This window comes from Streptomyces sp. NPDC005784 (assembly GCF_042871525.1).
In the GTDB taxonomy this organism is placed as follows: Bacteria; Actinomycetota; Actinomycetes; order Streptomycetales; family Streptomycetaceae; genus Streptomyces.
This window is the reverse complement of sequence record NZ_JBIAIQ010000040.1, coordinates 1-55,983: the sequence shown is the minus strand read 5'-3', so window position 1 is coordinate 55,983 and position 55,983 is coordinate 1. Positions and strand designations below refer to the sequence as shown.

The 55,983-nt window shown below is 68.0% G+C and carries 53 protein-coding genes, 2 tRNA genes, 3 pseudogenes and 1 CRISPR repeat array (1 of these 59 only partly in view); of the genes and pseudogenes, 19 read left to right on the top strand and 39 right to left on the bottom strand.

The features are described from left to right. The 4 genes from ACFYR3_RS37960 to ACFYR3_RS37945 all read right to left on the bottom strand — a co-directional run. A protein-coding gene (locus ACFYR3_RS37960) for an NUDIX domain-containing protein (protein WP_389286576.1) crosses the window boundary here: on the bottom strand, positions 1-224 show its 5' portion. It extends 220 nt beyond the left edge of the window; only the first 224 of its 444 coding nucleotides appear in the window; its start codon is at positions 222-224; its stop codon lies beyond the left edge, outside the window. Beyond that, entirely contained in the window at positions 221-730 is a 510-nt protein-coding gene (locus ACFYR3_RS37955) for a dTMP kinase (RefSeq protein WP_389286609.1), read from the bottom strand. Before ACFYR3_RS37955 ends, ACFYR3_RS37960 begins: the two co-directional genes overlap by 4 nt. A gap of 286 nt (positions 731-1,016) precedes the next feature. Beyond that, positions 1,017-1,607 carry an HD family hydrolase gene (locus ACFYR3_RS37950; RefSeq protein WP_389286575.1) on the bottom strand — a complete coding sequence of 197 codons (591 nt, stop codon included), beginning with the start codon at positions 1,605-1,607 and terminating at the stop codon, positions 1,017-1,019. Between the two features lie 13 nt (positions 1,608-1,620). Next, entirely contained in the window at positions 1,621-2,694 is a 1,074-nt protein-coding gene (locus tag ACFYR3_RS37945) for a helix-turn-helix transcriptional regulator (protein WP_389286574.1), read from the bottom strand. Between the two features lie 297 nt (positions 2,695-2,991). On the opposite strand from ACFYR3_RS37945, the gene ACFYR3_RS37940 reads away from it, so the two are divergent. The 6 genes from ACFYR3_RS37940 (at position 2,992) to ACFYR3_RS37915 (ending at position 6,937) form a co-directional block, all read left to right on the top strand. Then, the gene (locus tag ACFYR3_RS37940) at positions 2,992-3,414 is read left to right on the top strand and encodes an ATP-binding protein (protein WP_389286572.1); all 423 of its coding nucleotides are present in this window, start codon (positions 2,992-2,994) and stop codon (positions 3,412-3,414) included. Continuing rightward, complete coding sequence (locus ACFYR3_RS37935) at positions 3,345-3,833, top strand: DUF6415 family natural product biosynthesis protein (RefSeq protein WP_389286570.1); 489 nt, start codon at positions 3,345-3,347, stop codon at positions 3,831-3,833. Before ACFYR3_RS37940 ends, ACFYR3_RS37935 begins: the two co-directional genes overlap by 70 nt. Before the next feature lie 59 nt (positions 3,834-3,892). Then, the gene (locus tag ACFYR3_RS37930; RefSeq protein ID WP_389286568.1) at positions 3,893-4,561 is read left to right on the top strand and encodes a hypothetical protein; all 669 of its coding nucleotides are present in this window, start codon (positions 3,893-3,895) and stop codon (positions 4,559-4,561) included. A gap of 92 nt (positions 4,562-4,653) precedes the next feature. Continuing rightward, complete coding sequence (locus tag ACFYR3_RS37925) at positions 4,654-4,878, top strand: hypothetical protein (protein WP_389286566.1); 225 nt, start codon at positions 4,654-4,656, stop codon at positions 4,876-4,878. A 17-nt stretch (positions 4,879-4,895) separates the two neighbouring features. Beyond that, a complete protein-coding gene (gene tgmB, locus ACFYR3_RS37920; RefSeq protein ID WP_389286564.1) occupies positions 4,896-5,855 on the top strand; it encodes an ATP-grasp ribosomal peptide maturase in 960 nt (319 codons plus the stop codon). 68 nt (positions 5,856-5,923) lie between these two features. After that, positions 5,924-6,937 carry a methyltransferase domain-containing protein gene (locus ACFYR3_RS37915; RefSeq protein WP_389286562.1) on the top strand — a complete coding sequence of 338 codons (1,014 nt, stop codon included), beginning with the start codon at positions 5,924-5,926 and terminating at the stop codon, positions 6,935-6,937. A 637-nt stretch (positions 6,938-7,574) separates the two neighbouring features. Further along, a CRISPR array of direct repeats spans positions 7,575-9,006; the repeat unit is 29 nt; unit sequence CTGCTCCCCGCACGCGCGGGGATGGTCCC. A gap of 73 nt (positions 9,007-9,079) precedes the next feature. On the opposite strand, the gene ACFYR3_RS37910 is transcribed toward ACFYR3_RS37915, so the two are convergent. After that, a complete protein-coding gene (locus tag ACFYR3_RS37910) occupies positions 9,080-9,751 on the bottom strand; it encodes a hypothetical protein (RefSeq protein WP_389286560.1) in 672 nt (223 codons plus the stop codon). Between ACFYR3_RS37910 and ACFYR3_RS37905 the strand changes: the two genes are divergently transcribed. Beyond that, positions 9,750-9,953, top strand: coding sequence for a hypothetical protein (locus tag ACFYR3_RS37905; RefSeq protein ID WP_389286558.1), 204 nt, complete (start codon positions 9,750-9,752; stop codon positions 9,951-9,953). The genes ACFYR3_RS37910 and ACFYR3_RS37905 overlap by 2 nt on opposite strands. A gap of 115 nt (positions 9,954-10,068) precedes the next feature. On the opposite strand, the gene ACFYR3_RS37900 is transcribed toward ACFYR3_RS37905, so the two are convergent. The 5 genes and pseudogenes from ACFYR3_RS37900 to ACFYR3_RS37880 all read right to left on the bottom strand — a co-directional run. After that, on the bottom strand, positions 10,069-10,596 hold the full coding sequence (locus ACFYR3_RS37900; RefSeq protein ID WP_389286556.1) for a hypothetical protein: 528 nt from the start codon (positions 10,594-10,596) through the stop codon (positions 10,069-10,071). Between the two features lie 266 nt (positions 10,597-10,862). Continuing rightward, the gene (locus ACFYR3_RS37895; RefSeq protein ID WP_356057320.1) at positions 10,863-11,108 is read right to left on the bottom strand and encodes a DUF3761 domain-containing protein; all 246 of its coding nucleotides are present in this window, start codon (positions 11,106-11,108) and stop codon (positions 10,863-10,865) included. A 340-nt stretch (positions 11,109-11,448) separates the two neighbouring features. Then, entirely contained in the window at positions 11,449-11,931 is a 483-nt protein-coding gene (locus ACFYR3_RS37890; protein WP_389286554.1) for an SMI1/KNR4 family protein, read from the bottom strand. Between the two features lie 409 nt (positions 11,932-12,340). After that, positions 12,341-12,655, bottom strand: a complete 315-nt coding sequence (locus ACFYR3_RS37885; RefSeq protein ID WP_389286552.1) for an integrase core domain-containing protein — start codon at positions 12,653-12,655, stop codon at positions 12,341-12,343. Next, a pseudogene (locus tag ACFYR3_RS37880) lies at positions 12,636-12,839 on the bottom strand (transposase); the annotation flags it as partial. The gene ACFYR3_RS37885 and the pseudogene ACFYR3_RS37880, both read right to left, overlap by 20 nt. A gap of 397 nt (positions 12,840-13,236) precedes the next feature. Between ACFYR3_RS37880 and ACFYR3_RS37875 the strand changes: the two are divergent. Further along, positions 13,237-13,586 (top strand): annotated as a pseudogene (locus ACFYR3_RS37875) (transposase); the annotation flags it as partial. A gap of 556 nt (positions 13,587-14,142) precedes the next feature. Here the strand turns inward: ACFYR3_RS37875 and ACFYR3_RS37870 are convergent. From ACFYR3_RS37870 to ACFYR3_RS37855, 4 genes are all read right to left on the bottom strand, one after another. Further along, positions 14,143-14,709, bottom strand: a complete 567-nt coding sequence (locus ACFYR3_RS37870) for a DUF6529 family protein (protein WP_389286550.1) — start codon at positions 14,707-14,709, stop codon at positions 14,143-14,145. A gap of 37 nt (positions 14,710-14,746) precedes the next feature. Continuing rightward, entirely contained in the window at positions 14,747-15,100 is a 354-nt protein-coding gene (locus ACFYR3_RS37865) for a hypothetical protein (protein ID WP_356056080.1), read from the bottom strand. Positions 15,101-15,557: 457 nt separating this feature from the next. Then, positions 15,558-16,556, bottom strand: a complete 999-nt coding sequence (locus tag ACFYR3_RS37860) for an SsgA family sporulation/cell division regulator (RefSeq protein ID WP_389286548.1) — start codon at positions 16,554-16,556, stop codon at positions 15,558-15,560. After that, positions 16,553-17,440, bottom strand: coding sequence for a hypothetical protein (locus ACFYR3_RS37855; protein ID WP_389286546.1), 888 nt, complete (start codon positions 17,438-17,440; stop codon positions 16,553-16,555). The genes ACFYR3_RS37860 and ACFYR3_RS37855 overlap by 4 nt, the downstream gene beginning before the upstream one ends. Before the next feature lie 152 nt (positions 17,441-17,592). Between ACFYR3_RS37855 and ACFYR3_RS37850 the strand changes: the two genes are divergently transcribed. Further along, positions 17,593-17,799, top strand: a complete 207-nt coding sequence (locus ACFYR3_RS37850; RefSeq protein ID WP_389286545.1) for a hypothetical protein — start codon at positions 17,593-17,595, stop codon at positions 17,797-17,799. Positions 17,800-18,172: 373 nt separating this feature from the next. On the opposite strand, the pseudogene ACFYR3_RS37845 reads toward ACFYR3_RS37850, so the two are convergent. After that, positions 18,173-18,493 (bottom strand): annotated as a pseudogene (locus tag ACFYR3_RS37845) (integrase core domain-containing protein); the annotation flags it as partial. A gap of 659 nt (positions 18,494-19,152) precedes the next feature. Between ACFYR3_RS37845 and ACFYR3_RS37840 the strand changes: the two are divergent. Together ACFYR3_RS37840 and ACFYR3_RS37835 are read left to right on the top strand one after the other, a co-directional pair. After that, positions 19,153-21,327 (top strand): DnaB-like helicase C-terminal domain-containing protein, encoded by a 2,175-nt coding sequence (locus tag ACFYR3_RS37840; protein WP_389286543.1) that lies wholly within the window; start codon positions 19,153-19,155, stop codon positions 21,325-21,327. Continuing rightward, positions 21,327-21,899, top strand: coding sequence for a hypothetical protein (locus ACFYR3_RS37835; protein WP_389286541.1), 573 nt, complete (start codon positions 21,327-21,329; stop codon positions 21,897-21,899). Before ACFYR3_RS37840 ends, ACFYR3_RS37835 begins: the two co-directional genes overlap by 1 nt. A 183-nt stretch (positions 21,900-22,082) precedes the next feature. On the opposite strand, the gene ACFYR3_RS37830 is transcribed toward ACFYR3_RS37835, so the two are convergent. From ACFYR3_RS37830 to ACFYR3_RS37815, 4 genes are all read right to left on the bottom strand, one after another. Further along, positions 22,083-23,417 (bottom strand): hypothetical protein, encoded by a 1,335-nt coding sequence (locus ACFYR3_RS37830; protein ID WP_389286539.1) that lies wholly within the window; start codon positions 23,415-23,417, stop codon positions 22,083-22,085. Between the two features lie 644 nt (positions 23,418-24,061). Next, entirely contained in the window at positions 24,062-24,607 is a 546-nt protein-coding gene (locus ACFYR3_RS37825) for a hypothetical protein (protein WP_389286537.1), read from the bottom strand. Positions 24,608-24,626: 19 nt separating this feature from the next. Next, positions 24,627-25,352, bottom strand: coding sequence for a hypothetical protein (locus ACFYR3_RS37820; protein WP_389286535.1), 726 nt, complete (start codon positions 25,350-25,352; stop codon positions 24,627-24,629). 2 nt (positions 25,353-25,354) lie between these two features. Continuing rightward, positions 25,355-30,259 carry an RICIN domain-containing protein gene (locus tag ACFYR3_RS37815; protein WP_389286533.1) on the bottom strand — a complete coding sequence of 1,635 codons (4,905 nt, stop codon included), beginning with the start codon at positions 30,257-30,259 and terminating at the stop codon, positions 25,355-25,357. A 228-nt stretch (positions 30,260-30,487) separates the two neighbouring features. On the opposite strand from ACFYR3_RS37815, the gene ACFYR3_RS37810 reads away from it, so the two are divergent. Further along, the gene (locus ACFYR3_RS37810; protein ID WP_389286531.1) at positions 30,488-31,783 is read left to right on the top strand and encodes an ISAs1 family transposase; all 1,296 of its coding nucleotides are present in this window, start codon (positions 30,488-30,490) and stop codon (positions 31,781-31,783) included. A gap of 367 nt (positions 31,784-32,150) precedes the next feature. Beyond that, positions 32,151-33,403, top strand: a protein-coding gene (locus ACFYR3_RS37805; protein WP_389286529.1) for an IS3 family transposase whose coding sequence is annotated in 2 segments (ribosomal slippage) — positions 32,151-32,433 and positions 32,433-33,403 — 1,254 coding nt in all. Because the reading frame shifts where the segments join, the coding sequence is not laid out codon by codon here. A 966-nt stretch (positions 33,404-34,369) separates the two neighbouring features. On the opposite strand, the gene ACFYR3_RS37800 is transcribed toward ACFYR3_RS37805, so the two are convergent. Beyond that, complete coding sequence (locus tag ACFYR3_RS37800) at positions 34,370-35,251, bottom strand: hypothetical protein (RefSeq protein ID WP_389286527.1); 882 nt, start codon at positions 35,249-35,251, stop codon at positions 34,370-34,372. A gap of 843 nt (positions 35,252-36,094) precedes the next feature. Between ACFYR3_RS37800 and ACFYR3_RS37795 the strand changes: the two genes are divergently transcribed. Together ACFYR3_RS37795 and ACFYR3_RS37790 are read left to right on the top strand one after the other, a co-directional pair. Further along, positions 36,095-36,415, top strand: coding sequence for a CU044_2847 family protein (locus tag ACFYR3_RS37795; RefSeq protein ID WP_389286525.1), 321 nt, complete (start codon positions 36,095-36,097; stop codon positions 36,413-36,415). Between the two features lie 5 nt (positions 36,416-36,420). Further along, on the top strand, positions 36,421-40,029 hold the full coding sequence (locus ACFYR3_RS37790; RefSeq protein ID WP_389286523.1) for an ATP-binding protein: 3,609 nt from the start codon (positions 36,421-36,423) through the stop codon (positions 40,027-40,029). Between the two features lie 219 nt (positions 40,030-40,248). Here ACFYR3_RS37790 and ACFYR3_RS37785 read toward each other — a convergent pair whose 3' ends face one another. From ACFYR3_RS37785 to ACFYR3_RS37775, 3 genes are all read right to left on the bottom strand, one after another. After that, positions 40,249-40,545 carry a DUF6248 family natural product biosynthesis protein gene (locus tag ACFYR3_RS37785; RefSeq protein WP_389286521.1) on the bottom strand — a complete coding sequence of 99 codons (297 nt, stop codon included), beginning with the start codon at positions 40,543-40,545 and terminating at the stop codon, positions 40,249-40,251. Further along, the gene (locus ACFYR3_RS37780) at positions 40,542-40,931 is read right to left on the bottom strand and encodes a hypothetical protein (protein WP_389286519.1); all 390 of its coding nucleotides are present in this window, start codon (positions 40,929-40,931) and stop codon (positions 40,542-40,544) included. The genes ACFYR3_RS37785 and ACFYR3_RS37780 overlap by 4 nt, the downstream gene beginning before the upstream one ends. Positions 40,932-41,223: 292 nt before the next feature. After that, positions 41,224-42,219 carry a DUF4007 family protein gene (locus ACFYR3_RS37775; protein ID WP_389286607.1) on the bottom strand — a complete coding sequence of 332 codons (996 nt, stop codon included), beginning with the start codon at positions 42,217-42,219 and terminating at the stop codon, positions 41,224-41,226. 159 nt (positions 42,220-42,378) lie between these two features. Between ACFYR3_RS37775 and ACFYR3_RS37770 the strand changes: the two genes are divergently transcribed. The 4 genes from ACFYR3_RS37770 to ACFYR3_RS37755 are packed head-to-tail and all read left to right on the top strand — an operon-like array spanning position 42,379 to position 45,253. Then, the gene (locus tag ACFYR3_RS37770; protein WP_389286517.1) at positions 42,379-42,789 is read left to right on the top strand and encodes a hypothetical protein; all 411 of its coding nucleotides are present in this window, start codon (positions 42,379-42,381) and stop codon (positions 42,787-42,789) included. Beyond that, positions 42,786-43,163 (top strand): hypothetical protein, encoded by a 378-nt coding sequence (locus tag ACFYR3_RS37765; protein ID WP_389286516.1) that lies wholly within the window; start codon positions 42,786-42,788, stop codon positions 43,161-43,163. Before ACFYR3_RS37770 ends, ACFYR3_RS37765 begins: the two co-directional genes overlap by 4 nt. Before the next feature lie 3 nt (positions 43,164-43,166). Then, entirely contained in the window at positions 43,167-44,276 is a 1,110-nt protein-coding gene (locus tag ACFYR3_RS37760) for a hypothetical protein (protein WP_389286514.1), read from the top strand. Beyond that, the gene (locus tag ACFYR3_RS37755; protein WP_389286605.1) at positions 44,276-45,253 is read left to right on the top strand and encodes a DUF4365 domain-containing protein; all 978 of its coding nucleotides are present in this window, start codon (positions 44,276-44,278) and stop codon (positions 45,251-45,253) included. The genes ACFYR3_RS37760 and ACFYR3_RS37755 overlap by 1 nt, the downstream gene beginning before the upstream one ends. Here ACFYR3_RS37755 and ACFYR3_RS37750 read toward each other — a convergent pair. From ACFYR3_RS37750 to ACFYR3_RS37675, 16 genes are all read right to left on the bottom strand, one after another. After that, positions 45,162-46,109, bottom strand: coding sequence for a ParB/RepB/Spo0J family partition protein (locus tag ACFYR3_RS37750; protein ID WP_389286513.1), 948 nt, complete (start codon positions 46,107-46,109; stop codon positions 45,162-45,164). The genes ACFYR3_RS37755 and ACFYR3_RS37750 overlap by 92 nt on opposite strands. Positions 46,110-46,175: 66 nt before the next feature. Then, on the bottom strand, positions 46,176-46,502 hold the full coding sequence (locus ACFYR3_RS37745) for a hypothetical protein (RefSeq protein ID WP_389286511.1): 327 nt from the start codon (positions 46,500-46,502) through the stop codon (positions 46,176-46,178). 232 nt (positions 46,503-46,734) lie between these two features. Continuing rightward, positions 46,735-47,193 (bottom strand): hypothetical protein, encoded by a 459-nt coding sequence (locus tag ACFYR3_RS37740; RefSeq protein WP_389286509.1) that lies wholly within the window; start codon positions 47,191-47,193, stop codon positions 46,735-46,737. 84 nt (positions 47,194-47,277) lie between these two features. Then, a complete protein-coding gene (locus ACFYR3_RS37735) occupies positions 47,278-47,643 on the bottom strand; it encodes a DUF3846 domain-containing protein (protein ID WP_389286507.1) in 366 nt (121 codons plus the stop codon). Between the two features lie 192 nt (positions 47,644-47,835). Next, positions 47,836-48,021, bottom strand: a complete 186-nt coding sequence (locus ACFYR3_RS37730; RefSeq protein ID WP_389286505.1) for a hypothetical protein — start codon at positions 48,019-48,021, stop codon at positions 47,836-47,838. Positions 48,022-48,171: 150 nt separating this feature from the next. Then, positions 48,172-48,792 (bottom strand): hypothetical protein, encoded by a 621-nt coding sequence (locus ACFYR3_RS37725; protein ID WP_389286503.1) that lies wholly within the window; start codon positions 48,790-48,792, stop codon positions 48,172-48,174. Between the two features lie 170 nt (positions 48,793-48,962). After that, complete coding sequence (locus ACFYR3_RS37720) at positions 48,963-50,087, bottom strand: hypothetical protein (RefSeq protein WP_389286501.1); 1,125 nt, start codon at positions 50,085-50,087, stop codon at positions 48,963-48,965. A 269-nt stretch (positions 50,088-50,356) separates the two neighbouring features. After that, positions 50,357-51,301, bottom strand: coding sequence for a hypothetical protein (locus ACFYR3_RS37715; RefSeq protein ID WP_389286499.1), 945 nt, complete (start codon positions 51,299-51,301; stop codon positions 50,357-50,359). 208 nt (positions 51,302-51,509) lie between these two features. Then, positions 51,510-51,582, bottom strand: a tRNA-Ile gene (locus ACFYR3_RS37710). Between the two features lie 65 nt (positions 51,583-51,647). After that, the gene (locus ACFYR3_RS37705) at positions 51,648-51,794 is read right to left on the bottom strand and encodes a hypothetical protein (RefSeq protein ID WP_389286497.1); all 147 of its coding nucleotides are present in this window, start codon (positions 51,792-51,794) and stop codon (positions 51,648-51,650) included. 143 nt (positions 51,795-51,937) lie between these two features. Then, positions 51,938-52,014 (bottom strand) — tRNA-Leu (locus tag ACFYR3_RS37700). A gap of 103 nt (positions 52,015-52,117) precedes the next feature. Then, positions 52,118-52,366, bottom strand: a complete 249-nt coding sequence (locus ACFYR3_RS37695; RefSeq protein ID WP_389286495.1) for a hypothetical protein — start codon at positions 52,364-52,366, stop codon at positions 52,118-52,120. Between the two features lie 10 nt (positions 52,367-52,376). Then, positions 52,377-52,907, bottom strand: coding sequence for a hypothetical protein (locus ACFYR3_RS37690; protein ID WP_389286494.1), 531 nt, complete (start codon positions 52,905-52,907; stop codon positions 52,377-52,379). A 204-nt stretch (positions 52,908-53,111) separates the two neighbouring features. After that, entirely contained in the window at positions 53,112-54,263 is a 1,152-nt protein-coding gene (locus ACFYR3_RS37685) for a DUF932 domain-containing protein (protein WP_389286492.1), read from the bottom strand. A gap of 379 nt (positions 54,264-54,642) precedes the next feature. Further along, entirely contained in the window at positions 54,643-54,771 is a 129-nt protein-coding gene (locus tag ACFYR3_RS37680; protein WP_389286490.1) for a hypothetical protein, read from the bottom strand. 104 nt (positions 54,772-54,875) lie between these two features. Continuing rightward, positions 54,876-55,268, bottom strand: coding sequence for a hypothetical protein (locus ACFYR3_RS37675; protein WP_389286489.1), 393 nt, complete (start codon positions 55,266-55,268; stop codon positions 54,876-54,878). Positions 55,269-55,983: the final 715 nt, after the last annotated feature.

The following is a 55,983-nucleotide window of genomic DNA, read 5'->3' as shown; positions in this document are numbered from 1 at the left end:
ACGTGGACGAGGCGGAGAGCTGCGAGATTGACGGTGACGCCGGTTTCCTCGAGGAGCTCGCGGGCGGCGCCCGCGAGCAGGGTTTCGCCGTGGTCGAGTTTCCCGGACGGCAGGTGCCAGCGGCCGTAGCCGTAGGAGCCGCCTCGCTGGGAGAAGAGGATCTTGTCGCCGTCGCGGAGGATGACGTGGGTGTCGATGACGGGTGTCGCCGGTGTTGCGCTCATGGTCCTTGGGGGGTGGATGGGGGTTCTGGGGGCACTGACGCTAGCGGCAGGTTCGGTATGGCGTCGGCGATTCGCCGTGCTACGTCCGATGGTGTGGATGCACCGTTGTCGAGGAGCAGGACGCTGACGCCCTTGTCGGTCAGGTAGTCGACTGCTTGCCGGTAGAGGCCGACTTCGCGGCGCGGACCGGTGGGGTCGAGGTGCCAGCGGTGCGTGATGCCGCGCGCGGCGATACGTGCGGAAATCCGCGCCGGTTCGGCGGTGAGGATCACTGCCAGGTCCGGCAGCGGGGCGTGCTGGTTGATGACGGTCAGGAACTCGAGGGGAACGCCGTCGAGCTGCTGCAGCACCAGGGTGGAGGGCAGGTAGCGGTCACTGATGATGAGTTCGCCGGCCTGCAGCGCCGGTCCGATCACCGTTTCGACGTGTTCGTAGCGGGTGGCGACGAGGCAGGCCAGGGCCAGGCCGTGGATGCGGTCGGCGTGGGAGCGGGTGAAGGTGCCCAGCGCGGTGGTGGTTGGCTCGACGGTGCGGCGGATGGTGCGGCCCTGCCGGTGAGCAGGTCGTACAGGGCTTGCACGGTGGTGGACTTGCCCACGCGCTTGGTTCGTCGATGCTGACGAACCAGCCTCGCCTGCCGCTCACGCCGCTGTCTCCTGCGGGTGCTGGTTGCGTTCGTGCTGCTCGCGGGCGAGCGTCGAGCGGAGGCGGTGCAGAGGATGGACTGCTGCTCCCCGCACGCGCGGGAATGATCCCCGGACGCGCCGCACGTCATCCGAGAGACCAACTGGATCAGGCTTGTTTCGTGTTGCTCTCGCCGAGTGCTGTGCGCAGCCAATCGAGTGAGTCTGTTTCGAGTACCGCTTCGGCAAGCGCATGGGCGGTTTTCGTGGTGAGGCGGCTGCGGCTGTTGTCGATCCAGCGTTGCGCGTTCTGATATCCCTGGGCCTTGTACTCGATGCCTTGGATCAGGCATTCCAGCTTGTCGGCGTCCCGTGCGCAGACCGCCTCCGGGGACTCCTTGGCCTCGTATTCGTCGATCAGCTCGCGTACCGCCTGAGCCAGAATATCGGGCATCTGTGCGACCTGGTCGGCCGTGACGTGGCGGGGGTCAGCCTGCGGCGCGTATGTCCTGCCCAGGTAGTTCACGTCCCCGGTACGGGTTTCCTGCGAGTCGTGCCATACCGCAAGGAATGCCGCCCTGGCTGGGTCCGCCCCTTCCAGCTTGGCGATGATCGTCGCGATGAGCGCGGTGCGCCACGAGTGATCAGCGACCGACTCCGGCTCTTTGACCCCGGCCATCCACCATCCGGTGCGTGCGGTGTTCTTCAGCGTCCCCGCCTCGTACAGGAATCGTGCCACCGCGGTCAGGTCCTCGGACACCGTCAGGCTCCTCTCACGCCTCGGCGAGGCGGATCGCGTACCGGATGCTCTCCAGCTCCCGCCGTCCGCGCGGCGAGAGTTCCCCGCTATCCAACATGATCGATAGCCTCTCGCGCAGCGCCCGAGACGTTGCACCCGAGCGGAGCAGGCCGGGCCGGGCCTGGAGAAGGGCCCAAATGCTATGGATGTTGAGTTCCACATAGCCGTGCCCGGGCGTGATCCCGTCGACGAGATGTCTCAGGAGCCTGTCGCCTGCCCACGGCCCTGGAGAGCGGTCGGCGATGAAATCGTCGGAGAGCTCGACTTGCCTCACCTCGCCGACCCAGTAGCCGAAGTAGTTGAGGTTGGCAGCTTCCCCGGCATCGTTGTCCACCAGAGCTGAGTCGATGAAGTGAGACAGGCGATCAACATCGCCCTGCCGGGCGGCAATGGCAGCCACACTGCGGGCGTTCAGCCAGCCGGTAAGCCAATCGGCTGGCCGCTCGCGGCGCTGCTGGTGAACGAGCCAGTCCTCCGTGTCCGTCTCGCGGTCGTATCCGCACAGGTAGAGGGCTTGGCGACGCAGGAGGAACTGGTCCGTACCGCGCGCCTGCTCTGCAGCGCGCCGCATCTGAGCGAAGAAGCCCCGCCGCTCAGCCGACGACAGTTCGGGCCCGGACGGAGCCGGTCCGCGGCGAGGATGGGGTGGCGCGGGCAGGTTCCGCACGGGTTGTGGCGGGACGCCGTTGAGCGGCCACACCAGCACTTCGGCGAACTCGCGTTGCATCACCATCGCGCCGAGCGGGCTCTCCTCGACCTGGGAGTCTTCCTCAAGGACGCCCGCGAGGAGCACATCCGCCTCCAAAGCTCGCTCCAGCACTTGTAAGAGAGCGGACGCGGTACCCATCTGCATCAGCCGGCGGCGGTGGACAAGCATCTGCCCGACAGGCACCGCGGTCAGTGGACGCCGCCCGGTCTCCCACCCCGCAATCGTGTTCAGGCTCACCTTCAGGCGCTCTGCGACCTCCTCCTGCGTGAAGCCTTGCTGTTCCCGTATCACCCGCCAGACATGACCGCTGATAGCGCCGAAACGACCGCGCGAAGTCATACCCGTACTGCCGGTCAGGGTTTGTCGAGGGCTCGGCTGCATGGGAGGTCCAATCCGGGCATTTTCAGCAAGCCACCTGTACTCGCGGTCACTTCAGTATCTGCAACGGCTTTTCTACCGTATTCGCCATCCCCCGTGAGCCTAGTAGGGAGGCAGCAACTCATGGGCTTAGTTCACGCTCTTCAGTCAATTGTGCCAACCCGTCCCCGTCCGGTGCTGCAACCCGCCATCGAGGTTGAGATGACGACGACAGCTGTACGGACGCCTCGGACGGTCCCCAATTGCGACGAGGACGCCATGGGTCTGATTTTCGAGGTTGCTTCACGCCGTGGCGGCACCCCGCCTCGAGAAAAGGACATGCGCAGAGTGGGTGCCATACGGCGGATCGTGGCCGCGCGGCTTCGGTACTGCGGGCTCGAGGCAATGATGTACGACGTCACGCTGATCGTCTCGGAATTGCTGACCAACGCGTTGCTGCACAGCGGAACGACGGAGATCAGCCTGACCATCGCTGTCCGCGACGGCTGCCTTCAGATCACCGTCCGGGACGGTATGGCCGGATGCGCCGAGCCCGGTGAGGCCGAAGAGGGTGCTGAGTCGGGGCGCGGTCTCGTTCTCGTTGACCACCTGGTTGAGGAGAACGGCGGCGCATGGGGGACCAGCGACGCAGGCGCAGTCACCTGGTGCCGTCTCACTGTTCCGGCCAAGGAGAAGGCGTGATGGCCACTGCCCCAGGGCCAACCAGGGTCGTACCTGTGTGGGCGCCGCCGTTAGACCCCGAAGCCCTGGAAACAGTGCTGATCAAGGTTCGCGCGTGGCAGCCCTTCGACGGTGAATCGCTCCTCGACGACATCGGCGCAGTCCTCGACGATGTCGTCCCAGCCGAGGAAGCCCTCGACGACCACGACCTGCGGCTCCGCGGCCACCTGATGCAACTCGTCGCTATCGCCGTCGCTGCTGAGGTGGGCCAGAAGGATCCAGAAGCGGAACAACTGATCGAGCGGGCCCGCAGGTTGCGCACCGAGGCCATGCCAGGCGACCACCTGCACGCCGTCGGGCACCTGCGCCGGATGGCCTGGGTTGTCAACGAACTTCACGAGCGTCTCGGCGCGATCAAGTGCCTCCGGGAGGCGGCCTGATGCTGGGTCCCCTACTTCCGTACAGCCCGCCCGCCTCGCCTGGAAAGACGAATCGTTCCATGCCCACTACCGCAGCCAGTTCGGCCGTAGTCCCGTACGTCATCCAGCGGGTGGGGGAGGAGGCCGCACCTGACAACCTGATCATCAGGCGCAGCGCGCCGGGACGAAGCCGGCTCCACTACTGCGACGAAGACCCCCGGGACCGCGATCCGCGCGGTGTGCTGTACGCGCGGGTCGGATGGAATCCGCTGGGTGCGGACGGGATGCCGACCGGGGAACCCCTGTGGAAGTTCATGCACCCGCACCGGCAGATGGCGACCATGCAGACCCTCCGGTGCCAGGTGTGCACACAGCCCGCCAGGACGAAGATCGGCCTCATCTTCCTCGCGGGACCCAGGGACGAAGACCCCACCCGGATGGAGATCCTGACGAATCAGCCTCCGGTGTGCGCCCGGCACGTGCGCACCGTTGCGGCGCTGTGCCCGCACATGGAGAAGCAGCCGATGGTCTTCCTCGCCCAGAGCGCCCCCATGTATGGCGTGAGCGGAGTCCTCTACGGCCGCCTCGCCCGCGGAGGCTTGCACGTCGTTGCCCGCCCTGACGTCGCCGTGCCCTACGGGAACCCCGACCTGGCCACGTTCCTCGCCTCGCAGATGGTCCGCCGGCTTTCGAGCTTCCGCGTCCTCGACCTCGGCGAGCTGCTCAAGAAGCTCGGGACCGCCGCATAGACCCCTGCCCGGTGGCCCGGAAGACCGTCCGAGCCCAGGACGCCGGGCAGGCCAGCAAGAGCACATCAACCTCTCTGAACAGGAGAAACAGAATGACCGCAGCAGCAACCATTCCGTTCGCCGCCCGCGCGGCGGCCCCGCCGTGCCTGGTAGCCACTTCGATCGACGGCGTTCGCTGGGACCAGGACCGCCAGATCAATGTGGCTGCGGACGGCCGACCCTGGCACACCAAGACGCAGGCCGCGTCGACCACCGACACCAACCTGGACGGCCAGGGCGACGACGTCTCCGACCCGTATTTCGCGCCCGCGTCATGAGCACCGCCGCTCGCCCTGTGCTCGTTGTCGCTGAACAGCTCGACGCGGCGGCCGACATGGTCGTCGACCAGCTCAACCAGCGCGACGTGCCCGTGATGCGATTCGACGTCGCACGGTTCCCGCAGCAGCTCACCCTGACCGGCACGCACCTGCCGCAGGAACCGGGCTGGACAGGGACTATCGACGACGGGCACCGGACGGTGCGGCTCGAGGAAGTGCGGGCCGTCTACTGGAGGCGGCCCGCACCTCCCCAGATCACCGACACCGTTCCCGAGCCCTACGCCACCTGGGCGCAGAACCAGGCCGACGCCGCGATCCTCAACGTGCTCGCCGCCCTGCCCGGCGTGCCGTGGCTCAACAACCCGCACGCCGACCGCATCGCCGCTCACAAGCCGCAGCAGCTCGTCGCCGCGACCCGCTGCCGCATGACGGTGCCGCGCAGCATCATCACCAACAGCCCGGACGCGGCGCGGGCCTTCGCGAAGGAGGTGGACGGCCCGCTGATCTGCAAGCCCGTCCTCGGCGGCCGACTCGATACCGGCGCGGAGCGCCGCCTGATGGTGGCCACCCATCGCGTCGACCCAGCCGACTTCGACGACAGTATCCGCACCACCGCCCACTACTTCCAGGAGGACATCCCCAAGGCGTACGAGGTGCGCCTGATCGCCGTCGGCGGGCAGATCTTCGGCGGCAAGCTGATCACGACGAGCGAGGCCGCCAGCACCGACTGGCGGACCGACTACGACCACATCGCGTACGACACCGTCGACGTCCCCGACGACATTGCGACCGCAGTGCGCCGGTTCCTCGCCCACTACGGCACCGCGTTCGGGGCGTTCGACTTCGCCGTAACCCCCGCAGGACAGTGGGTGTTCTTCGAGAACAACCCCGCCGGTACCTGGGGATGGGTCGAGAATCGCACCGGCCTGCCGATCGCCGCGGCGCACGCCGAATATCTTATGGGAGCCACCGCATGAACGAGCCCGACGACGGAGCTTGCACTGCCGCACGCCGGCGCATGGCCGCCCGTCTCACGGCTGAGCACGTGAGCGGGTGGGCAGAGGCGTTCGCCTCCGTTCCCCGCCACCTGTTCGTGCCCCGCTTCTACCGACAGGACGGCACCGGAGCGTGGCAGCCGCTCACCGGGACGGACCCGGCATACCCGGAAGCGGTCTACAGCAACACGGCGCTGACCACGCAACTCGACGAACACGGCGTCCCCACCAGCTCCTCCAGCCAGCCCTCGATCATGCTGGCCATGCTCGAATCCCTGGACGTGAGCGAGTCAAACCGCATTCTCGAACTGGGGACCGGCACCGGATACAACGCCGCCCTGCTCTGCCACCGGCTCGGCGACGCGAACGTGACCAGCATCGACATCAACCCCGGCCTCGTCGAAACCGCGGCCCGACACTTGCGGCAAGCAGGCTTCAACCCGACCCTCGCGATCCGCGACGGCGCCGAGGGATACCCCGACAACGGGCCCTACCAGCGCATTATTTCGACCGTCGGCCTCCACACCATCCCGAGACCGCTCCTACAGCAGACGGCCCCCGACGCTGTCATCGTCGCCCCGCTCGGATACGGCATCGTCCGCGCCACCGTCACCGCCCCTGGCCACGCAACCGGTCGCTTCCTCGCCACCCCGGCGCACTTCATGGCACGGCGCACAGGCGGAGCAGGGCCCCGGTTCGACGCCGCCCTCGAACAGAGCCCCACCGTCACCGGTGTTCCGCCCGCGGACCTGCTCAGCCGGCTCAGGTTCCCCGCATCGGTGGCCCTGCCCGGCTACACATCCTGCAGCTGGCGTGGGGAGGACGGAGAGCTCGATGCCGTCGGACTGTGGACGCCCGACGGATCCACCGCCATCGCCCACACCTCGGGCACCGTGCGCCAGACCGGCCCGCGAAGGCTGTGGGACACCATCGAAGACCTGGCGAAGATCTTCGGGGACGAACCCGAACGCGATGCCTTCCTGCTGACCATCACACCCACCACCCAGACCGTGTTCTACGAGAACGAAGACGGACCCAACTGGGTTCTCCCAGCCATGCCCTGACCGCCACCCCGAACCGGTCCCGCCCATCCCGCCCTCCCCCTGGCGGGATGGGCGGGACCTTCTGTTACAGGGCCACGCCGAATCGCCCGGTGTACTACTGCGCAGCCGGGCTGCCGCCCTCACACGTCCATGGACCCGTGCTTGAAGGCCCTCGGCCTGGAGCCCGGCCCACCAGCTCCGGACGACGCCGGACTCGAGCGCGGCGACTTTCCCACCGGTTCGATCGGGCCTTGAGAGCGAGCTTGTACGCCGACGGCCACCAACCGTCACCGCCCTGGGCTTTCCCCCCGGCAAGGACACCCATCCTGGTGCTGTCCACCAGTACCTGCCCAGCGGCTGCGGCCTCCTGGACGGTGACACCTGCGAGACCGCACGTCCGCATCGGGATACCCCCGCGTCGGCGGGGAGGAGCCGATCCTGAGGCGGTGCCGCGCCCAATGGCCTTGGTGCAGCAGCTGGTTTGCACCGGGCGTTCTCGACGTAGGGAGAGGCGGCCCGTATATGCCTCGTAGACTCGGTGGTGGGACGTCGAGCCGTAAGTCTGACCATAGACGGAGAGAAGTTGTCCGATTTGCCGGTATCGGTGAAAGTCAATGAAAATGCTCTGCCGGGCCGGTAGCGTCGCAGGTCAGACAGTCTGCTCCCCGCACGCGCGGGGATGGTCCCTGTCCGCCGCGGTAGTCGCCCGAGGGCAGGAACTGCTCCCCGCACGCGCGGGGATGGTCCCTATCCATGATCATCGACGACGCCCTCGCCCGCCTGCTCCCCGCACGCGCGGGGATGGTCCCGCGAGCAACCGTGACCGTGCTCGTGCCAAAGGCTGCTCCCCGCACGCGCGGGGATGGTCCCTCCATCGGCTTCGACGACTACACCGTCCCCGACTGCTCCCCGCACGCGCGGGGATGGTCCCACTTGTTCACCATAAAGTCCGTGCTCCTGATCCTGCTCCCCGCACGCGCGGGGATGGTCCCTCCCGGACCCCCCGCGCCTGCAGCCCCCCTGCCTGCTCCCCGCACGCGCGGGGATGGTCCCTCGCCGGACGTGGACTGGTGCTGAGCCTTCGCCTGCTCCCCGCACGCGCGGGGATGGTCCCGATGTCACCACCATGTCCGACGGGAACAAACGCTGCTCCCCGCACGCGCGGGGATGGTCCCTGCCACGGACCCATGGGGCTGTTCAGGGACAACTGCTCCCCGCACGCGCGGGGATGGTCCCATCTTGCGGACGCCGTCGGCGCCAACCCACCCCTGCTCCCCGCACGCGCGGGGATGGTCCCTACAGCCAGCTGCGGAATGATCCCGGCGAGGTCTGCTCCCCGCACGCGCGGGGATGGTCCCGCCGTCTCCGCAGGCACCGACATCTCCCTCGGCTGCTCCCCGCACGCGCGGGGATGGTCCCTCCTGCACGGAGTTGCCGAGATTGTGACGGTCCTGCTCCCCGCACGCGCGGGGATGGTCCCTGCGCCTGGGACTCTTTCCAGTGGTCCGGCGGCTGCTCCCCGCACGCGCGGGGATGGTCCCAGGTGGGCTGACCGATGCCGTCGATCGCCCCACTGCTCCCCGCACGCGCGGGGATGGTCCCGCCGAAGGACGTCGACGCCTCCATGCGCTGGTCTGCTCCCCGCACGCGCGGGGATGGTCCCCACTAGGTGACGTCACCGACGCTCACCGATGCCTGCTCCCCGCACGCGCGGGGATGGTCCCGTCAGGAAGCGCGCAATGTCCCCGAGGCTGAACTGCTCCCCGCACGCGCGGGGATGGTCCCCAGTCGTCCACGCCCGGGGCCGGTGACACGGCCTGCTCCCCGCACGCGCGGGGATGGTCCCATGGGCTGGCTGCGGAGTGCGAATTCGAACGTCTGCTCCCCGCACGCGCGGGGATGGTCCCATCCTGGAACACACCCGCGCAGGCGCCCGCTACTGCTCCCCGCACGCGCGGGGATGGTCCCAAGGCCGGCGGGGTCGGGACCAGCCCGCATTGCTGCTCCCCGCACGCGCGGGGATGGTCCCGGGTTGGGCCGGTTCCACAGGTCCAGCGCGGCCTGCTCCCCGCACGCGCGGGGATGGTCTCGTGCCGCCGACTACTGAGGCGCGTGGCCCTGTGGCGGGGTGGGATGTGCTGCCGTCGTACGTGACGCCTGCCTTCAGCCGAGGCCGAGGGTGCTCAGGGCTGTGGTCCAGTCGCCGGCGATGGCCTTCTGCGCGGCCGTCAGGGAAACCTTGCCGGCGCAGACCGCGGTGTGGAGTTTCGTCTCCACCGGGTCTTTGGCGTTGTTGACCCCGCCGCCCGTCTTGTGGCCCGGGTCCGGCGGCTCGACCCAGAGGTTCCGCGGATCGTTGGGGTCGCCGCCGAGCTGGAGGCTGATCAGGTGGTCGTACTCGGCATCGCCCATGCGGCCCTTGTAACCGTAGGAGGCCGCGTTCAGCGCCTTCTCCTTTCCGGTGACGGAGGTGGATGGCCGGATGCCGGAGGTGTAGCCGCCCTTGCGGCAGATCGTGGACTTCAGATTCTCCTGCGTGACTGCTGGAGAGATTGCACCCGGCGTGCATGCCGGGTCCTCCAGCGGCTCCCCGTTCTCGTACCGGAAGTGGCAACTCCCCGCTGGAGGCTGCTTCTGGACGGTGTAGGTGGCCTGCGGGCCCGCCCCGACCGCGATCGCCCGGCCCGGGCCGCCTCGTGCATCCGTGCTCGAAGGCCCCGTGGCCGCAGTCCCGGTCGGCGACGCGGCAGATCCGCCCGTTGCGGTCGGTGAGCAGCCCGCCAGGAACACCGCGGCGAACAGCACGGATGACGCGACACGGTAGCTGGAGCGCATGACGACCCCCCACGAGCAGGAATTGGCTGGGCACATCCTGCCCGGCCGGCGCGTCAGCACACCGGCCGGGGCCCGCGCGAAGGAGCACGAACGTGCCCGGCAGGCCGCGGCCGCCGACGACAGTGCGCGCACGCTGGGCGCGGGCAAGAGCGCATCGGCATTCACCGGGCCGTATGCGAGGTTGTACGTGTCCAGCCAGTAAGTCCAGCCCCGATGGCGAGACCGTCCACTCCCGCGGTCGGTGGTCGGTCCCCCTGTAACGACGGGCGTGTCCCGCGTTCCTTGCAGAGGCTTCATGTACCGCCCTGCTTCCGTTGTCAGCCGATTCCGGTCACCGAGAGTGCGGTTGTCCAGTTGTTGCGGATGGCGGAGCGGGCGGCGGAGAGGGTGATGGTGCCCTTACACACGGCGTTCTTCAGCTTCGTCTCGACGCCGTCCTTCGTCGTGGCGGTCTTGGTTCCCGCGTATGGCTCGGGCCACAGGTTTCCGGGGTCGCGGGGTGCGCCGCCGAGCTCGAGGGGGACGAGGTGGTCTTCCTCGTAGGAGGACATGGCGGTGTCCGCGTAGCCGTAGTCGATGATTCCCTGGGCTTTGAGGGGGTTGGTGTAGGAGGTGGGCGGTCGCACGGTGGCGGTCCAGCCGGAGACGCAGATGGTGGAGCCGATCGTCGACTGGGTGACGTCCGGGTTGTAGGCGCCGGGGGTGCAGGACGCATCGGGGAGCGGCAGGCGTGACTGGGAACAGGTGGCGGCGAAGGCGGGTGCGGAGCCGGCGCCGATGATGAGGCCGGCGGCGGCGAGGGTCAGTGCGCAGGTGCTGGCGGCGATGCGTGTGAGGGGGCGCATGTGGTCTCCGGCTGTCGGCCCGGGCGGGGTGTCCCGGGGATGGGGACATGACAGCGCAGAGCCGGGCTACGCGGGTAGACCCGGGGAGGTGAAATCTGTGTATGCAAACCGTTGACGTCTGATCAACTCCCACCGTTTCGACGGTAGTCGCCGCGTGTGGCCGCGCGTCCTGACGTCCCCGCGCCGGGCACCCCGACGCTGTCAGGCTGCTCGGAGCCCCCGCCCCGGCCTGGGGACGGCCGGGGGAGGGGGCTCCGTGCAGGTGTTCAGCGGTACCAGTACTTGACGCCTCGGTGGTGCGAGCAGGTGCCGCGGGCGTGGGCACTGTAGGACCAGGTGCCGTCCTTGCATTTCGCTGTTGCCCCGTGCGGGTGCGGTGAGTTGGCCTTGCACACGCCCGTGGTGTGCCGGGCGCACGTGGCCGCTGCTGCGTCGGTCGCCACCGCGACCGGGGCGACGAGCGCGGCCGCCAGTACGGCTGCCGCGACGGCGCTCCTGAATGTGGTCAGCATCAGGCTTTCCCCTCCTGTGGATCCGGAGAGGCGATCATGGACCGGGCTGCCGGGAGGCGGCGGCCGGCCCAGTCAGCAGTCATCAGGCTGTGACGGTCGTGGCCCGGCCGTAACGGCACGTTCGAGTCGTACGTACACGCGCGCGACCCGCACGGGCGGCGCGATCAGGCGCTGTACTGCTCGGGCTTGGGTGTGCGGGACATGAGCGCGGCGGCCGCGTCCGGGACGCTGGTCGCGCCGTCGATCACCGCGGCGACGACCTCGGTGATCGGCATCTCGGCATCTCGGCCCCGTGGACCCGTGACAGGCCCAGGATCGCCTTGCAGGACTTCACTCCCTCTCAACGCGCGGCTTCCCAAGTCAAGTCGCCCAGGTCGTCGACCCTGCCCACACAGGTCGCCTCGGCACCGCCGAGAGCAGCATGCTGCAGCAGCACCGGCGTCTGTGTTTCGAGCGCGACAGCGACATCCCGAAGCATCGAACCGATCGAGTCCCACATCGGCAGCCCGAGCCCCCAGCGCTCGTGGTTCCAGAGAAAAACCGCCCCGTGAGACCCGCCGGGCCGAAGGTCAACGATCAGGCCGTCACCGCCCGGGCTCATCGCAATAGGCATGAACTCCGGCAGAAACCGCGGCTCCGGCTCTCCGTTCGCATCGAACGTGAGCCCTTCCTGCTCTGCGACCAGTAGCCAGATCTCCCGCGTCTCCAGGGCCTCGTCCAGGTCTACCGGAGCGAACGCTCCGGGAATCCAGTAGTGGGGGCGGGCGGGGGGGGGGGCCCCCCCCCCCCCCCCCCCCCCCCCCGCGGGCCCCCCCCGCGCCACCCCGCGCCCCCCGCCCCGCCGCCCCCCCCCCCCCCCCCCCCGCCCGCGCCCCCCCCCCCCCGCCCCGGGGGCCGGGCCCCCCCCCCCGGGGGGGGGGGGGGGCGCCCCGGCCCCCCCCCCCCCCCCACCACTCCCGCACGTCCGCCGGCAGTGTCACAGCCAGGGACGCCTCAACGCCATCAAGGCGTCCCTGGTCCACCGCTGACCTGAGCGGGGACAGCTGAACACGGGTCTTCAGCCAGAGACCGATTCGATCCCATGACTCCCGCACACTATCGTGATCAATTGAGGTCATGGCGGGCAGTCTGCCAGCCCGCTCCGACAACGGCTCATGCCCCCGACCAGCAGGCCCTCAACAGGCAGACTGAGGGGCCCTGCGCTTCTCGGACAGCGGCGTTGAGGGTTCTACCTATGCTGCTGCCTGCAACTCCTCGTACTCGGCGTGGACTTCTGCGGGAGTCTTGTAGCCGAGTCCGGAGTGGAGGCGTTTTCGATTGTAGAACGTCTCGATGTAGCGGACGATCGCCCGGTGGGCGTGTGCGCGTGTCGGGAACGTAGTTCGGTGTACGAGTTCGTTTTTGAGGGCGCCGAAGAATGATTCGGCCATCGCATTGTCCCAGCAGACACCGGTGCGGCCGACCGACGCTCGCAGGCCCAACGAGCGCAGCTTGCAACGAAGTTCTCGAGACGTGTATTGGGCGAGTTCAACCAGTCGTTGCAACACCGGGCTGTTGCAGCGAGCGTAGCTGTTCTTCGAAGGCCTCGGCCGGCGTCCGCCAACCCAGGACTTTGCGGGGCCGGTTGTTGATCGCCATGGCGACGGCTTCGAGGTCCGTGACCGACCAGCGGGAGAGATCGGTGCCCTTCGGGAAGTACTGGCGCAGCAGCCCGTTCGTGTTCTCCGGCGTGTTCGGCAAGTTGCCAGCTGTTCTTGCGGGCCACCGGGGCGAGCAGTGCACGCACGTAGTCCCGCATGCGGCGGCGTGGTTCGACGCGGCCGAAGTGGTGCCCGATGGTGGTGAAGAGGTGGTCCAGGTCCCGGTCCCAGGTTTCGGTTGCCTGTTCGGTGATCACAACTTGAGGCTTCCCAGGGCCCGGGTCGACCTTGCTGTCGTGGGCACTCCTTCGAGGGGCATGCGGGCAGAAGCCGTCCGTGACGGCATCCTGCCCGCTACACTCCCACCGCTCGACGTTTCCCCAGGTCAAGCCACGAAGTACTGCTGGAGTACTAGGGCGCGTATCGAGTCGTGATCAATCTGCGGGATTCGCCCTCGCGGTGGGGCCCGGACCCGTAGACCGTCTTGAGTGACGCGAGTGCAACTGACCGACGCCGAGTGGGAGTTCATCGGGCCGTCGGCGAGTACGGTCCGTACCCCGAGCGGCTGCGGCAGCAGTTCGAGGGCGTGATCTGGCAGTTCAAGACGGGCGGGCAGTGGCGGGAGATGCCGCGAGAGTTCGGTGCCTGGTCGACCGTCCACAACCGCTTCCGCCAGTGGCGTGACGCGGGAGTCTTCGAGGCCCTGCTGGAGGGGCTGATCACGGAGGCCGCGAAGCGGGGCGAGGTGGACCTGTCCCTGGTCAGTGTCGACTCCACAACCGCGCGGGCCCACCACGACGCCACCGGGATGCACCTGGACCAGGGCGTCCTCACCGCCAGCGCTTGTGGGACTCCATCGCGGAACAACACCCTGACGAATGGGCGCAGCCGATGCAGGCCGCGGCCCGGGTCTGGAACATGCACAGGCAGCACCAGCGCTGACCTCCGATACGGCCCCGCTCCTGGTGGGCTTCATCAGCCCCCGGACCGGCTCGACGCCGCTCGAGCGCGCAGCAGCACGAGCGGAACCAGCCGACCACGGAGGCCGCTGCGTGACCCGTGGATTCTTCGTCACCCTCGACGGTCTCAGGGCGTCGGGAAGGCGACGACGATCGCCGCGTTGCACCAGACCAGCCAAGGAGCTGCGCTTCCATGAAGAAGCCGCGGCGGCCCTCGAAGAGCACGGTGTCGGCGTACTGCGTTGATTCGTCGACCACCACTCCATCGGGGGTAGCCGGCAGCGTCTGGTTTGGCGGCCTTGGCGTGGCCGCGCGGGCTCCGAGGCAAGTCAGCGTAGGGCGGGACGGAGAGGGAGGTCCGGGGCGCCACGCATGTCACCAGCAGGATCACCGCGTGCGGGATGACAGCGCACCCGCTCCAGCTACTGGGACCTCTTACAGTCCGGGAGCGTCAAATCCGTTGAGGGCCCACAGCGCGCCGGTGTACCACAGCACTCCGATGGCGCAGACGAGGACGCTGCCGGTGACCGGGAGCATCCAGCCCGGCAGGCGACGGCTGCGCACCACGAGCACCTTGGCGACGAACGCGCCGTACAGCACGCAGCCGGCAATGGAGTGCAGGAGGACTCGCGTGCTTGTGGTCTCCACCCCGTAGGTGCGGACGCAGTGGTACGCGATGGGCAGCGACAGCAGGAAGGCGACCAATCCCAGCACACGGTGTCCGGTACGCACGGGGCGAGGCGCGGCCGCGAGGCCGGGAAGGCGGTGGTACATCCACAGAGCCAGCAGGAGCTGGACGAGCGCAAGGCCGAACAGGGCGCTGCCCAGACGGGCCTTGAGGTCGACGGCGTCGGTGCCGTGGGCGCCGAACAGTCCCATCCCGTACTGGGGGCTGTGATGCCGTCCCGTCACCCAGATCGCCACCGCCACGGCGGCGCCCAGCACCAGCGCGACGGCGCCCCCGGCGGAGCGTCGCCCGGAAGCGCGGTGTCCTTCGGTCATCGTCGCGTCCGCTGCTCGGCGACGGACGGGGCGGCGGTCAGCTCAAGTCCACTTTTTGGCCGCTGGTGTTGAGCACGTACCAGGCGGCGCCGAACTGGTTGAGGCCCTGGCCGTTGGTGTCACCCGGCTTGGAGTCTCCGGCGTACCCGTACAGCGGATGCCCGTTATAGGTGACCTGCATCTTGCCGTCGGACCGCTTCGTGGTGCCCAGCAGTGCGGACTTGGCCGAGCCGCTCGCCGTCGGGCTGCCGGACGTCAGCAGCGGTGGCCAGGCCGCGGCGCACGAGCCGGTGCAGGTCGACTGCGTCGACTTGTCCGCCTCGAACAGGTAGAGGGTGTTGCCCTTCGCGTCGGCCAGGATCGTGCCGAGCTTGCCTGCCGTGGCGGTCATGACCGCGGCCTGAGCACCGGCCGAGGCGCTGCTTGCTGCTGCGGACGCGCTTTGAGCGTAGCCGGACGCACTGCTCGTGGCCCCGTTCGACGGCGTCGCCGACGAGGACGACGAACCACTACTGCTGGAGCAGCCACTGGCGCCGACGCCGAGCACCACAGCGGCAGCGGTCCAGGCAACAACAGCCAGGCGGGTGCGCCTCATCACAGCTCCACAGCATCGCAGTGCCCCGGACGGCTGACCGACGCATCGGAGTCATGCTCCCCGCAGCTCCCGGATCCGCGTGCTCCGCAGCGCCGCAGCACCGGGCGATTTCGCCCAGATGGATGCCCCGACGACACCCGATTCCGGCACGGCCGATGCCGAGTGTGATCGTGTACGGCACTGGCCTACCTTGACGACCTGGGCTCGAGGAGCAGGACACGCCTCGGGCCCGTAGTCGGTGCTGGAGGGATCACTAACTGTCGTGCCCTTCCTGTTCATCGAGGAGTTGGGCACTCTCGGCTTGCTGATCGAGGTCGTCCTCGTGATCCTTCTCCTCGCTCACCAGCGCGGCGACGTCGTCGGTTCTGCCGACCGTGTCCTGCGCGTCACGTGTGGTGAGTTTGAACAGCTCGTCAACATCGACGTGTTGCCCCTCGTCTCCAGGCGCTACCAGGTCGAACGTTTGGCGGAGGAACTTTTGCAGAGCTGCCCGGGGGGCCTCCAACAACGCTGTTCCCTCAGGGGACTGCAGGGTGATGAAGACAACTTCCATTCCCACCGAGACGGCAGGCCGCATCTTCACATCCATGACACCAGCAGAGGTGCGCAGGCCAGCGGTGAGAATCTCACGAGAGAAGACCCAGCGCACGAGCTCGTTCGGGCTCGCTCGAAACCACGCCTCGATGGCGTAGGGATCCGACGACCGGTAGCGCAGCGTTGTCGGCACGGGCATGGAGGAACTGCTGGAGACCACCAGCCGCATGCGGACGTTGCAAACTACCTGGAACGCTTGGGAACTGCCCTTGGCCTTCGGCTGCGCCTCGTTCTGCCGGCGCCGATGCTCTAGGTAGCCGCGCAACAGAGAGTGCAGCCGGCCCAGGGTCCCGCGCACAGGTTCAATGGCACCGTCGCTATGAGGTTGCGTGCCGGTGGTGGCGCACCCCTCCAGTTCGGCCAGCCGCTTCTCGACGCGTTCCCGGATTTCGGCGCCGGTGCGCGCGCGAAGCGCCGCCGCTCCGGGCGCGCCGAGCGAGGACCGCTCCAGCAGGGTCGCGAAGTCCGGTCCGCTCAAGCCGTCCGGTCGCCCACTCGTATCCCCGAGCTCTTGGTCCACGCGCTCCTGCAGTTCCGTGAGGTGTTCCAGACACGCACGAAAACTCTCGCGCAACGCTTCGGGGGCATGCAGTTCTGCCTCCTGAATCCTCGCGATGGCCTGTGCGAGAACCTCTGCGGAGCCTTCTTCCCGCTTCACGTGTCCTCCCTGCCATCCTGCGCCGTCGAGGGGGTGAGTCGATCTTCCGAACCGCCCTGCTGCGGTGGGCTCTTTCTCAGCCGAGACATACGCATGGCGACGGCCGCCGCCGAAAGGTCGAGATGCTCGCCGATTTCTTTGGTCGTGTATCCCCGCCACTTGAGGAAGAGGGCGGTCCGCGTGGTCTCATCCTTCACTTCGGCAAGCACCCGCCGCACAGCGTCATGGCCGATGGCCTTGTTCTCGGGTTCCTCACCGGGATGGCCTGCGACATTGTGCAACGCTTCGATGCCGTCCGGGTCACACGGTGGGCGCCGGGCGCGCTCAAAAGCCCAGCGGTCATAGACCCCGGCGAACTCCCGCAGGACGCCACCGACGAAGTATGTCTTCAGCGCCGCGCCACCGTCTGGGCGCCAGCCCTTGCCGGCGAGTGCGTTGCGTCGGTAGACGTGCAACGCCCGCGCGATGACCTCGCAGAGGAGTTCCTCCCGTTCGTCTGGGTCGGTGCGCAAAGTCTCCCCGTCCTGCAGCGTCCGGGAAGCCCGAATAGGCCGCCCCCGATCCGCGCACAAGGAGAAGATCTCCCCTGTGTAAAGCCAGTTGGTCACGATCGGGTAGGCATACTCGGTCAACGCCCGAGCAAAAAGACTCCAAACCGGGCCATCGAACTGTGCCGCTTCCAGGGCTTGGAAGAGGGCCGCATCGTCGGCCGCTCTCTGGCTGGTCTCGGCAGCGGTCGCGTCTGCGAGTTGAACAAGAGCAGCGGAGTCCTCCTCGATCCGCACTCTGAAAAGCGGGGGCTCTTGGGCGTCGGTGCCGACGCGCGCGGCTGGCAGTTGCTGGGCTCCTAGCGGCGGAGCCCCGTCGAACTGGTCGTCGGGCATACCTCTCCCTGCGAACCGATGCGGTCACGTTCTGAGAGCGTTGTAGGGAGAGGAATGCTCTACAGATAACGCGATCCCGATAGGAATCCCTGAACGTGTGAACCGCCACCAGGGCGTGATGCAACAGCCTTGTCAGCCCCTACGACAACGGCATGACCCAAACTGTCGTCATCGCCACGGCCGGCGTGCTGGCCATCCTCACTGCCGTGGAACATCTGCTGCGGTCCCTCACCCGCCTGATCTGGACCTGCATACCGCTGGCCAAGGCCTGGCGAGAGCTGACGGGGACAACCGAGCAGAACGCGTCAGCCCAGGCCCCGCTCGAGCCCGAGCCCGAGCCACGTCAACTTCCTGAATAGATCCCGTCACTCCGGGCTCTCCCCGGCACAATCCCGCCTCCCGCTACCTCCTGCGTGACAGTGACTCTATGAGCCTGCACCAGGCGACGCCCCGACCGCGGTTGGGCGGCATCGCCTGCGGGCGCACGTTCGAGAGGAGGCGACGGCGTGTTTCGCCGCGTGCTGTCGGCGGTCGCGTGAAAGGACCCAGCCAGCCCGGTACACGGCTACGTACCCAGCAGATTCGATACCGCCGGGCGCCGGGGCTACCCGATTGCCGGCTCCTTCGGGACCGGGGTGTGCTGGTCGTGAGGGAGGGCGCGCCTCACCAGCTTGACTACCGGTCTTTCAACCGCGCGCAGGTGGTTGAACCGTTCCGGGTTTGATCGAGACTCTAGATCTTGACTGTGACCTGGTGTTTTGCGGTCTTGTTGTAGTAGTTGGTTTCGTATTCGGCGGGTGGGATGTGCCCGATCTCACCGTGGAGTCGGCGGTGGCAGTACCGGTCGACCCACTCGGCGGTGGCCAGCTCGACCTCGGAGAGCGTCTTCCAGGGGCGGCGGGGCTTGGTCAGCTCGGTTTTGAAGAGTCCGATCGTGGACTCCATCAGGGAGTTGTCGTAGGCGTCGCCGACCGATCCGATCGACGCGGCGATGCCCGCCCGGTCGAGGTGTTCGGCGAGCGCGAACGACGTGTACTGCGACCCGGCATCGCTGGAGCGACATTACGGAGTCGCACTTTCGCGGCTGGGGCGCAGGCCATCAAGACAACTGCGCGCGACCAGCGCGGAAGTGGAGGCTTGCTGCCTGGCCGTCCAATGGCGTGCCGCAGCGGAGCCTCTGCTGGCGGTGCAGTCTGTTCTCTTCGCACCTCAAGGGGCCACACCTCCTACCTCTAAGGAAGTATTGCTTAGGGCGTCAATAGTTATTAACTTTCTTCAATTAGTGGTGACTTGCTGTTATGGTGGTGGCGAGTGGGGAGGCTGAGGCCATGACACAGACATTTGGAAGCGAGCCTGCTCGGGCTGTCAGGAATGTGACCGAAGCCCGTGAGGAGTTGCACGCCCTCGTGAAGTTGGCCGAGGGTTCAGGCGGCCGGTCGACAGTGATCGACAATCGCGGCGTGCGTGCCCTGCTGGCTCCTCTCGACCGGTTTCCTGCGGCTCGGCACCCGGACGGCAACGGGCTGCCCGCACATCCTCTTGGTTCGGCACAGAAAGACCTCGGCGATCTCGTAACGCTGGCTGCGCAGGGACAGCCTCAGGTACTGAAGCGCTACAAAACCCCGGTCGCAGTCTTGCTGCCTGTCGACGGGCCGATCGGCGGCTCTCCATCCGACTCGGCCGCGCAGGACGTGGCACTCGTAGGAGGTGCGGTGGACAGCCAGCCCACTCCCAGCCGTGAGCCCGCACGCCGGCTCGCCACGCTCGGCGACGCCATCGGCGAGGTCCTCTCCTGCGGACCCGCCCCCGGCCTCTCCTTCGGCCTGGCAGGCCTGGACGAAGCAACCGGCGGCCTGCAGCCGGGCCGCCTGGTCCTGGTCGCGGCCGAGCCCCAAGTGGGCGGCAGCCTGATCGGTCTCGCAGCGGCCCGGCACACCGCCCTCACCCGCAACGGCCGCGTCCTGTACGCGGCATCAGGCCCCAACAGCGCCGACATCACCCGCCGCATCATCGCCGCAGAAGCCGACGGCGACTACGCCCGCCTCAAGACCGGCGTCCTCACCCCCCACGAACAGAACGTCGTCGAACGGCTCCGCCACGCCCCCCTGCTCATCGACGACGGCAGCGACCTGACCGCCGAAGCCATCGCCGACACGGCCCCGCTCACCGACAACCTGGCGCTCGTGGTCGTCGACCGGCTGCAGCGGGCCCGCAACCCGCACCTGCCCCTGTCCGGCGAACACCTCCCGCAAGCCAGCCAGATCCTGCGCGAACTGGCCCGCACCCAGCACGTACCGGTCCTCGCGGTCCTGGACACCGACGACCCGGCCATCGTGAACCTGCTGGACGCCGACGTCATCCTCACCCTCACCACGACCCCCGGCCAACCCATCACGACCGTGACCGTCGCCGAACGCGACCTGGGCATCATCGGCACCACGAGCCTGCGCCCCGACCTCGCCCACGCACGCTTCCTCGACACCACCCCCGCCGCTCCCGCCACCCAAACACCCGCGGCCGCCGACGCCGTCCCGGACCTGGTGGGCACTGCCGCCGACCGTGAACTGGCCGATGCCGCCCTGCCCTTCACCTCCGGGGCCGTCAAGGGACTGCCCGCGGAAGCGACCCGTCTGCTCGCGGCGCTACGCACGGCGCTCGCTGGCGGCCAGGTGAAGAACCTCGACGAACTCCGCACCCCCCTGCAGACCATGGCCACCGCCGGACTGCACCTGCCCGACAGCGTCGAAGGCCGTCGTCTCGCCGCCGCACTGCACGCCTACAACGAACCTGCCCTCCCCCCCAGCACCGGCCAGCCGGACACTCCCGCCATCCCGGTCGGCGCAGGCAGCGCCACCGCCTCGGACGATGCCGCCGACGACATCCGGCGAGACGACGATGACGGCCTGGTCCCCGGTGACGAGGAGGACGAGCCGCAAGGAACGGTCTTCCCCGCTCTGAGGATCCTCAAGGACGCCGTGGCGCGTTCGAAGATGCACCCCATCCCGGTCATCCGCTCCGAGGAACGCGAAGACGGACCCTGGCCGTTGATCAGTGAGGACATGGCGGGCGAGCCCAGCTGGGTCCACCCCGACGTCACCAGCAGCCGGATCGCGCACATCCGGGACAACGGCAAGCGCGTCCGCCGCGACCGGCTCGATGTGCCCGACACGTTCGGCGACGGCGTGATGTGCCTGATCGACCGCAACGGCAGCTACCCTTCCGCCTGCTCAGCCGTCCCGCTCGCCCCGAACAAACTCCTGCACACCGGCCCCCTCGACGCCTTCGACAAGAGCCAGGCCGGCATCTACCAGATCAGCATCCCGGAATGGGCCTTCCCCGGTATGCCGCACCCGCTGGGGCGGCTTGTGGACCGCCCCGATGACCAGGGCCGGATCTGGGTAACCACCCCGCACATCAAGCAGCTCGAACGCCTTGACCGCGACGGCCACCTCGCCGCCCCCGTGACCATCCACGACTCCTGGACCGGCAAGGCCAACGAGTCGCTGTTCAAGCCCTTCTATGCAGCCGCCCGCGAAGCCCGCAGCCAACTGATCCAGGACGGTGGGGAACCGTACAAGAACTACAAGACCCGCCTGTCCATCGCCCTGCGCCTGCTGTGGCCCAAACGTCAAGAACAGCGGTCCCCGTTCTGGCGGCCGGACTGGCGCATGAGCATGGTCGCCGAAGCCTCCGTACGCCACTGGACCGTCGCCTTCAAAGCCGTCCAGGAAGGCCACACCCTCATCGCCCTGCGCAACGTCGACGCCGCCGTCTTCTGGACCCCCACCACCACCCCGCCCGCCACCTACCGCATCGGCACCGGCTTCGGCGAAGTCAAAGCCAAAATCATCCAACGCGGCGACTTCATCCCCGAAGGTGACGACTGATGGCAGGCCCCACAGGCCGCGGCACCTCCCTCGGCGCCGCACTGGGCGACCTCCTGCGCGCCCAAGTCACCCCCCGCCACCGCCTGTCCACCTACAGCGCCCAACACTGGCACGCCCAGCTCAGCCAGCTCACCGGAACCCGGCGCGGCTACGAGGCCCTGGAGAACGCCGGCCTCGCCGTCCGGGCCGACACTCTGATCAAGTGGCTGTCCGATCCCGAATACAACATCCGCCGCAGCTACCGCGACCTCATCCACACCGCCTACGAGAACGTCGCCATCGTCCCCGCCGAACCCATCCCCGACCAGGTGAAGAACGGTCAGTTCGAGATCAGCGGCCTGGTCAAGACCGGCAACGACGAACGCGAACGCGGCACCCGCCGCGCCGCCCCCTTGCGCATTGACGGCCGCCGCGGTGACTGGGGCGACATCGAGGCGCTGTGGCTGGCAGGAGACCTGCGTGACGACGACTTCGAGGACCGCTTCACCGACGACGTCATCGTCGCCGACATCGGCGAGGGCACGGACGGCTGGGAATTCAGCGGCGACTCTTACGCCGTCGAGCTCAGGTGACCCGGACCTGCTTCTGGGAGGCCATCGCTCAAGAGCTGACCTGATCAATGTCTGCCCAGGTCACGCGGCACGGATGGGCACTGCTCGACGCTTCGGACTCAGTCGAGCCCGCAGAGCTGACCGTCATCTCCACCGGAACCGCCAACCTGCCCGCGGTCGCACTTTGTCGTCGGCGCGGATTCATCAGCCTTGCTGAACGAGGTGTTCCAGCTTCTCGGTGACGTGGTCCTTGCCGTAGCCGAACCGCCTGCCCAGTGCCTGGTAGTGGCTGTACTGCTTCGGGGTGAGAGACGGGGACACCTCGTCGAGCAGCCGCAGCAATAGCCTGAATCCGAGGTCGGCATCCGTGTCGGTTGCGACCTCCTCGACGGCGGCCAGCGCGTTCGCGCCGGGAATCGGTTCCCAGTGCGGGCTGATGACCGCGTCCTTCAGGAGCGGTGCAGCCTCCCGGACGGCTTGTAGCACGGCGCTCCGCAGGCCGTTCCGGTCAAGCGGTTCGGCATGGCGGTACTGGGGGGCGATCTCCCTCAGGCGCTCTTCGCAGATGCCTTCGATCATCCGGAGCCAGTCCCGCGCGTCGATACCGAGGTGGTCGATGTTGTAGCCGCGGCCCGTGGCGGACAGCCACAGCACCTTGATCGTCTCGGTGCGCAGAGCGGAGTCGCGCAGGCGGCGTGCGTCCGTGAGCAGTAGTGCCGCTGCCGAGCCCGGGGTCTGTGCACTGTCGTCGGCGGCTGCGGCCTGCCGGACACGTTCGTGTGCGGTGTGCTCCTGCCAGTCTCCTTCGAACCACGAGGTGAGCGCGGAGAGCCCGAAGTCGCCCGAGGAGTCGCGGCGTTCCGCGTCGATGGGGGGCCAGAGCACGTTCAGGCCGTCGTACACCAGCGGCCCGGGAAAGCCGAGGACGGTGTCCAAAGCCATGAGACGGTCGTACTGCTCCTTGCCGACCGGTACGTCGTAGGCCTTCAACACGCGCAGAAACAGCCGGAGTCCGAGGTCGCCGTCGCCTTGTCGGGCGACAGCCTCCAGCGACTCAGCGACTGCGCTGGACGGCAGTGTGGCCTGGTCGCTGCCGGCAGCGCTCGAGCCGATCAGGATTGCCGATGCGCGGATCTCCGCGACGACTGCCGTACGTATTTCCTCCTCCCTGATCTTCGGCCGAGCATCGCCGTGTCCGGGTGCGCGCCTGCGCTCGATCTGCGGCCAGCGCCCGGCGAGACGGCCCAGCCAGCCTCGGACGCCCGACTCGCACGCCGCCGGATCAAACCGCCCGTGGGCGGCAGCGAGCCCCGCTGTGCGGATGATGTCGTCCGGCAACGCGGAGTCCAGGAGACAGCGCACGTCGACGCCCAGCTCGACCGCGCCCTCGCCCTCGGTGGTAGCGGCGACTTCCGACGCGAGGTGCAGTACCTGGGCCTCGTCGGGGGATCCGGTCGTCTCGGACAGCTTTTCGGCGAGTGCGCTGAGGCCGAAGTCGCCTTCGTAAAGAGTGCCGTACTGCTCACGCTGTCTCGCCATGGTGCGTTTCCTTGTCGTCGAAGACGTCGACGGGTGGGTCCGTCCTCGCAAGGACGGACCCACCCGAGGTGGATGTCAGCCGTTCACGCCGTGTGTCCGGGCGCCCGTCGGGCTTCCCTACTTGGGCAACGGATACGAATCGAACACGATGAAGCCGTCATGCCCCTTCTTGTCGGGAAGCCTCTTCAGGACCACTCGCACCCCGTTTCCCGCGGCCTCCCCGATGCCCTCGTCCTGCACCAGGTTCAGGCAGTCGTGGACGAGTACGTCCCGGGACGGCGTTCCCCTCCGACGTGCTCCCGGAGAGGAACGCCGCCCCTGTCGCTATGGCTGTTCGACCATGTACCTGACGAAGTCCACGAGGAATTCGCCGTACTGGAGAGCCGCTCCGATGGCTTCCAGCCTCGTGTACTGCTCGAGGGACAGCGTGGTAATCAGGGGCGCATCTCATCGCTCTCAGCAGCACTCGGAACGCCAGCTCCGGGGTGCAGTGGATCGCGCACTCGGCGAGCGCCGCACGTACCTCGGCCTCCAGGAATTGCGTGGCCTCGATCTCCGCGACGACCGCGTCGAAGCAGCCCATGCCGTCCTCGACGTCCGCCCCCGCGAGCGGGTGCGCATCCGCGTCCGCCGACAGTCGCGCGTCACACAGGGCGACGACCGTCCGCGTCCACGCGGCTCCTCCCCCCCAGGCGCTCGAAGCTCGGCATGTACTGCGCTCCGGCGTCCCACAGCACCTCCAGCGTCGGCGAAGGGAGGTTGCCGAGAATCCGCGCATCACGGCGTACTGCCTGGGCCTCCTCGTCGACCGATGCCGCGAGGTACTTGGCGACGACGTCGGCAGCCGTGTTCCCCTCGTGGGTCCAGTCCTGATGGAACAAGCCCATCACCCACGACACACCGAAGTCGAACGGGGTGAAGCGTGGCATGTGGCTCACCTCCTCACGTCGGGTAGTACGTCTGCACGTAGAAGCCTGATTGCCTCGGCTGCCCCCTTCGGGGTCGGCATGGAGCCGATTCACGAGACGGGCCCTGCCGAGCCGTGACCATTTGGCTCGGCGGGGCCCGTGTGCTGTCAGGCCAGGTCGGCCCTGTGCGACGTTGAGGTTGTCGTCCACGAGGAACTCCGGGTAGCCGAAGCGCTCACCAAGGGCGGTGAAGGCTTCGCAATGGTTCTCGTCGATGGCCACGACGTCCCACACCTCGGCGTCAGTCGATCCGGCGGTCGTTGAGTCCTTCGCGCACGACCCAGTACGGGTAGCCGAACCGCTCACCGAGAGCGACGAACCTGCCGTACGTCTCCCCGTCGGCCGGCACCGGCACGGAGTAGGTCTTCACCGCGCGGAGGAGGAGCCGGTAGCCGAGGTCAGCGCACGCCTCGGTGACCACCCGCTCCAGCGCGGGGACCAGGCCGGTCGCCGGAACCCCGTATGGGGGCTGCTCCGAGGCGAGGCGCAACGGCTCCGCGACCGTGTGGATCATCTGGATCACAGCCTGCCGCAGTTCCTCGTCGACCACCGGCCGTGGCGGCAAAGGTACGAACGCCGGATCGTCTTGGCGCACGCGGGCCAGCCAGGCCTCCTCGATCCGACGCAGCCAGGTACGGACCGTCATCCCGTGCTCGTTCGGGTCGAGGATGCCGTGAGTGGCGGCGAGCCACACCGTACGGATCGTCTCGTCCGGGAGGGGCGAGCGCAGCAGTCGCTGCACGTCCTGGCCCAGTTGTGCGGCCTTGGAACGGTCGAACTCGTCGACCGCCAATGCCGCGAAGCCAAGCCACTCCGCGAGAGGTCCGTCCTCGGGGCCGGGGCGGCGGTCCGGCTCCCGGTCGAACATGTCCACCACCCTCCACCGTGAAGCGATCCAGGTCAGCCCGATGTCCGTCACGTAGACGTCCTCCAGGCAGCCGCTCTCGGACTCCTTGCCGTCAGTCAAGATCACCCTTCCAGATAGGAGGTGTAGACGACCCACTTGCCGTGCGGGTGCTGTGCGTTCTTCTTGCCGATGTACTTCAGTTGCACGACGACCCAATCGGTGTCGACGGCGCTCTTCACTGCTTCGGTGCCGTTACGAACCCATTTGTCACCTAGCTTGATCCCGGACATGTCCCGCACCTGCCATCGGATGGACTTCAGGTCCGTCCGCGGGTCGAAGCGGCCGCCCCTTCCGAGTTTCCGAGCGTTCTTGTTCTCCCAGCTGATCAGATCGGTCAGATGGTCCGGGTGGTGGTCCAGCCACTGCGTGATGGCCTTGTCGACCGCTTCGGCGGCAACCTCCTTGCTGGCCCACCGAGTCGCTATGCCCCGCCTGTTCCCCAGCGCCTTCGCCGCCATGTCGGCGTCCGACTTGTTCACGTGGTCGCCGATGGTGTGAGCGCCCTCGATGTCCTCGTCGGCGATGATGTTCACACAGTTGTGGACGAGGACGCTCTGAGGGTGGGCACCTCCAGTGCTGACGTAGAAGGTGTGAACACCGTCGACCGTCAGGTCGTAGACCTCGCGAGGAGGCAGGTCAGACCGGTCCTTCAGGGCCGTCACGATGCGGAACGTACCGTCTGGCGTACGCAGGCTGTCACCCACCCGCAAGGCGGAGACCGGCGTCCAGCCGCGGGCCTTGGCGAAGAAGCGGTGGCCTCTCGTACTGGAGATCACCCCACCGGCCAACGTGATGTCGACCAGTCGTCGGGTGTCGTGCCGCATGGTGTCGGTCACCGGCCGCGTATACAGCCGACCGGACTGCGGATCCGTGGCGCGGACCAGGTCCCCGACGCGGACGTCTGCGATCGGTCTGCGCGTCCCGTCGGCCATCAGCACCTGAGTGCTGCCCGGGAAACTGTTGCGCGAGCACGAGGTAACGATCTCCTCGTAGAGATCGACCTCCCTCTCGATCGCCGCGACTGCCGCCGTGTCTATGCCCTCGATGGCCTTGAGCGCCTTGAACGCGTCCCGGACGCCGATGCCGGTGACGAACGCGGCGTCCACGGCGCGCACTGCTTTCGCGATGGGTGCGATGAGCTTGCCGACGAACAGGCTCGCGACGTCCAGAGACGCCCAGGCGCATCCACCCCAACTGCCGCTCTCGAAACCGGAGGTGAACTTCTGGGCGCACTTGATCCAGCTGCCGAAGAGGATGTCGATGGGATCGACGCCGTCCTGCCACTCGGCGATCGTGATGGTGTGCGTGACCTCCTGGGACTGTTCGTCGGTTGTGATCTCGCCGAGATACGTCGTGGCCTCGGTCGGGCACATGAGCTTCTGCGGGTCGATGCCCTCGGCACTGCACAGGTACAGGTCGACAACGGCCTTGTACTTGATCTTCGAGGTGATCGTGCAGTTGCCCCTGTAGGCGAGGTGGTCCCACCAGTGGTCGCAGCCGCCGGTCTTCTTGACGACCTCCGGATCGCCGATCTTCTCGATGTGGTCGATGACGTGGAAGACGTTCCCGATCGAATGGCCGTTCTCGTCGGGAACGGTTCCGTCGTTGATCTGCTTCGCCTTCTCCGCCTTCTCGGCCCTGTCCGCCGCTTCCTGGGCTTCCTCGGCGTATTTGTCGGCGTCCTTCGCCGCCTGTTCGGCCTCGGTGGCAGCCGTGTCGGCGCGGGTGGCGGCCGCACGGGCGTCCTTGGCGTCCTGTTCGGCCTGGGCGGCGGCTGAGCGGGCGGCGGAGGCGTCGAGTTCGGCTGCGTCGGCGGAGTCGCGGGCGTCCTTGGCGTAGTCCTCGGCGTTGCCGGCCGCCTTGTCGGCGGCGTCTGCGTCGGTGGTGGCCTGCGTGTCGTAGTCGATGGTGCGGGCCAGTGAGGACGCGGCGGCGGAGGCCGCTTTGGCCGCGCCAGCGGCGTAGCCGAGGGCGTCCTTCGCATACGTGCGGGCGTCCGCCGCGTATCCGGCGGCGTTGGCCGCGTGCTGGTAGGCCTCCTTGGAGTCGCCCTTGGCCTGGTCGGCGAGATTCTTGGCGGCCTGAGCCGCGGCGGCGGCGTTCGTGGCGTGCGCCTCGGCGACCGCCTGCTGCTGGTCGGCGATCGTCTTCGAGCCCTGTCCGGTCAGGACCACCAGGCCGGCGGCGGAGTCGGTGTCGACGTAGGCGGAGCCGAGCTGGATGGCATCGTTGGCCGGGTCGGCGACCCGTTGGGCGGCTGCGCCGGCGTCGACTGCGGCCTGGGCGGTGACGTGGGCGTAGCCGGCGGCTTTGGCGGACGCCGCGAGTGCCTTGGCCGCTTCCGTGTTGGCGGTGTTCGCCTGGGTCTTGGCGTCCTTGGCGTGCTGTTCGGCTTCGTCGGCGAGCTTGACCGCGGCCCTGGCCTCGGCGGAGGCGTCCTGGGAGGCCTTGATGGCGTCGGCGACCGCGCTGGTGGAGGTCTTGACGGCGGCGTCGGCCTTCAGCTTGTCGGCCTGGGCGGCGTCGGCGTCGGAGCGGGCGCGTTTGGCGGCGGCCTCGGCGCGGGTGGCTGCGGCGTCCGCGTCGGCTGCCGCCTGGGTGGCGGCGTCGGCCTCGGAGCGCGCCTTGCCAGCAGCGGTTTCGGCGTCGTCGGCCGCCTTGTCGGCGTCGTTCGCGGCGGTGCGGGCCGCGGTCGCCGCGTCACCGGAGTCCAGGGAGTCGGCGTAGGCGTCCTTGGCGTCGGCCTTGGCGCGGGCGGCGTCGGCCTTCTGCTCGGCGTTCCAGGCGTCGTCGCGCATGGACTTGGCGTGGTCCTTGGCCTTGACCGCGTCGTCGCGCCGGTCCCCGGCGGTCTTCTCCGCGGTCTCGGCCTTGTCCTTGGCGTCCTTCGCCTTCGTCGCCTCGGACTCGGCGCTCTTGCGATGCTGGGCGGCCTCGGCGCGGCTGGCGGCGGCGTTCTCCTTCTCCGCCTTGGCCGTCTTCTCCTCGGCCTCCGCCGCCAGCCGCTTGGCGTGCGCGTCGGCGGCGGCCGCCTTGGCGTCGCCCTCGGCCTTCAGCGCGTCGGTGAGCTTGGCCTGCGCGGTCTCCTTGTCCTTCTTGGCGGCATCCCGGTGCGCCTTCGCGGCGTCGGCCGCGGCCTTCGCCTGCAGCTCGGCCGTCTCGGCGGCCTTCTTGCGGAACTCCGCCTTCGACTGGGCGGCCTGCGCCAGCGCCCGCTGCGCGAGGGTCGCGCTGTCACCGGCGGAGGCGCGGGTGGCCGCCTCGGCGGTCTCACCGGCCTTCTCAAGCGCCGCGAGAGCGGCTGCGGCACCCTTGGTGACCTGGTCCTTCTGCTGACCGACCAAGAGACCACGGCCACGCGGGGCGCCGTTGGTGTCGGCGATGTCGTAGGCGGCCTGGACGGCTGTGTCCGAGGTGGTCGCGGCCTTCTGCGTGGCGGTCAGCTGGGCCTTCAGGACGGCGAGTTGCTTCTTCGCACCGGCCTGCGCCGCGGCAACCCCGGCCGTCGCCTTGGTGAACTGCGCCTTGTCCGGGTAGTCCAGCTTTTCGGTGCCGTTGTGACCGGACGGCTTGATGTCGAACTGCTGCGCGGCGCTGTCGTTGCAGGTATAGAGCTTGGCGTCGTTGCCGTTGTCGAAGGTGTGCAGGTCCAGGCACTTGCCCGTACCGACACTCTTCAGGCTGGTGGCGCCGCGCAGTTCGGACGCCCAGGTCTGCGACGTGGAGTCCTTGCACGACGAGATCTGGATCTTCGTCCCGTTCGCCGTGTCGTTCCCGGCCACGTCCAGGCACTTGAGCGAGTTGACGTTCTGCAGGTGCAGTTTGTCCTCGCTGCCCAGGAGCACCCACTTCTGCGCCGCGGAGCCGTTGCAGGTGTAGACCTGGACCGGTGTGCCGTTGTCCTTCTTGCCGCCCTGGACGTCGAGGCACTTGTCCTTCGCGGCGTGCACCTCGATGACGGTGGGGCTGTCGCCCACCCAACCCAGGCCGCCCGGCATCCAGTAGTCCTGCCACCGGGTGAGGTGGTCCGCGGTCCAGGACTGGCCCAGCATGTCGCTCAAAGCCTTCGCACCCTTGGAAAGGGCATTGACCGCGTCCTTGTTCGCGCCCAGGATCTGGTTGCGCTGAGCGGCCTGCGACGTGACCTCCTGCTGCCACTCGCCGGCCGCCGCGGAGGTGATGTCGCCCAGCACGCTGTCCGGATCGATCGGATCCCGCCAACCACACGCGGCGAAGCGGGACTTCACGTCCTCGACGGCGATGCGGTACTCCGGCGTGCCCGGCTGCGGCGCGCTGTGCGCAAAACCGCCGGAGGACAGGAAGAGCCGGGCGTCGTCCGCGCCGGCGTTCGTCGCGGGACCCCCGTGCATCCACTGGAAGGCGCTGCGCTCGGCGAGCGCGCGATTCCACTCCGCCTGCGTCGTCCCGGTGGGATCGGGGTCCTTCCCGTAGAGGGGGTTGCCCACCTGGTCGACGGCCTTGAGAGTCGTGTCGTCGGCCTTCGGGGTGGCGTCGTCGTAGAAGTCGGAGTCGGTCTTCCAGAAACGGTCGGCGACCCAGGCGGACAGACCGGTCTGGGAGTAGAAGCTCTTGTCGCCGTCGGGCGGCTGGTGGAAGTCGGTGTCGGTGAATCCGCCGGGGGTTGAAAGACCGTCCAGAGGCTTCTTCCACCCGTCGCGCTGAGCGGAGAGGGCGTCCATCTCCTTGCCCGCCGCGTCGCGGTCGTTGTTGTACGCGACGGCGAGCGGTGTCCGTTCCCAGTTCTTGCGGTCGGCCAGGACGTGGAGCTTGTCCGGTGTCTGGTTGAGGCCGTCCTGCGCGGTCGCGGCCATCGACGGGCCGCCCAGGCGCAGGACGTCGGCCATCAGGCACTGGTCCTGGCGCAGTTGCTCGGCGGTGGTGTCGTCGTACCAGGGATAGGAGTCAGCTACCGGCTCGTTGCTCGGCCTGGTCGAGCCGGGCTGCACCGCGAGAGCGGCCAGAACGGCCAGCGCGACAGCTGAGGTGACGGCGGAGGTGCGCTTTCGCGATCTTCGCGCTGCGGGCAGCCGGAACCATGGTCTGGCAGGGCCCCGGCGTGTGCCCGGCTCGCCCCGGCTTGGAGTGGTTGATCGCGGCAGCGGGCCCCGGAAGCAGGTGAACACGGCACCTGTGGATCATGGAGTTCTCTACGCTTCAAGATCCACGAAGGTGCCGTGTTCGTCCCTCCATCATCTCCTGTCGCTGTTCCCGCGCCTCACGCACCCCGCCTGGAGGCCCTCGGTGAGGCTGCCGCACAGGTCCAAGTCCGTTGTCTGGTCGCCGAGTTCGAGTCGGTCACCGACCCGCGAGGGGCTTGCGGGGTGCGTTACCGGATCTCCTCGCTGCTGGCCCTGGTGGTCTGCGCGATGACCGGGGCGGGCCACGACTCGATCACCGCGGCGGCGGAGTGGTGCCGGCGTGCGACGCCGCAGGAGCTTGCCGCCTTCGGCCTGCCCTACCACCCGTTGCTGGGCCGCTATCGAGTCCCGAGTGAGAAGACCCTGCGCAGCGTCCTGGGGCGTCTGGATCCCGGTGAGATCAGCGCGGCCGGCTACGACTACCTCCGGCCCCTGCTGTCCACGCGGCCCCCTCGTCCGGATCCCGTGATGCCCGACGGCGGAATCGAGCGCGAACAGCGCCGGGCCCATCGGGCGGCCACCCGCGCCGAGCCAGTGCGGTCCAGGCGCCGGGCGATCGCGGTGGACGGCAAGTGTCTGCGGGGCGCGAAGCGTCCGGACGGCAGCCGGGTCTTCGTGCTGTCCGCGGTCCGCCACGGCGACGGCGTCACGCTCGCCTCCCGCGAGATCGGCGCGAAGACCAACGAGATCCCCGAGTTCGCACCCCTGCTCGACCAGATCGACGACACAGATCTCGCGGGGACCGTCGTCACCGCCGACGCCCTCCACGCCCAACGCGACCACGCCACCTACCTGCACGAACGCGGCGCCCACTACCTGCTGACCATCAAGAACAACCAGCGCGGCCAGGCCCGCCAACTCCATGCCCTGCCCTGGAAGGACATCCCCGTGATCCACCGCGACGACACGCGAGGGCACGGCCGCCACGAGCAACGGATCGTCCAGGTCGTCACCGTCGCGGGCCTGCTCTTTCCGTACGCGGCCCAGGTCCTGCGGATCCAGCGCCGTCGCCGCCACTACGGAGCGAAGAAGTGGTCCAGCGAGACCGTCTACGCCATCACCGACCTGACCGCCGAAGAAGCGAACGCGGCCGAAATCGCGTCTTGGGCTCGCGGGCACTGGACGGTGGAAAACACCGTCCACTGGGTCCGAGATGTTGTCTTCGGAGAAGACAAGTCCCAGGTCAGAACCCACAACGCGCCCGCTGTACTCGCTGCCGTCCGTGACCTGATCCGCAGCGCACTCAAAATCGCCGGATACGTCAACACCGCCGCCGGACGCCGAGCTCACACCGACCGCCCCCGCGTCCTCACCCTCTACGGCATCACATGATCAAACCGGACGAGCCGGGCAAACGCCGGGGCCCTGCATGGTCTGGGGTGCAAGAAGGCATCCCTTTCTGCGTTCACTGGGGGGTACGAGCCCGAGGAACGGCCGAACAAAAGGGGAGCGGTGATTCCGATTCTGAGAGGTGCTCAGAAGCACGCAGAAACAACCGCATCGATACATGTGCCGAGCCGTATGACGGCATGGCAAATACAACCCATCCCCGTGAGCGACAGTGTTCCCCCGGTCGCTGAATGATGTGCGCGAACACGGAACTGGTCAGGTTCCACGTCATGCGCGGCTCCACCCTATGCAGGACGAACTGAACCGTTCCGGGTTCGATAGGGACTCGATCGTTTGAGAGGATCGAGTCATGGCACGTCCTTCCCAGTACCCGCTTGAGCTGCGCCGTCGTGCGGTGCGGATGGTCGCCGAGGTGCGGCCGGATTACGACACCGAGTGGGCCGCGATGAAAGCGGTCGCCCAGAAACTGGGCATCGGCACGACCGAGACACTGCGCAAGTGGGTGCGGCAGGACCAGATCGACGCCGGGACCCGCCCAGGCACGACGAGCGATGAGTCCGTGGAGCTGAAGCGGCTGAAGAAGGAGATCGCCGAGCTGAAGCGGGCCAACGACATCCTCAAAGCCGCAGCAAGTTTCTTCGCGGCCGAGCTCGACCGGCCACACACACGCTCGTAGCGTTCATCGACGAGCACAGGGACCGCTTCGGCGGCGTCGAGCCGATCTGCCGGGTCCTGACCGACCACGACTGCAAGATCGCCCCCTCCACCTACTACGCCCACCACAAACGCCGGGCCGCACCCGCTGCCCGCACCGTCCGCGACGCCGAACTGAAGACCCTGATCACTCAGGCTTATGAGGCCAACTACCGTGTTTACGGCGCCCGGAAGATCTGGCGGCACCTGAACCGGCAGAACGTATCGGTGGCCCGCTGCACCGTGGAACGTCTCATGCGTGACCTCAAGATCACCGGTGCGGTCCGCGGCAAGAAGGTGATCACCACGATCCCCGATGCGAGTGCCCAGCGGGCCCCGGATCTCGTGGACCGTGACTTCGTCGCCCCGGCTCCCAACCGCTGCTGGGTCGCCGACTTCACCCACGTCGCCACGTTCGCCGGCGTCGTCTATGTCGCTTTCGTCGTGGACACCTTCTCCCGCCGCATCGTCGGCTGGTCAGCAGCCACCTCGAAGGAGACACGCCTCGTCCTGGACGCCCTGGAGATGGCTCTGTGGCAGCGGGACCGGGACCAACACCCGCACCGGAAAGGCGAGTTGATACATCACAGCGATGCCGGGTCGCAGTACACATCATTTGCGCTCGCCGAGCACCTCGACCGGGCAGGAATCGCCGCGTCGATCGGAACTGTCGGTGACGCCTACGACAACTCCCTGATGGAGTCCACGATCGGCCTGTTCAAGACCGAGCTGATCAAGCCTCGCCGCCCCTGGAAGACGCTCTCCGAGGTCGAGCTGGCCACCGCCGAGTGGGTCGACTGGTACTGCCACCGCCGACTCCACGGTGAGATCGGGCACATCCCGCCCGCCGAATACGAGACCAACTACTACAACAAGACCGCAAAACACCAGGTCACAGTCAAGATCTAGAGTCTCGATCAAACCCGGAACGGTTCAAACAGACCCACACAAAGGTTCGATGCGCTCGTGGGGCGTTGGCGTGAAACCTCCTGCCGCCCCAACGGTCTGCGGTCGAGGGCCTGACAGTCCGGCGGCACATGGATTTCCTGTGTGCTTCCTGGGGCGTAAACGGCCCCGTCGGCTGCGGCTGCCAGACGGAAAACTCAAGCTGGCCCGGCGGGGTGGCTCGGCAGCGGGTGATCGCCGCGATGGAGGCCAGGCAGGCCGAGACCGCCACTTTCGCGGGCTGGAGCCAGGTCCGATAGACGCTGCAGTCTCCTTGTGCAGCGTCTACCTTCGACAACTCGGTGGACGGGCGCGCAACACCATCCGGGCCGGGACAGTCATTCCGTGCCCCAGACCACCAGGAGACCCACGGGCTGCTTTCGGTTGAGCAACGGTGACCTGCTTCAACAGGTGGAACCCCGCCCGATTGGGGCGGGTTCCACGAGTAACGGCCGGCTCCGGACGGATTGAAGCCTGCCGCAGAGTGCGGTGGCGAGCCGCGCCATACCGGCCATCGTGCAGTCTCTGGGCCCAAGCGTGCGACAACGAACCCTTACCCGAAGGCCGCGTTCGTGGGGGCGGTGAAAGTTCCCTCCTCGTCAACGGCGCTGGGCTACCTGCTCGAGGATGCGCCGGCGCAGAACTTCCGGGACACCAACAGTCGTGGCTGCACATCCAAAACCGGTACCCGTCGGATCAGCGGAACGGGGCCAGATCAATCGTCTGGCGACCAGATCAACGTCGGTTGACCGGAAAGGGGGAAGCGATGGCCGGTCCGGGTCCCGGAGGTCCCGGTAGGAGGTTGACAGCCCCCTCCGGCCATCGGCCGACACACCCGGCCCGCCGGGGCTACACGAAGAGAGCCCACAGCCAGGTGCCGTACACCGCCCAGAATAGCCTCCGCAGAGACGCTTCCCGCGGCTTCCTTCCTCAGTCCGCCAGGCCGAGCTCGCGGCGGACCTCGTCGATCGTCTTCTGCCACGTGGTGGCGCTGCCGTGACCGGGATGAGCCTGAGCCAGCGCCTCGACGGTGACCCGGTCCGGGTCGTTGGCCTCACGGAACGCCGCACGCGCAGCGGTCAGCCGCTGCTCCGCCAGCTGGGGGCTGGACGGCGCCTCACGGCGGGCTCGCGCCAGGGCGACCACACGCCGGCGGGCATAGCGGTTGCTGGTGAGGCCCCGCTCGTTGCGCACCACCTCGTCGGGCTCGGCAAGCTCCGGCAGCAGGCCGCGGACGATGGCACGGTTGAGCTGCAGGTGGCTGCTGTAGCCGAGCATCGGCGCAGCCTGCTTGGTGTCCAGCAACTCCTCGGGATTCCCTTCCTCCACCGGCGCGGCCGCCGGTGAGCGGCCCTTGTTCTGGGTGTTGCCCGGCCCCGGCCGCTGACCGACCCAGTCGAGGATTGTTCCCCGGTACCACTGACGGCGCAGCCGGCCGCCTTCAGTCGTCTCCGCGACGTCGGGCTCGGGGAAGTACCCGGGCTTGTCCCTCAGCCAGGCCAGCACCGTGACGGTCCTCTTGTGACCGAGGGCCTTGGCCACGTCGGACGTCGAGAGCAACTCCTCGCGGGGCCCCTCGAGGAGGCTGTGGCGCACGGAGGACTGGCCGGCCTTCGCTTGGCGGTAGTCCATGAGGAAGGGGCCGATGGTGCGCCGCTTCCACAGCCGCCGCCGGCCCTGGATGTCGTCCGGCTCGGGGAAGCCGGTCGTGTCGCGGTCCCGGTACAGCTCGCTCAGGCGTGAAGGGCTGAGTGCGAACTCGGCATGGATCTGCTGAGCATCCAGGAGTTCGTTCTCGTCGGTGCCGGTCATCGTCTTCCTCCTGGAAGGCGTAGTGCGTGTCGACAGGGTGTCTGAGCTGTGGTTTCGGGAAGCGGGGGACGCATGCTCATCGGTGCCGGCGGCTGGCATGATGAGTGCCTCCTTTCGGTGCGTGATCTGCTGGTCGCTTCTGGAGGCTGTGGTGCCATCGGAAGCGATAGTTCGATACTAGATAGAAGATCTTGGTTTGGCAAGCTGCAGGCGGCAAGACTTTTGCCGAGCCCGGAGTGACAGCGACCGGGCACCAGTAATTCGACACCGCACAAGGCCCTCACGCTGGGCACCGTCAACCCCCCGGTTCCGGGTCGGGACGCTTGGGATACGGCTTCCGGGCAGGCAGACCGAGCCTGATTGTCTCCCGCCCGCGGCGGGACCTGCCGAGCCGGAGCAGAAGCGGTGTGCGCCGCGATGCCGGATATTGCGGGCACCGACCGCGGCCAAGGCGCCGTTCGCGCCGTGCCCGGCTGGCATACACCGCATTCGTCGCAGCGTTATGGGGGCCGTTCATTCCTGTCCGTTGTCCACTCAGCGGTACGCATCCGGGCGCTGACTTCCCCGGGCCTGGGGGACGCGCTCCGCCAGATCCCGGTCTTTGCGAAGACGGGCCCCGGAAGGCAGCGGAGGTGCAGGGGCGGCCGGCGGAGCGTCCCCAACTCCCGCCCGCCAACTCATGCCGGTCCCGGCCGTCCGCTTTGTACCGCACGGCGCGAGAGTGGCTCGATATCTACGGGATCTCTCTTGGATTTCCCTGAAATGCCGGTACTGGATGGCACAGGATGAGGGGCATTGTTGCTGGCCCCATGGCTGGGGGCTTGCCGGGCGCAAGGGGGCACTGTGTCGGAACTCGTCATGATGACAGTGGACGGCAATGGCGACGGCACAGCCGTCTTCGAGGTCGACAGCGGCTTGGCAGGCTCGGACCTGGAACTTGCAGCGGGCGACGGCGTGGTAGCCCGAGCCGAGACCTCTCTCCGCGAAGCGCTGGACGGTGTACGGCCAGCACTGTCGCAGGTCTCCGAAACGGTCCGAGAGCTCAAGCCGGATGAGATGGAGATCCAGTTCGGGTTGAAGATCGGTGGCGAGAGCGGCGTGATCATCGCCAAGGGGACGGCAGAGGTCAACTTCGCCGTCCGGGTGGTCTGGAAACGTGCCTGATCCGCATGCACGCTCGGCGAGAAGGGTTCATCGTAAAGATCCGGTCAGCGGCCTCGGGCGCTCCTATCGGCCTCGGGTTCGTGGTCGGAGACCGGCACATCGTCACATGCGCACATGTCGTCAATGCAGCGCTCGGACATGACAAGCACCACCGTGAACGCCCCCACGACGACGCACGCATTCAGGTTGAATTCGTGTTGCTCGGCGACGTCGACGGCGCACCGCTGCGTGTATGTCGGGTGGTGGCGTGGGATCCGCCCGCGGGACCAAGCGGCTCTGGACGTGATGTGGCTGGCCTAGTCGTTGTGGGTGCAGACACGCTGCCCGTTGGGGCCGGGCCAGCACGGTTGGTCGATGCGCGTATCGGCCTGACCCCTGATGCGCAGGTATCGGTGTTCGGCTATCCAAGTACCCCCGACCGAAAGGACAAGGGGGCCTGGACCAGTTGCTCCATACGGGGAGCAGTCGGTGGTGGTCTGATCCAACTCGATGCCCGCGCCGAGGCAGCCCTGCGAGCTCAGCCCGGCTATAGCGGCGCGCCGGTTGTGGCAACGGATCGCTGGGGCGATGTGGCCGTGGGGATGCTCGCAATCGCCAGCAAGGGAGGCGCAGCGCAAGATGCGTATGCGGTGCCTCTGTCGGAAGTAGCGGCCGCATGGCCCGAGGCCCTGGGCCGTTTGGTACTTCCTCCCTGTCCGTACAGAGGACTGCAGGCGTTCACGGCCGCAGATGCGCAGGCGGGCGTGTTTGTGGGACGTGAGCGCGAGGTCAAACGGCTCCGGGAGATGGTGAGGGCGCAGCCGCTCGTTGTCGTCACCGGCCCTTCCGGAGTCGGCAAGTCGTCCCTTGTTGCGGCTGGTCTGCAGCCTGCGCTCGCGGCCGATGGCTGGGCCGCAGCTCCCTTTCGTCCGGGTGTAACCCCCTATGAGTCAGTCGCTCGGGCCTTACTTGATCTTGAGCACCCTGGAGTGAGCCACTCCCTTGAACAGTTGGACCATCGAGCCCGCGCGCTGCGGGAGGACGGATTTTGGCCCGTTGCTTCGCGGGTTGCGCTGCTAACCGGTAAGCGCCTGGCCCTCATTGGGGATCAGTTCGAGGAGGTGCTCAGCGGGAGTCCGGACAGGGAGAAGGCACTGGAGTTCCTGCACCATCTGTTGCCGCCCCCGGACAGGGTGCAAGACGCAAACGTACGTCTGGTCTGCACACTGCGCGCCGACTTCCTTCCCGATTTGCTGGAACTGCCCGATATCGGTTCCCGGCTACAGGATCGGCAGTTGAACGTCTCACCGCTGGACGAGGCAGCACTGACACGGGTGATCGTGGAACCGGCACAGCTTGCCGGAGTGGCCTTCAGCCCGGGGCTGGCGGAGAAGATCGCGGGTGAGGCCAGCAGGGCGGCAGGCAGTCTGCCGCTCTTGGAGTTCACCTTGACTGAACTGTGGCCCTTGCAGCGTGAACGCCAGATCAGTTTTGACAGCTATCACGGTCTCGGAGGCGTCGCTGGAGCCCTGAACCAGCATGCGGAGAAGGCCTACTACTGGCTACACGACCAGCTCCGACTGGATGAGCAACGCATCCGCCGCGCGCTGCTTTCTATGATCCGTGCCCGCGGTGGGGCATCCAGCGCCGTCCGCGTCACCGCCGACCGTTCGCATCTCGGCAGTGACTGGTACATCGCCCAGCTGCTTGCCGAACCGGACCGCCGCCTGGTCATCCTGGGATCTGACGGACCCGAGACGGCAGAGATCGCACACGAGGCCCTGATTCGGGAATGGGACAGACTCTCCGCCTGGGTTGAGGAGGACGCCGATTTCCAGCAGTGGCTGACTGTCATGGAAGAACGCGCCCGAGACGAAGACCTGCTCTCCGCCACCCGAGTGGCGGAGGCACAGCGCTGGCTGGGGGAACGCCGACCCGATATCCCTCGGAAGGTTGCCAATCTGATCCATCTCAGCAGCGAAGCAATCCTGGAACAACAGCAAACTCAGCAGCTGTTAAGTCAATCCCAGCAACTGGCCGCGCAATTGCGTCATCAGACCATGGAGTTGGAGGATCGACAGAGCGCCCTCCAGGAGTCCAATGCTCAACTGGAGCAGAGGGCCGAGCTGCTGGCCCAGCGAAACCGCGACGTCGAGGTCAAGAATGGCGAGATCGAGGAGGCCCGGCAGGTCCTGGAGGAGCAGTTCGGGCAGCTCGCGCTCTCCACGCGCTACAAGACAGAGTTCCTGGCGAACATGTCGCACGAGCTGCGCACGCCGCTCAACTCGCTGCTGATCCTGGCGAAGCTGCTTGCCGACAACGATGAAAGGAACCTTTCGCCGAAGCAGGTGGAGTTTGCCGAGACTATCCACGGCGCCGGCTCGGACCTGCTCCAGCTGATCAATGACATCCTCGACCTGTCGAAGGTTGAGGCGGGCAAGATGGACGTCTCCGCCTCCCCTGCCACGCTCGTACCGCTCGCCGACTATTTGGGGGCCCTCTTCAGTCCGTTGGCAGTGGAAAAAGGCCTCAACTTCGCCGTACGTGTGTCCCCCGAACTTCCTCCCACACTGCTCACCGACGAACATCGAGTGCTGCAAGTGCTGCGCAACCTGTTGTCCAACGCGATCAAGTTCACCGAGTCGGGAGAAGTCGAGCTGGCCATTCACCCCGCCGGCATGGAAGTGCCGTCAGCCATCCGGCTGCAGCTTCTTGAGGCCGGGGCGCTGTCGAGCCCAGATGCCGACATCATCGCGTTCGCAGTGACGGACACCGGGATCGGTATCGAGGCCAGCCAGCGGGAAGTCATCTTCGAGGCGTTCAGGCAAGTGGAAAGGAGCACAAGCCGCAAGTACGGCGGTACAGGCCTCGGCCTCAGCATTTCGCGGGAGATCGCGCAGCTGCTCGGCGGTGAGATCCATGTGCGGAGCGAACCAGGGCACGGCTCGACGTTCACGTTGTACTTGCCACTACATCCGAGCGAGCCAACGCAGGACGACGAGAGGGTGGCGAAGGCTCAGGACGAACTCGCTGCTCTCGTCAGGCGCCGTCACGGGGCCGCGTCCCTGCCCCAGCATCAGAACGCCGTGCACGGTCTGCCCGACGCCCAGGCGCCTTCGGGTCCGAGCCGGGCACTGGCGGAGTCAGCACGGGACATCCGCTTTGATGGTGAGAAGGTGTTGATCGTCGACGACGACGTACGCAGCATCTTCGCGCTCACCAGCGACTTGGAACGGCACGGCCTGTACGTGTATTACGCCGAGAACGGCGATGATGCCGTCACTTTTCTGGAACAGCATGGCGACATCGAGGTCATCGTGATCGACGTCATGCTGCCAGCAGCGGACGGCCCTAAGACAATTGCGCAGATTCGCCGGACGCCGAAAGTCAGTGGAATGCCCATTATCGCCCTTGCTCCGGGAGGTGCGCTCGGCAGCCAGGAGCTGGCTGCCGAGGCAGGCGCGTCCGACTGCGTGTCGAAGCCCGTCGACCCTGATGTCCTGCTGCCCCTGCTGCGTCGATGGATGGATGAATCTGCCGACGCCCGTGAGGTGCCAGATGAGGCCAGAGGTTCTCGTGGAGAGATGCCCATGGAGGACAGCACGAAGCAGCCTCCACAACCGCTGCATCCGTGAACGGAAGGATCCTCGGACTGACAAACAAAGTCTGATGTCGCCGGACGCAGATTCCTCCGGCAGGTCGGCGCCAGCGAAGAAGGAGAGTTGTCCTGGCGGCGATGGGCGCTGGACGAAAGACTGAGGCGTGGAGGTGTGGGCGTCGATGGTCTGGTCGCCGTCCGCGGAGTGCGTGCAGGGAGATCCACCGGCAGGGCCGCTGGGCCAGCCGGTACCGGATCACGGCGACGACGAACGCGCCGCGGTGTCGGCTTCCTTGTCGAAGCGGGGGCCGGTGGCACTCACGCATTGGTCGTGATGGCCGGAGCCGCAGGGGTGGCAGGTTCCGCGTTCGCACGAGCACCAGCGGTGGAATCCGTGAGGGTAGGCGTCTTCGATCCGGCGCAGTCCTTTCGTCCAGGCGTTTGCGCGGACCCAGGCGCCGTCCTCCTCGCTCATCGGGGAAGCCGTGATGGAAGGGACGGGGTCGAGGATGCCCATGATCGAGGCGCCGACGAGGCGAAGCCACGTCGTCATGTGTCGTCTCCAAACAGTGTCGGGAAGGAGTGGAGATGGTTCATCCAGGCCAAGAGGCGGGGGAGGTTGGTGTCGGGCCCGTAGGCGAGGTAGGTGCCGTCGACGCTCGTACAGCCAAAGGCCTGCGCGATGCGCAGCCGCCGACGGGAGTTGACGCGCCCCATGTGGACACCCAGGCGGTGCCCGCGGGCTTCAAGAGCCAGGCGGTGAGCGGCCGGTGACGTCTTCCACTCGGTGGAACCGGCCAGGAACAGCACGTCGAAGGCGCCCCAGGGGATGAGGCCGTTCTCGCTGCCGTCCGGTGCGGCGAAGGCGACCGGGATCCCCAGGGCGCGGATCGGCTCGAGCCACGGCAGTGACTCGGCCAGCGTCGCCGCCGCATCCATGGGGACATCGGGGGCCACGGCCCACAGGCACCGGTCCGGGCCGTAGCGGCCGAGCTGGCGGCGGTCGGCGGCAGGCTGACGCCGTCGTCGACCTGGCAGGTTCGGCGGGCGCGGTCTGGTGGCGGTCGGTCTTGGGCCGGGCAGGAAGGCGCAGCTCGTCTATAGGCCCGGTCATGGCGAGAGCGACCGGCGGCGTCAGTGCGGCCGCGGCGGCTGCCCGTGGTTCAGCGCCGGAGCCGTCTGCGCGCTGGGGGCGGCGCGGAACCGACTGGGCGGCGGGGCGGTGGGCTGGTCAGGACCGCGGCGTGCTGGGACGGCGGCGCCCGTCGGACGCCAGGCTGTCGTCGAGCGCCAGTTGCTCGGCGGCCGATGCGCGTTCTGTTGGCTGCCCTGGGGTGCCTTGCTCGGGGTGGATGCCGAGGCGCCTGCGAACGTGCCCGTAGGACGCGTCCAGGATGTTCCACGCCAGTGCCAGCGGCGGGCAGCTGTAGGTGAGGACCTCGATGCCGTCGCCGTTGTGTGTCAGGCGCAGTTGTGGGTGAGTCACCGCCGCGGCGGTGAGCGCGCGACTGAGACTGCGTGGCGGGAGTCGCAGTACGCGCCCCGGCCCAGCGTCATCGGTCAGCAGTCGGCCCACGGAGATGCTGCCCGGGCCGGGCGTGAACCGGGAGGCGTACTCCAGGCAGGCATAGGCCACGATCGCGGCCGGAGCGGCGGCCCCGGCCGAAGAGCTCAGGCGGACCACGCCGTCAGGTCCGGAGTTCAACAGACGCAGGACGCTGAAGGGGCGGTCGACCAGATCCTCGAACGTTGCGCGCGGCTGCTCATGGGGCGTGCCGGGGGTGTACATGCGGACCATGCAGCTGATGTCACGGTGCAGGGTGGTGGAGGTCGGCTGCCGCTTCCAGCTCGCTGCGGCGGCCGCGCGTTCGATGCCGGCCCTCAGCCGGTCCGGTTCCAGCCGGGTCAGCGGGGACAGACAGAACGTGTAGAACCAGGCCGGGACCAGGCAGGGAGGCGCAAGCAGCCACCAGTGCAGCAGCCACAGGCTCTTGTCCTCCTCCAGATATGAATCTCCGTCCTCGTGAAGCAGCCACCGTGCCCGGGCGGTGGGGAGCACGTCGCTGGCGGTACCGGGCTGGTGGCGGATCCCGTCGGTGAGTTTGAAGGCCGAAGACCAAAAGCGCATGGAGGCGACAGCGCTCCTGCTGGCGCCGAGGGTCACGAGAGCGTCCGGCGTCGCGAAAACGTGCGGGTCGTCCCGCACGGCGAGGTGGGTCTTGAGCAGCCCTGGGGGTGCATGACGAATTCCTCCTGCTGGGAGGGAGGGCGGATACGGGTCCGGGGCAGCTGGTTGCCGCCTGACCTCCGGTATCCTCCGTTCGCTCCTTTTGCTTGCTTTATCTCCTCTCTTGTCGCTACGCTCACATTAGAGAGAGGAGCCGCTATGACGGAGACAGTCGAGGTGGACACGCAGACCTATCAGTCGCTGGAGTTCGCGGCACGCATGAGCGGCTGCACGGCGGGCGAGGTGGTGGCGCGGTTGGTGGCCGAAGCCAGCATGTCCACCCCTGCCGCGAGGGAGAAAACGGAGCAGCCGGAGGCGGCGAGCGGCGTGGCGGTGTACGCGGATTACGAGGGCCACCGCACGCAGGGGCGCTACGACCCGAGAACGACGCGCATCGATATCACGTCCGGGCCGCTCAGTGGGCAGAGTTTCAAGACGCCGACCGGTGCCGCCCGCGCCGTGGTGGCGCACTACAAGCCGGGTGTCAGCCCCAACCGCAACGGCTGGTCGTTCTGGATGCTCGACGACGGCTCCGGGAAGTTCCTCCAGAGCATCCGGGGAGCGTCGTGACCAGCGAAGCGGAGCGGCAGTTCCACCGCGCCATGGTGCTCGGCGTAAAACGCCTCAAGCGGGAGATCGGCTACAGCGCCACGCGCTTCATGGAGATGGTCGGCGAACTGGGTGGCGCCGAAGCTGCCCGCCAGTTGCTACGCGGACGGGACGCCTCGGATGGCTTCACCACCCTCTGGGAGCACGGACGGCTGGAGATGAGCGTCGAGGCGTTCGTGCTGCTGCCGTGGTACCGGGAGCTGTTCACGGAGGAGCAGCTGGAGACCGCCAGGCGGCGGCTGCGTGAGCACCGATTTGACGTCGAGCGGTTCCTGGGCACCTCCACACAATCGCCCCCGGCGTGGGTCGCGTCGGACCCATCCCAGGCTGACTGATCCATGCCCGCCACCTGCGTCTTCTGCGGCTCCGCCGACACCCTTACCGGCGAGCATGTGCTCGGAGACTGGCTGAGCAAGATCGGCCTTGACCTTGATCCGGTGCCCCACGGTGCTGGTTGGCTGAACCGCATCGGGCGCGAACTCGGCGTGCGCCCGCCGTTCCGCCAGAAAGTCCGAGACGTCTGCGGCGGCTGCAACCACGGTTGGATGAGCCGCCTCGAAGTCGTCGCGCAGCGCGTCCTAACTCCGCTCATTCTGGGCCGGCCCGGCCGCATCGAGGCGGCGGACCAAGGTGCAATCGCGGCGTGGGTACAGAAGACCGCGCTTACGGCGATGCTGGTGTCCTCCGAGGCGGATCGCGGCAGAGGCTACGGACTCCCGGTCTCGGAGTACCACGAGTTGTACGCGCTTCGGGACGGACTGCGGCCGCTCCCGGCCAGCCAGTTCTGGGCTGGACGATACGAAGGAATCCGCGGCTGGTCGATCCGGGTCACGCCACTGGCGGTGCGCGTCGACGGCTTGCCCGAACCCGACCGGCCGCAGGCCTACGCCATGACCATCGTGCTCGGACAGCTCGTGCTCCAGGGGGTGCGGTTCACGACGGCGAGCCTCCAGGTCGAGCTGTCGACCCGACTGGAGCTTCCCGACTTCTGGCCGCCAGCGGGGCCGGTCACCTGGCCGAGCGGACAGCCCCTGCACGATGACGGGTTCCTGGACTTCGCCGGCGGCAAGGACTTCCGCTCGACCGAGCAGCACATCGAGCTGCAACCCTGGCGGCCCGCAACTGAGCTAACGCCGAGCCGGGTAGTAGGTGGCATGGTCGAGCTGCCGACAATCTGCGGCAAGCACGTCGTGTACTACCCTGCCGCGCTCGTCAGCGAGGCGATGCACGGTCGGTTCTACGCCTTTGGGACGACGTGCGAGTGCCCCATGACCTACCTGATCCACACCGAGCCAGATGGCGCGCACTGCAAGGCTGCCGACACCGCGGAGGTCATCTCGGGACTGTACGAGAGGCTGCCGGGTGAGGAGTACGAGATTGAGGACGATGACGGCAGCTGCCGGTACAAGCGGCTGCCGAGCCCATCCCAGCAGAAGATGGAGCCGTGATGCGCCGTAAACCATCCGCCAAGGTCGCCAGTGCCGGGGTGACCCACACCCAGCAGGCCATCCAGGACGAGCTGGGGTGGTTGTTCCGTGAGCAGCCCACCGAGGACTACGGCATTGACGCGCATGCCGAGGTTGTCGACGGCGAGGACGTGCGGGGCCGGCTGGTGGCGCTACAGATCAAGAGCGGAGAGAGCTGGTTCCGGGAGACCGCGCCAGGGGGATGGTGGTTCCGGCCGGACGGCGGGCACGTGGCTTACTGGCTCAACCACTCGCTGCCGGTGGCCGTGGTGCTGTACCACCCGGAGACCAAGCGCTGCCACTGGCAGTTGGTGAACCGCACCACGCTTCAGGAGACGTCCACGGGCGGCTGGAAGCTGCTGGTGCCGGAGGATCAGGTGCTGGATGCCCGTGCGGCGCCCCCGCTGCGTGAGGCCGCCGAGGGCGATCCGTACGAGCTACGTATCCGTGAACTGCAGCTGGCCAAGCCTTGGATGGAGCTGCTGGCCAGCGGCAAGCGGCTGGTGGTCGACATGGAGGAGTGGGTCAACAAGAGCTCAGGACGAGGCGACATTCGTCTAGGCATAGACAACGAGGACGGCGAAGAACCCGAGAAGCTGGCCAGCTGGGGCGTGTTCCTCGGCCTCGCGAGCTACGCCGAGGTGGTGCCGAAGCTGTTCGCATGGGCTGACGCCCATGTGCACCCGGAGACATACGACGGGACGGAGTATGACCAGTACAGAGCAGACAGCTGTATTTGGGACGACGAGTACGAGCCCTTCGCGGCGGTGCCATTCGACGAGTGGAAGCGGAGTCTGGATGCAGAACGTATTCGGCCGTACCGCAATGGTGGAGGCGAGGTCGACTTCTACCGGCTGGAGCTAACGCTCAACGAGCTGGGCAAGGCGTTCTTGGTGGTGGACAGGTTTGGGATGGACGGCGGGAGGTTGCTGACGGGGTCAGATAACCCAGGAGACTGATGGCCCTGGGAGACGAAACAACCACCGTTAAACGTAGCGGGATGTCCGCGTCCTGGAGTTCCTTGAGAGCGCTCTGCCGGGCCTCGGTGTCGGCCTTGGTCTGCCGGAGCCGGGCCAGGGCCTGGTCCCAGTGGCCGCGTCCGCCGTCGTCCTCGGCGGCGTCCTTGGCCTGGGCCTCCTCCAGATCGCGGGCGGCCCCGCGCACTTCGGTGACCTCGGCCAGTTCCGCCATCTGCACCAGGTCGAATCCCTGGAGGGTGGCGCGGCGGAGCACGGCGTCGTCCAGCCGGGACGCCTCGCGTGCGGCGCGCAGTTCGGAGCGCTTGATCTTCAGGGCGCGCGCCATCTGCTCGCGCTGGGCCTCGTCCACTTCCATCAGGGCCAGCGTCTCGATGGCCTTGACCCGGTCGCGGTCGCGCATCGGCTCGCGGTGGTCGTTCTCGATGAGCGAGAGCATGTGCGTCATGGCGTCGTTGCCGACCAGGTCCGCCCGGATGATCGCGGGCACCTTGCGGACGGGCCTGCCGTCGGCGGTGGCACTCTCGTTGGCGGCCTGCTGTGCCTGCGCGCGGCGCCATCCCTTGAAGGCTCCGTAGCGTCCGTCCGGTCCGGGGCGCACGGAGATGGCGTCCTGTACGCCGAGTTCCTTGACCGACGCCAGCAGGTCGTCGTCGGGTCCGGTGTCGGTGGTGCGGGCGTTGTAGGCGTCGCGGTCGATCAGGGCCGCGTCGAGGCGGACGATCAGGTCCTGCGGTTCGTCGGCGGCTGCGGGCTGGAGTTCCGGGGGGCTCTGGGGTGCGGGACGGGCGGCGGTGGTGGCCCGTGTGGGCTTCTTTGCCGGGGAGGCGGTGGACATGTGTGGATCTCCTGTGCTGGGAGCGGTGCACAGGACCGGCCCGGGGCTGGGCCTGCGCACCGTCGGTCATGTGGTCGGGCGGCTGGTGGTGGCCCGAGCGGGGACTGATCCGCTGGTCTCGGCAGGGGTGTCCGTGCCGGTGACCGTCGGAGGAAGCAGCAGTTCGAGGAGGGCGCGGACCTGCGCGCACGTGGTCGCGGAGGGAGTGCGGGTGCGGGTCTGCGCGGCGGCGGTCCGGATGACCTCATCCGTGACTTCGGCCGGGGTGTAGGCCAGTCCGCGCCGCAGCAGCCGGTCGGCGAGCCGCAGTGCCTTCATGGCGCGGCGGGTGGCGACGTACCGGTCCTTGGGCCAGTCGGTCGGGAAGGGGGTGGGGGTGCGGGTGGTCGGCATGGCGGTCGTCCCTCTTGGGTGAGGGGCACGGCGAGGACCGAGGGGCAGTACGGGGGCGCTCAGTGGAGGCGGCGGTCCGGCCCGGATGCCGGGTTCTGCGGTGCCCTCGACTCTGATACTTCGATACTAGATTAAAATGCTCGCGAATGCAAGGGTTCGGCTCCCGTATTTCGGTCGTCCGGCTGGCCGTTGTGCCCGGTGCCCCATCCGGGGCACGGGCGTCACACTGGGCTCACGGGAGGCCGGCGGGCGTCGGCACGGGGAGCCCGGCCTGGTAGTCCGTGCCCGGTTCGGGCGGTAGAGGGGCCCCGGTGGTGAAGTCGGTGCAGTAGGCCGCGAACACGTCGGCCGCTTGCATGGGCTGGGGCCATCCGTCGACGACCGTCCAGCCGCGCACCCGGCAGGCGCCTCCCGGGGTGTACGTCCGGGTGAAGACGGCCGCGCACGTGAAGAAGCGTGAGGTCTGCGCGAGCACATGACAGAACATCAGGGAGCCCTCGAGGTCGGCGTCCGCGCGTACCGGGTCGCCGGGCTCGAGCTGGACGACCACGGAGGCGGAGGCGTAGCTCCCGAGCGCGCTGGTGGCGCTGCACACCAGGTGATGGACGCCGGGGCCGCTGGCGTCCAGGAGCGCTTCGAACGCCAGAGTCGCGGTTTCGAGCGGATCGGGCACGGCGATGGGATCGGGCATGGGGAACTCCTGGGGAATGGTGGGCGGTTCGGGGGTACGGCGGGCAGGGCCCTGCGGGGCCGGCTGGCGCCCGCGCACGGGGCGTCAGATGTCCTGCAAGGTGCGCAGCAGGCCGAGAACCTGCTCCTTCAGGAGCGGCAGGGTATTGCCCTCGGCGTCGGGTCCGCCGGTGAGGAGTACAGGGCCGTGGTAGAGCTGGAAGACGAACCCGAACCGCCGGGCGAGGGCGGTCGCTGCGGCGTTGACCGGATGGTTGTGAAGGCCGTCGTCGTCGATCCATATGTCCCACTGGGTGGTGAGGGCGACGACGTCAAACCGCTCGCAGCGCAGGGTCGCGCGCAGTACGGCACTCCGGTCGGCGCTGCTGCGGCCGTCCCGGCCGAAAGGGAGATCGATCTCGGCGAGCGCCCCGGTGCAGGTCAGCAGGAGGGCGGTTGGGCTGGGGGACATGGGTTCACGCTTTCTGGCGCGGGGTTGTCTGGGCGGTCCGGCCTGCGGGAGCGGCGCGCATGCGGCTTGGAGCCGGAAGCCGCACGGCACTGCCCGACCGCAGGCCGGGCCGGGTCGGCCGGGCCCCGAAGGGAATCGGGCCCGGCCGGTCTGTGTCTGCGCCGCTGTGGTGGCTGCGGCGCAGGGCGGGGATCATTCGCCGGTCTCGGAGAGCTCGGTGTCGGCCTCTCGGTGCCAGGCGCGCGTATCCGCCCGCTTGAGTCTGCGTCGAATGATGCGGTGCTTGTTGCGGCGGGACTCGCCGCGGGGGCGAGGGCCTACGAGGTGGTCCGATTCGTCGTGGCGGTGGCTGAAGGGGCGGTAGTTGAGCACAGACATGGAACTAGCCCTTTGTGTCCGGGGCCCGAGGGGAGATTCCGGGCGCTGGGGCCCGATGGCTGACGAGGTGCCAGTTTCCGTGGAGATGCGTCCGAGGTAGAGCGCCGGTGCGTGAATTCCCAGGAGTTCGGTCAAGGCGGAGGCCTTGCGCTACGTCGCGCTGGGGCCGTGCACGCGGAATCCGCCCTGGTCGGCGGCGCGCCGGAGATAGTCGATCCACTCGGGCCACCAGTCGGCTTCCGCGGCGATCTCGGAGAGGAGTGCCGGGTCGGCGGTCCGGCTGGCCTCGTACGCGGCCAGGGCGGCCCGGATCTCGCCGGGTGTCACGAGCCATCCGTGGCTGCCGCTCAGCTTGTAGAGGGCAATTCCCGACGGCGGCAGTGGCGCCGGGGCGGGGGAGGCGCACGGGTGGTCGCGCAGCGCGGGCTCCGGCTGCCCGCTCCGTCCCTGCTCCTGGGTGGTCTGCTCTGCGCTGGCCTTGCTGCCCGCTGGGTCGGGCGGCTGCTCCAGGGACAGCATGCGGAAGTGGTCCATGATGGCCCGGCACTCGCTCATGGCCCAGGTGGTCAGGTGGAAGTGTGAGGCGTGAGCCGCCAGCATCGCGTCGTAGGCGTCGGAGACTCTCGCCCGCGCTGCCTCGTGCTCCTGGTGCTCGGGCGGCAGTTCGAGGGCGTCGCGGGCCGAGACGGACGCGTCGAACACCTTGCTCGCCGCCTCGTAGGCTGCGTCCTCGCCTTCCGGCGGGCACGCGATGTGCATGGCGTAGGCCATGGCGCGGATCCCTTCGTGCGGGCTGGGCGGTGCCGTGGGTCCCGCCAGTCAATTGCTTCGATACTAGATTAACAATGGATTGGGGGTGTGCATTCCCGTTCGCTGGATTTCCTTCTGCCGCAGTTCCGGGAACCCACGAACCTCGGAACGCCCCGTCGGGCTGCGGTCCTTCAGTGGTGGCCCGCCTCGCCGGGGCTCTGGCCGGGCCCCAGAGACGACGGCAGGTCGGTATGGACGCTGACTGGGGTGAGGGTCGTCTGTCGGCCCAGGCCTCGAAGCAGCCGCGCGTAGGCGGCGAGGTCCTGGTCGAACTCCTCGCGTTCCACGGACGGTTCGCCGGCGCGGAATTTCGGGCGCATGGCTCCGCCGGGTTCCATGATGCGCACCACGCTGGCCACTGCGGGTTCACCTGGGGACACGAAGATGAGAAAGCCCGCCGCCTGCGAGTAGTCGACGTCCGTCAGTCCGTAGGGCATGTGCCCGCCCAGCGCCAACGCCACGGCCAGTTCACGCACCTGCGCGTTGTCGACCTGACCTGTTTCGATTCCGGGCAGCTCCCACGATGCGACGGCCGCCTGCTGCGCGGCAGCTGCGGAACGGCTCTCACTCTCGGCGGCGCCGCGGGCCCACTCGGCGTCACGGTAGGTGCGCACCGTGGCCCCGGTGGCCGTGTCATACATGTCCCAGTGGCGTCTCTCCTGGCCTGGGGCGACGCGAAACCTTGTCGCGGTGTCCGAGCCGGCGGAGAGCCCGAGGGTGATGTACACGTACGCGCTGTTGTCCGGCTCCGTCGTCGCCAGTCCGGCACGGCGCAGGGCATCGGCAAGGTACGGCGCCACCGCACGTACGGGGCCGTCCGGCGTACGCCACCAGACAGCCAGACGTCGGCGGCCCCGGCTGACCTGTGTGCCGATCACCCAACTCCCCAGCTGTTGGGTCCGGGTGGGGAATCCGGACAGTGCAGTGCGGGCCTGCTCGACCACAGCTGAAACCGGAGCGGTGCACAGGCTCAGCGAGACGAGAGCCGCCACGAACCGTTGACCGAGGTCCGCGGACACGTGCCGCAGCTGCTCATGCGCCTGGCTCCGACCGTCGCGCGGACCGCTCAGCTTGACCGGTCGGACATGGGCGATGAACTGTTCTGGCAGCGCGGCGGCGGTCCGGTTGCGGTGAGCGGTCACCTCCAGGGCGCGGCCGCCGGCGAAGACGATGCGCCCGTGGGCGGCGCGATCGGCGCCGAGAAGAGCGGTCAGGTCGTCGAGGGGGCAAAGCTCTGGGGCGGTGGACGGAATCATGAGGCATCTCCTTGAACGGGCGGTCAGGGACCAGGCGGTAGCAACCGATGGGGGGTCGGCGTCCGGCATCCGCTACGGAGCGAGGGCTCCGCACGCTGCGCGCTACGGGACGTCTCGGGTCCGGCCGGCTGCTCGTTCGGCGTCGCGCTGGGCATCGTCTGCGGTGTATCCGGTGTCGCACCAGGCCTTGCAGAGCTGGCCTGGCGCGGCGCCGCAGGTCTCGCACCAGTCGTCGAAGTCCTGCGGACGCCACGGAGGCAGGGGACCGGTCACGCTGCAAGGTCCCGGGCGTGTACGGGAGCGGACCGGGCAGGCGGCGGCGCCATTTCGCGCCCTCGTCGGTCACTGCCCGGCGACGTGCGCACCGGGCCGCAACCGGACGGTCCCACGGGGGCGGTGGACTTTTCGGCCGTGGCCCTTGGACTACCGCGGCGCCTGCGCGGTTGGGCGGCACGCAGGGAACGCACTTCGTTGCTGATACGGAACGAACGGCGGCGCTCCTCACGTCCCGCCCGTTCGGCGAGCTCCGCCCAGGCGGGCAGGAAGTCGGCGCGGTGTGCGAGGGAACCGCGGTAGCTCATCAGCAGCACCGCGGTCACGGGGTGCCAGTCGGCGGCGAGCCATCGAGCAGCCGTCCACCATCCGGTGACCGCTGCACGGGCGTCGAGGCGGTAGGCAACGGCTTCGCGCTCGTATTGCTCCGCCGCGGCTTCGCTGTGGCGCGCCGACCACGTCAGGAAGCGCAGCAGACCGGGGGTCTCGCGGGTGCGGGCGGCGTCCAGGAGGCGGGGCAGGTCGGGGCGGTGGGCGACCTGCTCGGCGCACGCGCGGAGCACCAGGGCGAGGGTCTGCCCGATCTTGGGGGAGGGGGCTCTGCCGGAATCGGACTCCAGAGGGGACAGTACCGACTGAGGCGCAGAGTCGGCGCCGCCCGTCCAACTGTGCAGCAGGCTGCCCCGGTAGCCGGTCGAGCTGCCCCGGTAGCGCGGCAGGGAATCGGCCGGCGCGATCGCCCCCATCACGTCGACTGAGCCGAGACTCACGCGCAGCGCGGTGAACTGGTCCCAGTCGGAAGGGTGATGGGTGCCGGTCACGTACAGGCAGCCGCGCAGCGCGCCCCCCAGGGTGAACAGATACGCGTCGTCGCCCTGTGCCTGGGCGGTGGCGCGCACGGTGCCGGACGGCGTCTCGATGGTGAGGATGTCAGTGGGCATGGTCAGACTCCCGGCTCTCGGAACGGGGATGTGTGATGGGTGGTGCCTGCCGCCCGGCGCCCGTCAAAGGGAAACGGGGAACACGGGCGCCGGGACGGCAGACCTTCGGCCAGTGACGAACTGGCCGGGTTGACCGTGCCCGCTCGCCGGGGCGGGAACGGCGTTATAGGGGAAGGCCGCGAACCTGATCGGCCGGTAACAAGGGGGGTAGCCGCGACGGGACTCGAACCCGTGACCCAGGACTTATAAGATCCGCGCTCTACCGACTGAGCTACGCGGCTGGGAGGTGGCCGCACCCTTCCGGGCGCGGCCTGCGGGGACCGGGAAGGCGCTCCCCGGTGCGTGTTCAGCTGAACATGATGCGGGCCATGGTCGAGCCGATCAGTGCCACGGCCTCCGCCTCCGGCATGTCATCGAGCCTGGCGAGTGCCTCAAAGTCGATCTCAAAGTCGTCGTCCGTGAGCTGCTGCTGTTCGATGACGAGTTGGATCACTTCCTGTGCGCTGGCACGCCTCGGGTTGGGTGCGGACGGGTCGGCGGGGTTCTGGTTGGCGTCGGTGGGGATCGGTACCTCCGTAGAGAGCCCGGTTAGGGCCCCCGCTCCGCTCGGCGGTCGCCGGACGGGATGGGCGGGGGTGGTGGACCCGGCCGGATTCGAACCGGCGACATTGGGCGCTTTTAAGGCGCCTGCTCTGCCACTGAGCTACGGGCCCTTGGGTGGCCGCCGCCCCGCAGGGCGGGGAGTGCGGGGCGGCGGCCGGGAAGCGGCCGGTGTGTGTGGGGGGGGAGGGGGGGGAGGGACACCGACCGCTGGTCTCAGGAGTTGGCGACGGACCGGGTGATGGACTGGCGGCGGACGTGGACCAGGCCGCGCGGGTGCTCGCCCCACGGGTCGACCAGGGCGTACCGGGCATCCGGTGTGCCACGCACGTCCGCGATGTAGCAGTACCTGCAAGGGCAGGGCAACGCGATGTAGAGGCCGTGATAGTCCGGCTTCGAACCGTGGTAGATCACAAGGTCACCGGACTCGATCAGGTCGGCTCCACGAAAGAGAGTGCTGCTCACAGGTGGCTCCTCACTCGGTCCCGTGGCTGTCAGGGCTGGCCGGTGAATCCGTGCCGGATGGCGCCTGGGCGGCGGCCTGCCTGGCCTCGCTGACAGCAAGGAGCGGGAACGCATCGCGGTAGGTGACGAACTCCGGAACCGGATACAAACCCATTTCGTGGGCCCGCTGTTCAAGGACAGCGGCAGGGAGGGGAGTAAGGGCCGAGTCCTGGATCACCCAGCCGCGCGCGCTCATCTCGTCCGTCGGCGACAGCGTGCCGAGAACGATGCTGCCCGCGCCGAGGATGAATGCCAGGGCCACCACTTGCGCGACGGCGACCGTGTCCTCCTCGTCGCCGTACCACAGCGCGTCGGGGCCTTCGCCGAACACCTGGAAGTACGTGTTGGCAACAAGCCCGTTCGCGTCGGTCCCGCGAACGAATGCGGTGACGAAGTGTGTTCCTGGCCCTGCCTCCTGCATCAGATCGCTGACGACTCCGATGGCGTGATGCGTGTCCGGTTCCGCGTGCTCATGGGGCGGTGGGAAGTCCTTGGTGTCCATGGGGTGTTTCCCTTCGTGTTCCTTCGGCGGCGGTCAAAGGCGTCACTCCTCAACCGATACATTCGATACTAGATAATAATGCGGCGAAAGTCAAGTCCCTGACCCTGCCCGCTGGCCGCCTGTGAGCGGCACCCCAATGCCGCTCACAGGCGTGGGTCCGGCGGAAGCGGGAGGCCGCCGCGCCCCCGCCGGGGCTGATGCTGGCTAGGCCGCTGCGGCGATAGCCATTGCGGTAAGGGCCTGTGTCTCCAGCTCGTGGGCCGCGTCGGCGTCGCTGAGCGTCTGCGCCGTTGCGGTCACGGCCTGGAGGAGCCCGCCCGCCGTGGTCTGGCCACCCTCGATGAAGTGACTGAACACGGAGTCACGCACGCTGTCGGTGAACCGGAGCTGCTTGGCCACCAGTTCCACGGTTTCGACCGGGCGGGTGATCTTGTGCCCGGCCTCCCGCTGGATGTCGGACAGCTTCCGCTCGACGTACTCGCGGTTCATGAACGTCGCCACGGCATCGCGGGTCTGCGCCGTGATCAGTGCGAGGTTCTTCTCCTGGGTGTCCTCGGAGAACTCGATGATCCCCGCATCCATCCGGGCGCCGAGGTGGACCTTGCCGAACGCGTCCTTGGTGATCGTCATTCCGTTGCCGCAGACCTGCGCGACGATTCGGGGCGTGAGCTTGTACTTGCCCTCACCAACTTCGCTGTTGGTCAGGACGAACCCCGCCGAGACCAAGGGGAGGTCTTCCCCGGACTGCCCGGTGAACGGTGACCGGTACCCCCTGAGAAGCTCGGGGGCGAGCGCGGCGACGTCTTCCGACTCCACCCGCACGATCATCCGACGCTCGGTCAGGTCTGCTCCCGTGATCTTCACGGGGTGCCCGGACTCCTGCACGCCGAGCAGTACGGCAGTGAGGATGTCGAGATGATCAAGCCTCTTGTAGCTGTCGGAAAGCCAGGCTCTCAACACGCCCGGCTCACCCTTGAATGCGCGGAGCAGGAAGCGCCGGGACGGGTCTCTCTCCAACCACCCGTTGATGTTGCGGTCGTAGAGGTCGACTGCGTCGGCTCGCGTCCGGCGTACGTAGGTGAGAGGGATCTTGAGCTTGTCGGAAATCCCCTCGTCGGCAACGGCGGTGGGGCGGTACGTGCCATCCGCGATGGTCACCCCGTCGGCCGTGATGACCGGGGGCAGTCCCGTGACAACGATGTTGCCGTCGGCTGCGGAGATGTTCGAGGCAGGGGCCACCATGTCGATCTTGGAGTTCTGGTCCCGCTCCAGAATTCGCCTGAGGTCTCCGAGCGATGCGTTGCGGGTGTCCGTAACCGCAGCGCGTGTGCCAATTGGGCTGATCTCGTGAGCCACTAGGGCTCTCCCTTCGTGTTGTTCGGCGAGTCGGCCGGTGTCACCCGGCGACTAGTTCGATACTAGATTAAGATGACGGCGAATGCAAGTCCGAACCTTGGCCCTGGTCGGGGCCGGTGGGCGGTCGACGGGCGGTGGGCGGGCGGACGAACCGAACACCCGCCCGCGCGTACTCAGATGGGACCGTGGGGGAGCGATCCGCGGGACGAACCGACGGAAGCCGCGGTGCGGGCCGCACCGGGGGCCGGCGGTGCCCCCTCGCCGCTCGCCAGCCCCGGCTGTCGTCCGGCCCTCGCGCGCCCCGCGCCCCGGCTCGGGCGGCCTCCGGGGGGAGGCCGCCCGAACCCTCCTCACAGGAGCGGGCGGGTGGCGCGGCGCGTCACCGCTTCTCGATGATGCGGGCCACGGCTCGGGCCACGTTCTCGCCCGCACCCTTGGCCCGACCCTTGCGGTATCCGGCGCCGTACACAATCAGCGCGATGACGGCGAGTAGAACGATGACGTTCAAGGCTTCCTCCGGGGCTTGTCGCTGCCCACGAATGGGCGGGCTTCTCGGTGTGGCCTCCCGATCCGGGGCGCAGATTGGATGCAGCCCCGGACCGGGAGTGTCATTTACGCGATGCCGTAGGAAAGATCGCCTTCGCCGTCACCCCAACGCTTCATGCCGTCCACGCGGTGCGGGTGGAACGGGGCCCAGAATGTCGGGGGAACTCGCAGGAATTCCCGCGCTTCGTGAAGCTCTACTGTCATAATCTTTTCGAGAACTCGGCGGTAAAGCTCGGCGTCGTCGCAATCAGCGACAACAATTCGGAACTCGGCCCACGAACCCTCGATGTGTGAGGGGTAACCCTCTTCCGCGAGTTCCCTTTCCGACTGGAACGCGGGGAAAATGAACTTGACCTTTACGGTCCCCTCGAACCGGTTGGTGTTGTCTTCGGCTTCGAGCGTCCAACCAGGCTTGTAAACAAGCTGGTTGATCAGCCGTACCGCTGACTTGACCTCCATGGTGCTTCCCTTCGCGTGCTGTCCGGCGTTGCCGATTCGGCGTCACCCGATCCGGTCTTGCAAGTTCGATACTAGATAGTTCAGGGTGTCGGCACAACCCCCCCTAGAGCAAAAAGTGCGCACCAATCGGGGTACACAACTGGCGCGCCAACTGGCGCATGGTCGGCGGCTGCTGCGGCGGGGTTGCCGCTGGGTGTCGGGCGTGCGTGGGCCTGGTCGGGGGTCTGACATCCCCTCTGCTGCCGCTGCTCCTCCGTCCGGTGAAGGGAAGGGGGGCGGTCGGTGTCGGGCGCGGCGCGGCGGGGCTCGGGGCGGGGGAGTGGGGATGGGCGGCGTGGCGGCTGGCGCCGTGCTGACGGCCCGTGAGGGGCCGTCGGGGGTGTGGGTGCCCGGAGGGTGCCCACAGCTCCTCACACACGCCCTGACGGTCGCTCACTCCCGTGCCGGTCAGGTCGGGTTGGGCCCGGAGGGCTCAACCCTTCCCGGATTCCGTGGGCTCCCGTCCTCCACGGAATCCGCTTTCAACTCTCTCTCCCTTCCAGGGAATTCGGAGAATTCCTGATTTACCGTCAATTCGTGCCGGAGGCACGCAGGTTTATGAATTCCGCCCGGAGGGCGAATTCATAAACCACCGCCGGAGGCGGAATGCTTTTCGCGCGGGGACGCGCGAAACGAGCGTAGCGAGTATTCGGCTGCCGGAGGCAGAGCGAAGCGG

What these genes read in the sequence shown, in the direction of transcription:
- ACFYR3_RS37945 (WP_389286574.1), bottom strand. Translation starts at nt 2,694, where the DNA reads ATGACTTCGCGCGGTCGTTTCGGCGCTATCAGCGGTCATGTCTGGCGG.
- ACFYR3_RS37940 (WP_389286572.1), top strand. Translation starts at nt 2,992, where the DNA reads ATGGGTCTGATTTTCGAGGTTGCTTCACGCCGTGGCGGCACCCCGCCT.
- ACFYR3_RS37935 (WP_389286570.1), top strand. Translation starts at nt 3,345, where the DNA reads ATGGGGGACCAGCGACGCAGGCGCAGTCACCTGGTGCCGTCTCACTGT.
- ACFYR3_RS37930 (WP_389286568.1), top strand. Translation starts at nt 3,893, where the DNA reads ATGCCCACTACCGCAGCCAGTTCGGCCGTAGTCCCGTACGTCATCCAG.
- ACFYR3_RS37925 (WP_389286566.1), top strand. Translation starts at nt 4,654, where the DNA reads ATGACCGCAGCAGCAACCATTCCGTTCGCCGCCCGCGCGGCGGCCCCG.
- ACFYR3_RS37905 (WP_389286558.1), top strand. Translation starts at nt 9,750, where the DNA reads ATGACGACCCCCCACGAGCAGGAATTGGCTGGGCACATCCTGCCCGGC.
- ACFYR3_RS37910 (WP_389286560.1), bottom strand. Translation starts at nt 9,751, where the DNA reads ATGCGCTCCAGCTACCGTGTCGCGTCATCCGTGCTGTTCGCCGCGGTG.
- ACFYR3_RS37900 (WP_389286556.1), bottom strand. Translation starts at nt 10,596, where the DNA reads ATGCGCCCCCTCACACGCATCGCCGCCAGCACCTGCGCACTGACCCTC.
- ACFYR3_RS37895 (WP_356057320.1), bottom strand. Translation starts at nt 11,108, where the DNA reads ATGCTGACCACATTCAGGAGCGCCGTCGCGGCAGCCGTACTGGCGGCC.
- ACFYR3_RS37870 (WP_389286550.1), bottom strand. Translation starts at nt 14,709, where the DNA reads ATGACCGAAGGACACCGCGCTTCCGGGCGACGCTCCGCCGGGGGCGCC.
- ACFYR3_RS37865 (WP_356056080.1), bottom strand. Translation starts at nt 15,100, where the DNA reads ATGACCGCCACGGCAGGCAAGCTCGGCACGATCCTGGCCGACGCGAAG.
- ACFYR3_RS37855 (WP_389286546.1), bottom strand. Translation starts at nt 17,440, where the DNA reads ATGCCCGACGACCAGTTCGACGGGGCTCCGCCGCTAGGAGCCCAGCAA.
- ACFYR3_RS37850 (WP_389286545.1), top strand. Translation starts at nt 17,593, where the DNA reads ATGACCCAAACTGTCGTCATCGCCACGGCCGGCGTGCTGGCCATCCTC.
- ACFYR3_RS37835 (WP_389286541.1), top strand. Translation starts at nt 21,327, where the DNA reads ATGGCAGGCCCCACAGGCCGCGGCACCTCCCTCGGCGCCGCACTGGGC.
- ACFYR3_RS37830 (WP_389286539.1), bottom strand. Translation starts at nt 23,417, where the DNA reads ATGGCGAGACAGCGTGAGCAGTACGGCACTCTTTACGAAGGCGACTTC.
- ACFYR3_RS37800 (WP_389286527.1), bottom strand. Translation starts at nt 35,251, where the DNA reads ATGACCGGCACCGACGAGAACGAACTCCTGGATGCTCAGCAGATCCAT.
- ACFYR3_RS37790 (WP_389286523.1), top strand. Translation starts at nt 36,421, where the DNA reads ATGCACGCTCGGCGAGAAGGGTTCATCGTAAAGATCCGGTCAGCGGCC.
- ACFYR3_RS37785 (WP_389286521.1), bottom strand. Translation starts at nt 40,545, where the DNA reads ATGACGACGTGGCTTCGCCTCGTCGGCGCCTCGATCATGGGCATCCTC.
- ACFYR3_RS37780 (WP_389286519.1), bottom strand. Translation starts at nt 40,931, where the DNA reads ATGGATGCGGCGGCGACGCTGGCCGAGTCACTGCCGTGGCTCGAGCCG.
- ACFYR3_RS37770 (WP_389286517.1), top strand. Translation starts at nt 42,379, where the DNA reads ATGACGGAGACAGTCGAGGTGGACACGCAGACCTATCAGTCGCTGGAG.
- ACFYR3_RS37760 (WP_389286514.1), top strand. Translation starts at nt 43,167, where the DNA reads ATGCCCGCCACCTGCGTCTTCTGCGGCTCCGCCGACACCCTTACCGGC.
- ACFYR3_RS37755 (WP_389286605.1), top strand. Translation starts at nt 44,276, where the DNA reads ATGCGCCGTAAACCATCCGCCAAGGTCGCCAGTGCCGGGGTGACCCAC.
- ACFYR3_RS37750 (WP_389286513.1), bottom strand. Translation starts at nt 46,109, where the DNA reads ATGTCCACCGCCTCCCCGGCAAAGAAGCCCACACGGGCCACCACCGCC.
- ACFYR3_RS37745 (WP_389286511.1), bottom strand. Translation starts at nt 46,502, where the DNA reads ATGCCGACCACCCGCACCCCCACCCCCTTCCCGACCGACTGGCCCAAG.
- ACFYR3_RS37740 (WP_389286509.1), bottom strand. Translation starts at nt 47,193, where the DNA reads ATGCCCGATCCCATCGCCGTGCCCGATCCGCTCGAAACCGCGACTCTG.
- ACFYR3_RS37735 (WP_389286507.1), bottom strand. Translation starts at nt 47,643, where the DNA reads ATGTCCCCCAGCCCAACCGCCCTCCTGCTGACCTGCACCGGGGCGCTC.
- ACFYR3_RS37730 (WP_389286505.1), bottom strand. Translation starts at nt 48,021, where the DNA reads ATGTCTGTGCTCAACTACCGCCCCTTCAGCCACCGCCACGACGAATCG.
- ACFYR3_RS37725 (WP_389286503.1), bottom strand. Translation starts at nt 48,792, where the DNA reads ATGGCCTACGCCATGCACATCGCGTGCCCGCCGGAAGGCGAGGACGCA.
- ACFYR3_RS37720 (WP_389286501.1), bottom strand. Translation starts at nt 50,087, where the DNA reads ATGATTCCGTCCACCGCCCCAGAGCTTTGCCCCCTCGACGACCTGACC.
- ACFYR3_RS37715 (WP_389286499.1), bottom strand. Translation starts at nt 51,301, where the DNA reads ATGCCCACTGACATCCTCACCATCGAGACGCCGTCCGGCACCGTGCGC.
- ACFYR3_RS37690 (WP_389286494.1), bottom strand. Translation starts at nt 52,907, where the DNA reads ATGGACACCAAGGACTTCCCACCGCCCCATGAGCACGCGGAACCGGAC.
- ACFYR3_RS37675 (WP_389286489.1), bottom strand. Translation starts at nt 55,268, where the DNA reads ATGGAGGTCAAGTCAGCGGTACGGCTGATCAACCAGCTTGTTTACAAG.